Source organism: Ectopseudomonas composti (genome assembly GCF_900115475.1).
GTDB classification, from domain to species: Bacteria; Pseudomonadota; Gammaproteobacteria; order Pseudomonadales; family Pseudomonadaceae; genus Aquipseudomonas; species Aquipseudomonas composti.
The window spans coordinates 1-57,671 of the sequence record NZ_FOWP01000018.1; the positions used below are offsets into that span (position 1 = coordinate 1).

Genomic DNA, 57,671 nt, shown 5'->3' on the forward strand with positions numbered 1-57,671 from the left:
CTTGCATGTGTTAGGCCTGCCGCCAGCGTTCAATCTGAGCCATGATCAAACTCTTCAGTTCAATACTGCTTGGGTTTTGAGAAAACCCTAAACTTGGCTCAGCAATCGCAAATCTCTTTATTGCTAAAGAGTTAACCCTCGAATTAACGAGTGTTGCTTTGTGATGCTGATAATCAGTTGACTATCAGCCTTACCTCACAAGCACCCACACGAATTGCTTGATTCAGTTGTTAAAGAACAGTTGGTTAAGTCTTTCGCCTCAACCAAGGCCGCGCATTCTACAGCAGCCTTTCTATCTGTCAAGCTGTTTTTCGAATTTGTTTCCGGAGAAACTTCTTTCGACTCAACCACTTGCAAAACCTCAGCTTCATCTCTTCCGCTTCGGTGAGGCGCGCATTCTACAGCACCTCTTTACTTCGTCAAGTTGTTTTTGAAGAAATTTTCTTTCTATCTCAACAACTTAGCGCTTCGTCGAACCTGGGTTCGTCTCAGCGAGGCGCGCATTCTACATGAGCCCAGCGTGCTGTAAACCCCTGATATGCAAAAAACCGCAGAAAAAGGGTCGAAGCCATTCACCCTCTATATAGAAGACAAAATGACCGACTCAAATCACGCCCGCCTCACGCAATTGGGCTACCTGCGTTTCGCTCATACCCAGCAAGTTACGCAGCAAGGCATCAGTGTGCTGGCCCAGTATGGGCGGAGCCGAGCGATAGGCCACTGGCGTTACAGACAGGCGCAGCGGACTGGCGACCTGCGGCGTACTGCTGCCCAGCGCATTGGGCAGGTCGAGACGCAAACCTCGCGCCTGCACCTGAGGATCGGCGAACACCTGCTGAAGATCGTTGATCGGTCCACAGGGCACCCCGGCCGTTTCCAACTGCTCGGCCCACTGCGCCGTGGTCTTGAACACCGTCGCCTGACGCAACAGCGGGATCAGCTCGGCGCGGTGCGCGACACGCGCCTTGTTGGTGGCGAAGCGCGCGTCATCGGCAAGCTGCGCAATACCCGCAACCTCGCAGAACTTGCGGAACTGCCCGTCATTGCCAACCGCCAGGATGAAGTTGCCATCGGCACTGGGGAAATCCTGGTAGGGCACGATATTGGGGTGAGCATTACCCAGGCGCTTGGGTGATAGATCTGTCGTCAGGTAGTTCATGGCCTGGTTGGCCAGGCAGGCGACCTGCACATCGAGCAACGCTACATCTATATGCTGGCCGATACCGGATTGCTCACGCTGATTCAACGCAGCCAGAACACCCACGCTCGCATAGAGCCCCGTGAGGATGTCGGTCAGCGCCACGCCGACCTTCATCGGCCCGGCGCCCTCCTCCCCCTCTGGACGCCCGGTCAGACTCATCAAACCGCCGAGCCCCTGAATCATGAAGTCGTAGCCAGCACGCTTGGCGTATGGCCCGGTCTGGCCGAAGCCAGTAATGGAGCAGTAGATCAGGCGCGGGTTGATCACCTTGAGCGATTCGTAGTCGAGGCCGTATGCAGCCAGACCACCTACCTTGAAGTTCTCCAGCAGTACGTCGCACTGCGCGACCAGCTCACGCACCAGGCGCTGACCTTCGGGCTGGGTGAAATCGAGGGTCAGCGACTGCTTGTTGCGATTGGCACTTTGAAAGTAGGCCGCCTCACGCGAATCGTTACCCTCGGCATCCTTTATATAAGGAGGCCCCCAGTGCCGGGTGTCGTCCCCCGAGCCGGGACGCTCGACCTTGATCACCTCGGCACCGAGGTCACCGAAGATCTGCCCAGCCCAAGGGCCGGCCAGCACGCGGGACAGATCGAGCACACGGATATGAGAAAGAGCGCCAGGCATGAAGGTTCTCCGGAAAGTGCGCCACGCGCACCATGGATCGTAAGACAGGTGTGCGCTATCAGAAGAACGCCTGGATGCCGGTCTGCGCACGACCGAGGATCAGCGCATGCACATCGTGCGTACCTTCGTAGGTGTTGACCACCTCAAGGTTGACCAGGTGACGGGCGATGCCAAACTCGTCGCTGATGCCATTGCCACCCAGCATGTCGCGCGCCAGGCGGGCGATATCCAGCGCTTTGCCGCAACTATTGCGCTTCATGATCGAGGTGATTTCCACCGCTGCGGTGCCTTCGTCTTTCATCCTTCCCAAGCGCAGGCAGCCTTGCAGGGCCAGAGTGATTTCGGTCTGCATGTCGGCCAGCTTCTTCTGTATCAGCTGGTTGGCCGCCAGCGGGCGACCGAACTGGTGGCGATCGAGCACGTACTGGCGTGCGGTGTGCCAGCAGAATTCGGCCGCGCCCAGCGCGCCCCAGCTGATGCCGTAACGGGCGGAGTTCAGGCAGGTGAACGGGCCACGCAGGCCGCGCACATCCGGGAAGGCGTTCTCTTCGGGGCAGAACACGTTGTCCATGACGACTTCACCGGTGATCGAAGCGCGCAGACCGACCTTGCCGTGAATCGCCGGAGCGGAGAGGCCTTCCCAGCCTTTTTCCAGGACGAAGCCGCGAATCTCGCCGGCATCATCCTTGGCCCAGACCACGAAGACATCGGCGATCGGGCTATTGGTGATCCACATCTTGCTGCCGGTCAGGCGGTAGCCGCCTTCGACCTTCTTGGCGCGCGTGACCATGGCGCCCGGATCGGAGCCATGATTCGGCTCGGTCAGGCCGAAACAACCGATGTATTCGCCACCGGCCAGCTTGGGCAGGTACTTCTGCTTGGTCGCCTCATTGCCGAACTCGTTGATCGGCACCATCACCAGCGACGACTGCACGCTCATCATCGAGCGGTAACCGGAGTCGATACGCTCCACTTCACGGGCGATCAAGCCGTAACACACATAGTTCAGGCCACTACCACCGTAGGCCTCGGGAATGGTCGCCCCCAGCAGGCCGGTTTCGCCCATCTCACGGAAGATCTTCGGATCGGTCTGCTCATGACGGAAGGCCTCGAGTACGCGGGGCGCCAACTTGTCATCGGCAAACTGCTGGGCGCTGTCACGCACCATGCGCTCTTCTTCGGTCAGTTGCTGATCCAACAGCAGCGGGTCGATCCAGTTGAAGCTTGCCTTGGCCATTACGAGAAACCTCGAAGCAGTGATGTGAGCGGTCGATCCAGCCGACCCGGAATGACATTGATCCTAGGCCGGCTTTGTGCAATGGACAAACGCAGATTCTGCACATACCTGTGCTTTTTCCTCACTTCGAGATAGCTTAACTAGCCATAAATACCGTTCCTGAGTGAGGCTTTCGCATCAATGCGCCGCAAGATCCCCAGCACCGCCGCTCTCGTCGCCTTCGAGTCGGCCGCACGCCACCAGAGTTTCACCAAGGCGGCCAACGAGCTCAATCTCACGCAGAGCGCGGTTTGCCGGCAAATCGGCGGGCTGGAGAGCTTTCTCAATGTCGAACTGTTCCGCCGTTCGCGGCGCGGCGTGGTGCTGACCGAAGCGGGCGTTGCCTACAGTCGCAAGGTCGCGGCGCAACTCGATGCAGTGGAGCGCGACACCCTGGGCCTGATGGGTAATCAGGGTACAACCAGCATAGAACTGGCGGTGGTGCCGACCTTTGGCACTCAATGGTTGCTCCCTCGCCTGCGTGCCTTTCAGCAGCTTCACCCGGAAGTGACGGTGCACCTGACCAACCGCACACGCCCTTTCCTGTTCGCAGACACCCACTTCGATGCCGCCATCTATTACGGTGATGCCGAGTGGTCGGGTACCGAGGCGCACTTTCTGATGCACGAACACCTGCTGCCGGTGTGCAGCCCGGCACTGTTGGGTGACGCCCCGGTAACAGTCGAGCGCATTGCCGCTCTGCCCCTGCTGCAGCAGACCACCCGCCCCTACGCCTGGCGTCAGTGGTTCGCCGCCCAGGGCATGAGCGTCGCTCGAGACATGACCGGCCCACGCCTGGAACTGTTCTCCATGCTGGCCCAGGCCGCGAGACACGAAATGGGCATTGCCCTGATCCCGCCCTTCCTGATTCAGCGCGAACTGGAAGAGGGCAGCCTGGTGGTCGCCCTTGATCGCGCCGTGCCGAACAATGACCGCGCCTATTACCTGATGGTGCCGGAGCGCAAGGCCGAGTCGGCAGCACTGAAGGCCTTTCGTGACTGGCTACTGGGCGAGGCCAACGCTTACCAGCAGTAATGACCAGCGCGAAACCGTCGCCACCATTAACACCATCACGACCAATGAAAGGATAAATAGGGACTGGTAGTAGAAAGTTAGTCACGCTACACAATCAATTAGCGAAAAAGTACGCCAAAGCCACTACTTTCGGGCCATAGCACTATTCCGAACACCCTGTGCATTACCTTCCACACTCGATACCAATCGACCAGCGGTCATTCCCGCTGTGAATGCCTAAGCAGTGCCCTAGACGCCGCTTTACCTGCCTTCCCCCAGAATCCACGCGGGCTGCGCGCAGTATAAAAATCCCTCATAGACCTATTACTTGTAGTAATCCATTTTTTTTACTCCATAACTTCTTGTAAGGGTCTGCGTTCGATTGCACAATCGCCGCGCTCGCCACCTTCTGGCGGGTTATGTGCTGATCCCCAATCACCGGCGTGCCAGCGTAGTGCGCAGGTTCACCCAAAAGATCACGCAGGAGATTAGAAGTGCACATCGGTGTTCCTCTCGAAACCCATGCCGGGGAGACGCGGGTTGCCGCGACGCCCGAGACCGTCAAGAAACTGGTTGGCCAGGGCCATCAGGTGACCGTCCAGAGCGGTGCCGGCATCAGTGCCAGCATCCCGGACAGCGCCTTTGAAGCCGCTGGCGCCACCATTGGCAACGACTCGGCCGCGTTTGGCGCCGACCTGGTGCTGAAGGTGGTCGCGCCGACCGACGCCGAACTGGCTCATATGAAGAGCGGCGCCGTGCTGGTTGGCATGCTCAACCCGTTCTGCAACGACACCATCGCGCGCATGAATGCCCGTGGCATCGTCGCCTTCGCCCTGGAGGCCGCACCGCGCACCTCCCGCGCGCAGAGCCTGGACGTACTGAGCTCGCAGGCCAATATCGCCGGCTACAAGGCCGTGATGCTCGCCGCCAACCACTACCCGCGCTTCATGCCGATGCTGATGACCGCTGCCGGTACCGTTAAGGCCGCACGCGTGCTGATTCTCGGTGCTGGCGTCGCCGGCTTGCAGGCCATCGCTACGGCCAAGCGCCTGGGCGCGGTGATCGAGGCCTCCGACGTGCGCCCTGCCGTGAAGGAGCAGATCGAGTCGCTCGGCGCCAAGTTCGTCGACGTGCCGTTCGAGACCGACGAAGAACGCGAGTGCGCGCAAGGCGTGGGCGGTTATGCCCGACCGATGCCTCAGTCCTGGATGGAGCGCCAGGCCAAAGCCGTGCACGAGAAGGCCAAACAGGCCGATATCGTCATCACCACCGCACTGATTCCCGGCCGCAAGGCACCGACGCTGCTGCATGAAGCCACCGTCAGCGAGATGAAGCCCGGCTCCGTGGTCATCGACCTGGCCGCTGCGCAAGGCGGCAACTGCCCGCTGACGGAAGCAGATCAAGTGGTGGTCAAGCATGGTGTGACCCTCGTCGGCCACACCAACCTGGCCGCCCTGGTGCCGGCAGATGCTTCTGCCCTGTACGCACGTAACCTGCTGGACTTCCTCAAGCTCGTGATCGACAAGGAAGGCCAGTTCCAGCTCAACCTCGAAGACGACATCGTCGCGGCGTGCCTGATGTGCAACGCCGGCGAAGTCGTGCGCAAGAACGGCTAAGGAGTAGGGACATGGATCTGATTTCCGACGGCATCTACAACCTGATCATCTTCGTGCTGGCCATCTATGTCGGCTACCACGTGGTGTGGAACGTCACCCCGGCCCTGCACACCCCGCTGATGGCCGTGACCAACGCCATCTCCGCCATCGTGATCGTCGGCGCCATGCTGGCCGCCGCGCTCACCGTCACCCCGCTGGGCAAAACCATGGGCACCCTCGCCGTGGCCCTGGCCGCGGTGAACGTGTTTGGTGGCTTCCTGGTCACCCGACGCATGCTGGAAATGTTCAAGAAGAAAGCGCCGAAAGCGGCTGCGGAGAAGCACTGACCATGAGCATGAACCTGATCACTGTTCTCTACCTTGTCGCCTCGGTGTGCTTCATCCAGGCGCTCAAGGGCCTGTCGCACCCGACCACATCGCGGCGCGGTAACCTGTTCGGCATGCTCGGTATGGCCATTGCCGTACTCACCACTGTCGGTCTGATCTACAAGCTCGGCAGCGAGCTGGCCATACAAGGGCTGGGCTTCGTCATCGTCGGCCTGCTGGTCGGCGGCAGCATCGGCACCATCATGGCCAAGCGCGTCGAGATGACCAAGATGCCCGAGCTGGTGGCCTTCATGCACAGCATGATCGGCCTCGCGGCCGTGTTCATCGCCATCGCCGCCGTGGTCGAGCCGCAATCGCTGGGTATCGTCGCTGCGCTGGGTGATGCGATTCCGTCCGGTAACCGTCTGGAGCTGTTCCTCGGCGCGGCCATCGGCGCCATCACCTTCTCCGGTTCGGTGATCGCATTCGGCAAGCTGTCGGGCAAGTACAAGTTCCGCCTGTTCCAGGGCGCTCCGGTGGTATTCAAAGGTCAGCACCTGTTCAACCTGGTGATCGGCCTGGCGATTTTCGGTCTGGGTCTGTACTACACCTTCACCGGCGACATCACTGCCTTCGCCGTGCTGGTGGCGCTGGCCTTCGTCATCGGCGTGCTGATCATCATCCCCATCGGCGGCGCCGACATGCCAGTCGTGGTGTCGATGCTCAACAGCTACTCGGGCTGGGCGGCCGCCGGTATCGGCTTCTCGCTGAACAACTCGATGCTGATCATCGCCGGTTCTCTGGTAGGTTCTTCCGGCGCGATCCTCTCGTACATCATGTGCAAGGCGATGAACCGCTCGTTCTTCAACGTGATTCTCGGTGGTTTCGGTGGCGCGACTGACGCAGCCGGCCCAGCCGGAGCTCAGGAAGCCCGCCCGGTGAAGTCCGGTTCAAGCGACGACGCCGCGTTCCTGCTGACCAACGCCGACACCGTGATTATCGTCCCGGGTTACGGCCTGGCCGTAGCCCGCGCGCAGCATGCGCTGATGGAACTGGCGGAAAAGCTGACCCACCGTGGCGTGACAGTGAAATACGCGATCCACCCAGTTGCCGGGCGTATGCCGGGCCACATGAACGTACTGCTGGCCGAAGCCGAAGTGCCGTACGAACAGGTGTTCGAGATGGAGGACATCAACTCCGAGTTCGGCCAGGCCGACGTGGTACTGGTGCTCGGCGCCAACGACGTGGTCAACCCGGCAGCGAAGAACGATCCGAAGTCGCCGATCGCCGGCATGCCGATCCTCGAGGCCTACAAAGCCAAGACCGTAATCGTCAACAAGCGCTCGATGGCCAGCGGCTATGCCGGCCTGGACAACGAACTGTTCTACATGGACAAGACCATGATGGTCTTCGGCGACGCCAAGAAGGTGATCGAGGACATGGTCAAGGCCGTCGATTGAGCCCTGACCAGTCAGACAGGAAACCCGGCCACGTGCCGGGTTTCTCGTTTTGGCACCAGTAGAAAGCTGATATTCAGGTCAACAAGCACAACAGATCAATTTGAAACTGTACTGCTTTAAATACCAGTACTATTGGGTTGCACCCAGGTAAAAATCTCGTATAAATCGGTTGCACCCAGTCTTTTCACTTAATGGCAGTACAGTTGTTCCAATTTCTGACCTAACAGTTACAAAGCAACCTATCTAATAGCACAACAATTTCATCCAGCTGTGACTACTGAGCCACTGCTTCGCTCGGGATAATTTGCTCATCGAAAGCAAACACCAGACCCGCCACAAGCGGAAGGATGACTACCATGGAACGTACCCTCAGTTCCGCCCTGCTCCAAACTCACAGCGTTGCCAGCGACAAATCTGCCTGGCTGCTCCGCGCGATCGCCACCCTCAGCCTGTGGCAGCGCCGCATCGTCAGCCGTCGTCAACTGGCTCGACTGGATGCCCGCCTGCTCGCCGACGCCGGCATCAGCGAAAATCAGCGTTACGTCGAACTGCAGAAGCCGTTCTGGCGTTAACCACCCCGCTTTGCTCCCTCCCAAGTTGGGATCTTCTGAGAGCTCCACCGTCTCTGCTGCGGTGGGGCTTTCGTTTTATCTGCAACAGTCATCGCCCTGGCGAGCAGTACAGTTGCGATAAAATCTCCACTGCCCCCGCACAATTCCCTCCGGTTGTATCTGCTCGTTCACGAACGCTTGCGAGACCATGAGCTGCCCCACCCTTGTCTCTCGACAGGAGCACGCCATGGACCGCACTCACGAACCGCTCTCGCACCCTGCACACGGCAAGTCCCTGCACTGGCTCGGTCTCTACTCGACACTGCGTCATTGGCAGCGCAACCGCCGTACCCGTCGGCAGTTGGCGCTGCTCACCGAGCAACAACTGGCTGACGCCGGCATCAGCACAACTGAGCGCGAGCAGGAACTGGCCAAGCCATTCTGGCGCTGAGCCAGCAATGGAGCGGGAAACCGTGATGGGCTAAGCTGCGGATGCGGGCAGAACAGCGTCCCGCCCTACCGGAGCTACCCCATATGCACCTGAAGAAATCCCTGATTGCAGCGCTCCTTTCATTGGGGCTGGCAGGCACCGCCTGTGCCAGCAGTCTGGTCGCGACGACCGATACGCTGGGGGGAGCCTTGGCCGGCAGCGTCGAGGGCACGTCGGACGCGACCAGTTCGTTGCGCGACATGAAACAGCTGCGCGCGGCCCGCGATGATGCCGCCAGCTTCGTCGCCAGCGCTGGCGCGATCCGCAGCGCGCGGCTCGAAGCAGCACTGGAGCACATTCGCCATCATGACGCCGAGTTGGCGACGGCGGATGATCTGGCCCTAGCTCAGGCCATTCTCAGCCTGTGAAAACTTTGCACACGTCTATCGATCAGCTCGCTGCTGACCGGCGCTGCCTGGCCCCGTAAACTTCGCCTACCTGCCTGGTCGCGGGGAACCGCGCCGGCCTGTCCACGTCAAATCGTCCGTTCTGCAGTTCTCGGAGCTACTTATCATGCGTCGTTCATTCGTCATCGCCGTCGCCGCCTGCGCCCTGTTCAGTGGCATCGTCCAGGCCCAATCCGTGGTCGCCACCAGCAACATCGTGGTGCGCGCCCTGGATCGCAGCATCAATTTCACCTCCGACACCACCACGTCGCTGCGCGATATGAAGGCCGTGGTGCAGGCCCGTGACGACGCCGCCAGCTTCGTCGCCAGTGCCGGTGAGATTCGCGGCGCGCAACTGGAAGCTGCGCTGCAGACCATCCGCCAGCAGCTGCCGCAGGCGCAGACTGCCAGCGACCTGCAACTGGCCGAAGCCATTCTCGCTCTGTGATCCACCTCGCCGCCTGGTGCTGCGTCGCGCTGCTGGCGATAGCCGCAGGCGGCGCCCAGGCGCAGCTACGCCTGGACCTGGACGACAGCAGCCTTGATGCCGCCGAACGCCAGGCGAGCCAGACCCTGCTTGAAGAGGCGATGGCGGCATTGCCCCCTCGTTTCGTCCAACAACTGGATCGCCAAGTAAGGGTCAGTTGGCGTGCCGGGCTGCCCGCGGAGGTCTACGGTCAGGTCGGGCGTTTCAGCGGTATCGAGCTCAATGCCGAACTGTTGCCGAGGCTGGTCGACGGCTCGGCGGCAGAAAATCGCACCGGTCGCCCGCACGGCACCGAACGCCAGGAACTACTGGCCACTCTGCTGCACGAACTGACCCACCTGTATGACCGCGCCCGTCTATGGCCTGCGAGCGATCACCGCCACATCAGCCAATGCCGACAGCGCGCCAACTCGGTAGGCCTGGTCGGGCTGCCAGAGGATTGCCGTGGCCAGACCGAGCGACGCTTCACCCTCAGCGATGACCCGCGCCTGCTCGATCTGGCCGGTTGGCAGCAACGTGTCGGCCAGCGTGGCGCGCGCGACCTGGACAACGGCCAGGTCGCACGTAGCCCGGACAGCTACGAGCTGAGCAACTCGCTGGAGTTCGTCGCGGTCAATCTCGAATACTTCCTGCTCGACCCCAGCTACGCCTGCCGCCGTCCCTCGCTGGCGCGCTATTTCCGCGAGCACTTCGACTGGGCGCCGCCCAGCGAGCCCTGCGCCAGCGACTACCCCTACCTCAATGCTGGGCGCGACTTCGCCCAGCAGCCATTGGGGCGGCTCGACCCCGAGCGCGTGTATCAAGTCGACTACCTGCTCGCCGAAGCCAATGATGCCTGGATAAGCCGCTGGGGCCACAGCATGCTACGCCTGGTGGTCTGCGCGCCGGGCCGGCCGCGTGGCCCGGACTGCCGTCTGGATCTCGACCACCATCTGGTGCTGTCCTATCGCGCCTTCGTAGGCGACCTGCAACTGTCGAGCTGGGACGGCCTGACCGGCGTCTATCCATCACGCCTGTTCGTGCTGCCGCTGGAGCAGGTGATCGACGAATACACCAAGGTCGAGTTGCGCAGCCTGGCCTCGGTGCCGCTGCGCCTCTCGCGCGACGAGGTCGAACAACTGGTGGTACGTGCCGCCGAGCAACACTGGAGCTATGACGGCGACTACTACTTCGTCTCCAACAACTGTGCGGTGGAAACCCTCAAGCTGCTGCGCAGCGGCACTGGCAACCCACGTCTGCAGGCGCTCGACAGTATCCTGCCCAACGGCCTGCTGGAGTTGATGGATGCCCGCGGCCTGGCTGACACCCAGGTGCTCGACGACCCACGCGAGGCACTGCGCCTAGGCTATCGCTTCGACTCCTTCCGCGAGCGTTACCAGGCGATGTTCAAGGTGCTGCGAGAGCGCTTGCCGATCACTCAGGACAGCGTCGAAACCTGGCTGGAGCAGACCGCCGAAGCTCGCCGCAGCTGGTTCGACCAGGCCGACCTACGCGCCAGCGCTGCCTTGCTGCTGCTGGAGCAGGCCGCACTGCGCCGGCAATTGCTGTTGGCACAGGATGAACTCAAGCGCCGCTACCTGACCGGCCGCGCCGCCGGCGACCCAAGCCTGAACAAGGCCGGCGCCGCGCTGGAACAGATTCTCGCCAATAGTGGCTTCCTCAGCCGCCCAGCCGAACTGCTCGAAGGTGGCTACGGCTTGCCGCAGCAAAAAGAATGGGAGCGCCTTGAGGCCAGCAGTCGTGAGCGCCAGCAGCAACTGCGCCAGCTCAGCGACGAACTCGATGGTGAGGTGCGCAACCTGCTGCAACCCGAGCGCCTGGCCGAACTGGAAGCCAACGAGGCCAACCTGGTTGCCCTCGGAGAACACCTGCGTGCCTTGCACAAGGCCAGCGGTGGACTGGAGTTACCGTAAGGCAAATGCGCAGACCGAAACTCAACGCAGCGTGAGGGTGGACAGGCACGTCGCTATACAAGCCTAGCCTCGCTCTCCCTTTGCGCCCACCCTGGTTCTTAGCGCTTGCAGTGTGCTGGCGGCAGCACGTCCTGCGCTGCCTGATTGGTCATGATCTGCAGCTCATTGACATTGCGCGCGGTGAACACCTTGCCCCCGGTCGCCGCTGCCAGGCAATTACCGGCACCGGTGCCGAGGATATCGACCACGTTGATCTTCAAATGCGGCTTGCTGCGAGCCAGGGCCTGGGCTATCGCGCAAGGATCCTGGTTGCAGCTCTCCTCGCCATCGGACACCACCAGCATTACTGATTCGCGGTTGACCCCATCGAGCATCTGTCCGGCTTTGGCAATGCCGTCGGCCAGAGGCGTGCCTTGTATCGGTGTCACGTTGCGCAGGCGTGACAGCAGATCGGCGCGTTGGCCAGGGCCGAAGTAGCCAACGCTGCGTGCGCCCGGGCAGCTCTCCACCAACACCAGCCCGGCGTTGGCGTCACTGGGCAGTTGTTGCACCACGCCGATGGTCGCCTCGCGCGCCGTGGTGATGCGCTTGGGCTCACGGAATACACGGCCCATGGTGTTCGGGGCATTGGTTCCAAGTAGCAGCTGCGTGGCGATATTGGCTACTCCTTGCACCATCGTCGCCTGTTCGATCTCCTTGGGCGTGGCCAGCATGCTGATATCCATGGAGCCGGAAGCATCGAAGACAATGACCATCTCTGGCGCCAATTCCTTCGGCCGCTCATCGGGGCAGAGATTCTTGGCATTCGTGATCAACTGCTCCTTGCAGTTCTTCGCCAAGCTCTGCTCGACCTGCTCGCGCAGGGCGGCGTTGTCCTTGAGCAGCGGCTCTTCGCGCTGCATCTTCTGCAGGGCCGAACAGTCTCGGGCGATGCCATCGATACGCTTTTTCAGCAGCTCGGCAGGATCCGGCTTGGGCTCGGGTTTTGGTTCAGGCTTGGGCTCGGGAATCGGCGGTGGTGGCGGAATTTCCGGCTCCGGTTCGGGCTCCTCGACCACCGGTTCCTCTTCCGCTGGCTCCGGCTCGGATGGTACCTCCTCAGATATGGCCGGCTCTTCGGCCACCGGAGGCTCGACCGGCGCGGGCGGGGTTTCCGGCTCACGACAGAACAGCCACCACCAGAGCGCCGCCAGTAGTGCCAGCAGCAACAGGGCAAGCAGCAACCACAACCACCAGCGCCGCTTGCGTGGCACCTCGCTGACCACGGCTGCTGCGCCAGGCGACAGCGCGCCCGCCGCCGCGGTGACAGGCGTGATCGGCGGCACAGGGAGTTGGCCACCGCCCCAGAAGGTCACCAGCGGCTGGCCATTGAGCGAATACAGGGTCGAGGTGTCGGGATAACGGGCCGCTTCACGCAACAGAGCAGCCTGCCGTACACCATCGCCACCCTGCGCATCGAGCTGGCTAGCCAGTTGTTCGATGGAAGCCAGTCGCTCGTCGAGCAAGTGGCGCACCTGCGCCGCCTCTTTCTCATCCAACTGGCTGAACGGTACCGGCTGGCCGCCGAGATCCGAATACCACTCGACGACATCGCCCTCGGCCTGCTTCGGCTTGGCGTACAGGGTCGCCGTGCTCGGCGGCAGGTGCCGGCGCAGGATCTGCGTGAGTTCGCCATGACCGGCCAGCGCATCTGCCGCACTACGGGTTTGGGAGGACAGGCGGGAGATTCGCTTCATGGCGGTCAGCTTCCTGCTGAGAGAGTCAGGGAAAGACCTGCTAGCGGAACGACCAGCATGCAGGTGTAACGGCAGTGCTCAACGCAGTCCAAGGTCGCTTTCCAGGCTGGAAACCTTGCTGCGCAGTTTCTGCAGCTCAACCTGTTTCTGCAGCACGGCCGGATTCTCCTGCTGGTTGATGTTCTGCAGGTCTTTTTCCAGTGCGGCGATCTCCGCCTCGATCTTCTGGTTGCCTTTGGCCTTGCTCTTGAGTTCACCAAGCAGGGCATTCAGCGACTTGTTCAAGGGGGCGTACTGCGCCTGCTGGGTCGCCAGGTCCTTGCCGACCGACGCCTTCTCCTGCTCGATGGCGGCGTAGACATCACGAAACAGCTGGTTGGTTTTCTGCTCGTCGAGCAGGATTTTTTCCTTCTCCTCGACGCGCTGGGCGTAGACGCCCTGGGTCTTGCAACCGAATTTGGTGGCGAACCCGGCATCGGCATTGCGTGGGTCGCATTCCTGCGAGGTCACAGCACAGCCAGCGAGGGTGACGACGCCGGCCAGCAGGATAAGAGCGCGAAGTGGGTGCATGGACGTTTCCTTGAAGCGTGATGACACGGCCTGATCGTTTACGTAGGAGCCCGCTTGCTGGCCATCTGGCAGAGCGCGCTGATCGCCAGCAAGCTGGCTCCTACAGCCTTTGGCTATTTAGCCGAGCCGGATCGACGAGCGTTGCTGGTACAGCTGGTCGATTTCCGACTCCAGTTGCGCGACCTGCTTCTGCATCTTGCCAATCTCCGCATCCAAGGTATCGGTACGGGCACCGTTGTCGCGCTCGGCAGCGGCAACCTTGGTCCACTCCTGCTGTTTGGAACGTACGTCGGCCAGGGACTTCTTCAGGTAGGCGGTATTGGCATCGATCTCGGCGATCTGCTTCTGCGCCTGGGCGCTCTGCACCTTGTTGGCGGCAATGTCTTGCTTGATCTGTTCGATCTTGCGCTTGTCATCCGCGATCACGCTACGCGCGGTATCGCTGAGCATCTGCAGCTCCTGGTTATCCTTGCGCACGTCGGCGATGGTCGCATCCAGGCGGTCTTCCGCGTTGGCATACTGGCTACGCTGGGTATCCAGGTAGTAGTTGGCGCCCATGCCCACGCCACAGCCAGCCAGCCCAGCAGCAACCATGCACTGGGTCTTCTTGCTCGGGTTACCCAGCTGGCAGGCAAGCATGCCGACTACCGCGCCACCGGCACAGGCTTGCCAGCCCGACTTGCTGAAGAACTGCGCCGAACTGCTGTTGGCCAACCGTGGGTCGACCGGCGCCTGATTAGCAGCCGGCGTCGTGCCGGTGGTCTGACAGCCAGTCAATACGAGAGCGAGACCCAGAACGACCCATTTCATCCGTTGATCCAACAACGCTACTGCTTTCATGTCCATGCCCTTCGCTTAAATGGATTTACAGGATTCCAGCCACTGACTGCGCGCCACTTTGCCGCTTTTCATGTAGCTATTCAGATTCTTCCAGTGAGTGTCGAGGTAACTGCGCAGGTTGCTTTTGCTGCGCGCCGCCATTTGTTGAGCCACCACACTGACTTGCGGCTCGACGGTGGCCGAGGTGTAGTTGAGCGCACCACTGACCACCGTGTCGGCATAGTAGTTGAGCATGAAGTCGAGCACCTTGCGATGACCTTCGAGCTGCTCTTTGCGCGCATCGCAGCGGCTCATCTGGTCATCTTCACCCGCTTCACAACTACGCTTGTAGTTGCCTTCCAGAGTATCGAGGAACATGCCATCGTCCTTGAGTTTGGTGCAGAGGAAGGCACCCAATTGCAGTTCGGAGCGGATCGCCTGGTCGCGCTGCTCGTCACGCGCCTGGGTGTTGGCGCGCAGATCGCCGCGCAGTTTTTCCAGTTGCTGCTTGAGCGCGTCATCCTGTACGCCGCTGGCGATGCTGGCGATTTCCGCGACCGGGTCCTTGTCGTCCTTGCTGCCTGTGGCCTTACTCGCCGCCGGAGTGCCGAGTTTCTTCCAGTCCTGCTCGACCTGCTTGATGCGCTCGCGCGAGGTCAGCACCGGCGCCACCAGGGCCAGGCGCACACCGCCGGTCTTGAGCTTGTTCTGCTCGCCAGCACTGGCGTAGTAGGGCTGTTCCTGGCGCAACGCGGTACGCAGCTCGGCTTGCGGCGTCAGGTAGTTGCCGCCACGCACGATGTAACCGCCGGCCTGGCCGTGCTGACGATCGAGCTTGTTCAACCGGAATGGCTCAAAGAGCATTTCATCGACGTTACCCAGGACGTCATGCAAGCCCAGCGGATTTGGCTTGAGCAGACCGGTCAGCTGCAACTTGCCATTGGCCGACTGCGCACCGGCGAACCAGGCATAAGCACCAAGCCCACCATCCGGAGTGGGGAACCGAATGTCACGAAACTCGGCCTGGGAGACGGCCATGCCGCCACGCGCGGCAAACTCCCACTCAGCCTCGGTCGGCAGGCGCAGGAAGCCGGCAGCGCCGTCCTCCGTGGGCAACTTGGCAGCGGCATTCTTGCGTAGCCACAGGCTGTATTTGTCGGCAAAGGCAGTGGCGTCGAACCAGCTGATGCCGACCTGCGGCAGGCGCAGCTTGGTCGAAGGCGCCGGACAGGTATCGTTCATCACGGCCTGGTATTGCAGCTCGTTCAACTCGTACTTGGCCAGCAGGTAATAGCGCCCCGGTTCCGGTTTCTGCACCGTGAAACTACCGGCGATGTAGCTGGGCCGGGCCTGCTCGATGTAGCCCCACTCGTCGCTATCCTGGCCGAGCGTCACGCCGTAGTCACCCATCGGGCTGGCGACCGGTACCTGTACCTTGCGCAGCACCAACGAGCCCTCGCACGGCATCGGTAGGATCACGTCATCGGCCAGCGGTTTAGGGTTGTAGTACTTCTCCTCCCAGGCAGCCTGGGCCGGCAGGCTGCTCAGCGCCAGCAACGCTACCGCTGCCAGCAAGGCCTGCTCAGAGGTCGCGCAGGCTTTCAGCCGGTTGAATGTGGATCGCACGAAACCCTCCTACAGCCGCCACGATGATGGCGATCAGCAATGCGCTGGCGAAGGCCAGCAGAATATGAATGTTTTCCAGTTTACAAACGAAGCCGCCGTCCGCCAGGTTGCTGCCTAGTGCCGAGTTGAACACGGCGCTGCCGATCAAATAGGCACCGTAGCCGAGGACGAAGGCCAGGCAGGTAAGCAGCGCCGCCTGGATCATCACGTAGGCCCCGGCGGCCGAGCGCTGGAAGCCGAGCAGGCGCAGCAGGGCCAGATCCTTGCGCTTGCGGTCGATATTGGCGAGAAAGGCGCCGGCCAGCGAGGCCACGCAGCCGATCACCGCAGTCCAGGCGATCACCGCGAAGATCAGCCCGAGCACATGGCTGATGGCTTTTACCGATTCGATTTCGCGGGCCCGTGTGCTGCTTTCGATATGTTCGCCATCCAGCCAGGCAGCAATGCTGGCCACGTCATCCAGGCCGCTGGCGTAGACCCGTGCACGGGCATAACGCTCGCGCAGCGGGGCCGCCTCGCCGGTGCTGAAACCGAGCAACGGCACCGCATAGCCATCGCGAAAGTTCTCCATGGCCACCAGCAGGTCGAGCGATACCAGCACTGCCTGGCGGGTAAAGACGCTGTGCTCCAGTACGCCGGCGACCTTTACCGGCAGTTCGCCGCGTTCGTTGTTGCCATCGAGCTTGCGCAGTACCAGCAGGCGCAGGGTGTCACCGGCCTGCACGCCGAGCTTGCTGGCCGCGCTGGCACTGAGCAGCACCTGATCGATTGCTGCCGGTGCGGGCAATGGGTCGATCAGCGGGTCGCCGCTGGCGGTGGGGATGACTTCGGCATTGGCGACGAAATGCTGGCTGTCGCGCAGCAGGTCGGCCTGGGTGTTCAGCGAACGGGTCAGCGGGATGACGAAGCCTACGCCAGGCTGGGCCCGCAAACGCTCGAACCAACCGCCGGCCAGGTCATAGTTGCCGAGCACGCGCACTTCGAGGTTACGCGGGTCGCTGAGCAGCTCGTCATTGAGCTGCGAGACCACGCCGTGCTTGAGGCCGAACAACAGCAGCAGGGGCGCGATCACCGCCACCAGCGAGGCGACGATGCACAGCGACACCTTGCGGTCGTGCCACAGGTCGCGCGCTGCTAGCTCGATCAGCAGGTGCAGTCGCGGACGCACGTCAGGCGGCGTCATGGAACACCGTGCCGTCGGCCTGGCTGTCGGGCGTGCCGACGATATTGCGGATCGCGCAGTCGCGCACCAGATCCCAGTCGTGAGTCACCAGCAGCGCGGATATCTGGAAGCGCTGGACGATCTCGATGATCAGTTCGAAAAGCCGCCGCGCCTGCAACGGGTCGAGCGCCGCAGTCGGCTCGTCGGCCAGCAGCAGGTCGGGCTCGTGGGCGATGGCGCGGACAAACGACACGCGCTGGCGCTCGCCGATGGACAGCTGCGCCGGCAGTTTGCCCAGCAAGGGCTGCAGGCGCAGACGGCCGATTGCTTCATCGACCAGTTCACTCTTGCCGGGCAAGCCGAGCATGCGCCGGGGCAGTTCGATGTTCTGCCGCACACTGAGAAACGGCAGCAGGCCGCCACTCTGCAACACGAAGCCCAAACGCTGGGCGCGGATATCGGCCAATTGCGCCTGGCGGTCATCGCGCAGCAGCGCGGCAACATCCAGCCCACCGGTATCTCCAAGGCGAAACTGACCGAGCCCGTCGGGACGCAGGATCAGACCAATCATTTCCAGCAGCGTGCTCTTGCCACAACCGCTGGCACCGGTGATTGCCGCCACCTCACCACGGCCAAGAGTCAGGCGCGGCAAGACGATCTGGTAGTCGCTACCCCGGCGAATGCGCATGTCCTCGATATGCAACATGACTCAAGTCCTAAGGCAAAGCCTCAAGCGGCACCGGGTAGACGTGCTCGCGTGGGTCGCTGCCCGGCGCCAGGGACACCCAGCGGTCGGCATCGGAGTTGTAGCGCTGGTAGTACTTGAGCTTGGTGTTCAGGCGACGAATGAATTTCTCCTGCTCCAGCCCTTCCATGCCTTTCCAGGTTTCCTCGTCGAGACTGAGCACATCGCTGAGATAGGGCAGGCCGTCCAGATATTCAGCCATCAGGCCCATGTCGGCGACCTTGATGGTCTTGTCCTTGAGCTGGTTGGGATCCTTGCCCATGGTCGCGGCCACCGAACGCAGGCGCTCGAACATGTCGCTGGGTGAAATCAGGCCCTCGTTAGCAGCGTCGGCGATCTGCTTGACCACATCGCTAAGGTCGCTGAGCTGGCTCTTGGTCATCAGCACACGTACGTCGGTAGTGGGTACGTCCTGACGCACGAAGTCGCGGTCACTGATCCACGCCTGGAACACCGGCGGCGCACTGGCACCGGTCTTCTCGCCAAGGTAGGCCAGGCGCATGGCGTGGCCGAGCAACTCGGCATCCTCGGCCAGAGCGGCATCGCCACCTTTGCCGGATTTCGCCTTGGCGTACTCTGCATCGGCACCCAGCGCGCTACCGGCCGCCATGTCGCCACGATAGGCCGCCTTGACCTGTGCGGTGATGGCATCGCCAAGGCTGTCGACCATCTTGCCGAAGCTCTCGACGTTGCCAGCGTCCACCGGGTAATACAGCGGCTTATTGAGGAAGGCGTTGGTCGACAAATCCGTGTACTGCACCTCGGCCGAGGCATGATTCTTCGAGCCGCTCGGGGTCTTCAGGTGCAGGCTGTAGATCGCCACGCCACGGTACTTGGCCTCCAGGCGTACCTGGTCAGCGTTCAGGCCTGTGGACGACAGCTTGCTGTCACCATCGACTGCACCCGCATCGGTAACCAGTACGATGTAGCGTGCACCGAACTCATTCCATTTGACCTGATCCAGCGCCTGCATCACGCCGGCGTAGGTGTCTTCGTCGTAACTGCTACTGGACGCGGTAGCCGGCTTGAGCTCGGCGACCTTGGCCAGAAAGTCTTTACCGTCCTTGACCGTGCTCGGGTCGACGTACATCTTGCTGACGTATTCGAGCTTGGGCACTTCCTTGGTGCTGGAGCGGTAGGCGACTAGGCCGAACTTGACCTGATCCAGCAGTTTTTCCTGCTCGACGTGATCGTAGATACGCTTGACCGCCTCGCGGGTGCGGTCGATGTAAGGCCCCATGGAAATGGTCGAGTCGATGACGAACACCACCGCAGCGCTGAAGCCCTTGAGGGTGTTGGCATCAGCATTGGCCGTCTTGTCCGCGTCTTTCTTGTCGGCCGACTCCGCTGCACTCACCGAGGCGACGTTGAGCAGGCGCACCTGGAAGCCCTTCTCGGTGAAGGTTTCCTCGGCTTCCAGCACCGGCAACAAGTAGAAGTTCTGCGCCAGATCCACCGCGTAATCCGGCTCGCGGGCAACCACTGCCGGATCACGACCCTTGGCCTTCATGTTGGCCAGGATCGGCTTGAGCAGTGGCGCCGGGTCGTCCTTGGCAAAGAGTTGTTCGAGACTGTCCTTGTTGCGGAAGAACAGCAGCGGATCACGCCCGGCCGGATTGGTCAGGGCCAAGGTCATCTGCATCTTCCACGGTACGGCGCAGTCGCCGTTGATCCAACCAACAGTCTTGCCGTAGCTGTCGGGGCCGACCCTCAACCACTCGGCGTTGCCTGCCTGCTCACGCTGGTACACGTAGAAGCGGGTGAACGCCGGCTGCGCCTTGCCGGCACTAGCGCCGGCACTATCGCCAAGCTGGCAGGTCGGCGTGGTCAGCACGCGCTGGTAAAGGGCCTTCTTGCCTTCCTGCAGCAGCGGTTTGTCCGCTGCCATCAGCGGCGCTGCCGCGCCCATCAGCAGGCCGGCGAGCAGCGACAGGTTGAGGCCTTTGGCGGTGCGCAGGGCAATGCCGAGCAGATAAGGTGCCTTGGGTAGGAGCCAGCTTGCTGGCGATGTTGTCGATCCGCTGATCGCCAGCAAGCTGGCTCCTACAGAGGCCCGCATTGCATGAGGGCAAACGTTTGGCTGACGGGCATTGGTGCGCAGGCTCATTTCTTCAGCTCCTCCAACCGTTGGCTGGCGTCCTGGTTGCCCGGGTCGTTGTTTACCGCAATCTCATACCAGTAGGCGGCTGTTTCGCCGTCGGCGGCTTCGATGCAGCCACCGCTGGTGTGATGCTGCGGGTCATATTCGCGGGCATAGGCGTAGGCAACGGCGGCGTCGCCCGACTGCGCTTTGTGCGCATACAGTCGCTGCACCACACCACAGCGCTTGGCTTCCTTGGCGGCGGCGATCATCTCCAGCACCTGCTCGCTGGACGGATTGGACTTCAGGCAGGCCTGGATAAAGGCCAGGTCTTCACTGCCCTCGCTCAGGGCTTGCGCGCTGCAAACCGCCGCGTCACCTGCCGCGGGGGTAGTGCTTGAGGTAGCGGCCGTATCCTCTGTCGCTGGTTTGCGCAGCAGGAACCACCAAGCGGCAGCGGCCAGGGCCAGCACGAGCAGCAGGATGATCAGGATCAGCGGCAGCTTGCTGGGATTTTTAACAGTCGCTGGCGGTGGTGGCGCTATGGGTTCGGCAACCAGCGGCTCGTCGAGGGACAGCTCGACGGGCTCCGGCTCGGCCTCTGGCTCAGGCAGTGGGACTGGCTCGGGTTCTACGACCGGTGCGATAACCGGCTCGGCCTTGCGCTCGACTTTCTTTTCGTCGTGGCTCGAATTACCGGCGGCCTTCGAGGACAGGATGGTGCCGAGGATGCGCAGCACACCCTTGTCGCTGCCGTCCTCGTTACGCAGTTGCAGCATGTAGGCCATCTGCGGGTCGAGCATCAGTGGGTCGATCAGCCAGGGGCCGACCTCGCCATTGAGCTTTTCATCAACCAGGTTCAAGCCATCGAGCGTATGCCATGATGGGCTGGTATCCCACTCACCGCTTTCACCGAGGTAACGGCCATCCTGATTGCGCTGCACGGTCAGTTCGAGGGCATCGCTGCCCTCCTGCCAACCATGTACGGTCAGCTCTCCATGGCCAGGTTGGCCGCTCTGCGCTGCCTTCAGTTCGATTCTCAGCATGACTTATTCCGTCCGATCCGCATGCAGGGTGGCGAGCACCTTGCCCAGCGCCTCGTTCTGCTCCGGTGTAATTTCTCGGCCAGCACTGTGACCGGCGTTGTCTTCAGCGATCTTGGTCAGTGCCACCAACCAATCGCCCACATAGTTGCGTGTGTGTTCCAGAGGTTGCGCAGGCAATTGCGGCAGCTTGCCCGGGACGATAACCGGCGGCGCCTGGAAAAGCTTGGCGCCACGCTCGATGCGACTGTCAGGACGCTGTTCCAGCGGTGCCTCGATGAAACCTAGCCAACCGATGAAATCGCCCAGCACGGTTTTCGCAGTAAGCACCTGGCGCCCGGCCAGTTGCTCGCGTTTGGTGCCAATCTGCTCGGTACTGACGATGGCCTGTAGCAGGCGTGTTTGCAGGTCGAGGCGACTGGCACTGGTGATGAGTTCATCGACTAGAGCCTCGACCGCTGGCTTGGAGAAGCCTAGATAGGTCATCAGGCGCATGTCTTCAGGCAGGTGACGCAGGTGGCTGATCCACTCACGCAGTACGGCCTGGGCGAAACGTGCATCGCTACCGCTGGAGCGTAGCGGTGCGACATCGCTCGACGAGCGGGATGTCGGCTCGCTGTCACCGAACAGGTCGAAACCATCGTCGTGACCCAGGTCGTCACCCAGGTTGAGCGCGCCCCCGCTTACAACACCGCTGCTTCCGCTATCGCTCACCAAAGCAGTAGGTTCTTCGTCATCAGCACGCAGGTACAGACCTCGAACCAGATCGTCAGGCAATTGCATTCTCTGCAACAGTTCACCCAGCAGAATGCGCCGCGGCCAGACCGCGTCAAATATTTGCTTGGCGATCTTGCGCTTCTTCTCCAGCTCACCGGCGCCTTCGGCCTGGAACCAGTGGCCGAGGCGGTTTTCCAGCAGATGCAGTACATCATCGAGCTGTTCACGAATACGCCCCAGCTTGACCTCGCGCAGCGCCACACCTCGCAGGTACTGGCTGATACGGCCCATGCCGCCATCGTTCAGCGCGAGCATCGCATCCCAGGCCTGCAGCGGCTGGTTGACGTGACGCTGTACGGTTTCGTTTTCGCCGAAGGTGCTGCGCATCAGCGCCAGCGAATCCTGGGCGGTGGCGTTGATACCAATCTCTTCACCCGCCTGCACATCGAGGAAGGTCACCTTCATGCGCGGTTTGCGCACCAGGAAGGTGTTGTCAAAGGGCTGGCCAGCCGTCCACTCCTGCAGCCAGGTGTACTGGCCGAAGCGTTCGAGCATGGTCATCTTCATCATGCCGCCACTGCCCCAGCCGAGGCGCAGCAGGTCTTCGCACTTGTCCAGGTCACTGCCGATACGCATGTCGAACATGGTGATGGCCCACAGCAGGCCCGGTTTGCGCAGGGCGCGCTCTTCGGGCTTGGCGCCCTGGGTCTTGTCGATCCAACGGGTCAGTACCGGGCCGACGGCGGTGACGTCGGACTGCTTGTTCGACGGCGTGCAGACGATCAGCACGTTCATTTCCTGGCTGTCGGTGTAGCGCTCGAACAGGTAGGCGACCTTGCCACGCAGGATCAGTTGCGCCACCGGGCTGGCCTCGTCGCTGCTCACCGCGCGGCGAACGTCGTCCAGCGATTCCACCGACAAGCGACCGCGATAGCCGGGGAAATCGAGCAGGTCGACCTGCTCGAACAGCGGCTCGCTGGTCGGCTCCACCAGCGGGAACACCAGCTCGACGGTGAGCGCCGCCAGTTGCGCCAGGGACAGCTCGACCGGTGCGCGAAGTTCACCGTCGATCAATGGCCGCACGCCGATGCGCTTGTCGCTATCCTTGCCCAGACGCTCGAGCATGTCGACGTTCATGATGCTGTCGGCCTGCGACAGGCCCTTGTCGGTCTGCCGTACCAGAGCGTCGAGCGGGGCGAACACGCGGTCGGCGTTGCCCAGGCTGCCCAAGGTCTTGGCGAAGCTCTGATAGGCCTCGCTCAGCTCGTTGATCTCGCCCCAGAAGATCGAGAACAAACGGGTGCGATCCTCAACTGCCAGCCAGGGTGCCAGCTCCACGGCCGCCGGCCAGTAGTAACCGGCCAGGCCACTCAGCGACGCCGGGAAGCTGTCTTGCAGGTAGTTCCACAGGGCGACCACGTCGTCTTCGCTGACGCCGGGCACCGGCTTGAGCTGGCGACGCTTGCCGAGGTCCTTGAGCAGTTGGCGGATGGCCGCTTCGTCGAGGCGGTACGACACCTTCTCGGTGTTGAAGTCGTTGAAAAACGAGTTGGCCAGCACCTTGGCCATTTCTACCTCGCCGAACAGCTTCAACTCCAGCGGGAAATCGTCCGGGCCGGGGCGCGCAGTGCGGCTGAAACGGGTGACCAGACCGGTGGCCTCTTTACCACCACCCGGCGGATTGACGTGGGTGAGGAAGTCCAGGCGGCTGCCACCGAAATCGGTTTCCAGCTTGCCGTTGGCACCGGCAGCCAGGGTCGAGATCAGGTACGACTTGCCGGCCTGGGACAGGCCGAAGAACCCCACGGTCATCGGCAGGCCGGAAACGCCGCCCAGCCGTCGAGCGGTATTACGCACGCGGCGCAGGCTGAGGATCAGGTCGTCGGCTTCGTTGTCCAGGCGTGGCGCGCTGCGGCGCACGTCGTCGATCCAGCGGATCGCCTCTCCGGCACCGGTATGAATGGCGGCCCAGTGTTGGGTCAGTTGCTCAGGCGAGTTACTCATTTTCGAAACACGCTCCCGCTGTCGAGCCAATATTGGGATTCACCCAGCCCGGCGTCGGACAGGGTGTTGAGGCGCAGGCGAATGTGCGAGCGGCTGACCGAACCACTGTTGGACTCGGCGCCAAGGAATTCAAAGCTCTCGCTGCCCTCGGCCGGATTGCGCGAAGGCTTGATGCCCAGACGCACCTTGAGCACCAGGCCCTGGGCGGCGACCTGCTCGCGTAGCTTCTGGTTCTCGATGCTGAGGATGTACAGCGGCGCTGCCGACCAGCGTTCGTTGGCCAGTTGGCGAAAGCCCAGGCGCATGGTGCCGCGCATGTCGAAGGTCAACTCAGGCAGCTCGTACTCGGGGTCGTCGAGATCGATATCGCGGAAGTAGACGTTGCCGTCCTTGATCACGTTGTTGTTGTCGATCAGACCGAGGAACTTCAACGTCGAGTAGGGTTTGAACGCCGCCGAACGGAAGAAGAAGTTGGGCAGACGCAGGCTACGACTGAGCAAACAGAGCATGGCGCCGACCGCAGCCGTGGTCTTCGGATCCTCGATGCGATCCAGCTTGTTGAACGGGTACCAACCACCCGTGCGGTACTGATTGAGCGGCAGGATGCGTCCCGGCGGCAACGGCAACAGCTTGCGAAACAGCGCCTGCAGGCCGGGCAGGCGCGACGGCCGGCCCGTGAGCAAGAGCACGTCGCAGGGGTAGCTGTGGACGACTTCGCACAGCGCCTGGATGGTCTTGCCGATGTTCATGCGGTCACCGATGAACGCCTCGTGAATGCGCCGCAGGCTGACATTCAGCGGTGTGGCGAGCAGGTCGAACGGCTCACTGCCGCTACCCAGCTGGCGGCGTACGGCGCTGCTGAAATAGTCGAGCACATCGTCGGTGGGACGCTCGTCGCCGAGCAGTTCGCCGAAGGTGCCACTGACCAGGGTGCCGGCATCCAGCGGGTCGTATTGTTCGTAGGCCTTGAGCAGGCGCAGGCCGATGGGGCTGAACAGCTGCAGGGTCAGTTGCTGACGCAACACGGCGTCCTGCACAGCCAGAGGCTCGCTACCGATCAACTTGGACAGCAGCGCATCGGGGTTGTCGACACCCGCCTCGCGCAGCGCCGTGCCCAATGCCGGCAGGACGAACTGGCGGATCACGTCGAGCAGGATGTCGTCACCGGCGACCTTGAAACCATCGCGAAGCCGCTGTGACGGGGTGATGTAGACGTTGCTGCCCACGCCATCGTCGAGCCGGTACTCGGTGATCACCAGGTCGGTGGTGCCACCACCAATATCGATCGAGGCGATGGTCAGGCGATCCTTGTGCGGCTGATCCGGGCGCGCCATGGTGGCAAAGAACTCCTCCGGACGGCCGGCGAAGTTGTTCTGCGTTTCGTTGAACAGGTAGACGACCTGGCCGCAGGTGGCCTCGTCCCACTGCACATGCACTTCCGGCAGGAATGGCCAGGCGGTCTCGCGGCTCTTGGCATCCTTGATGTTGATCGGATCATCTTCGGGGTGCCAGCCGAGGCTCTTCCACACCAGGCCGATGGCCTGCTCCATGCACTTGGCGAAGATCTCGCGCTCGGGCTTGGGCATCGACGGCGGCACGGTGAGGATGATCGAGCGCAAGTGGCGCGGTACGCGCGAATGGCTCATGCGCAGGCGCTGCGACGGGCTGTTGATCTGCATCAGCGCCTGGCCGAGCACTTCGCAGAGCATGAAGGTCATCAACGAGCTGCGCGAATAGTGCGGGTGGAACACCGGCATGCGTTCATCGAAGGGCAGGCTGTAGAGTGCCTGACCTTTCTCATTGATTAGCCCGGCGACGGGCGCGGCAGTGGCGTGTGGCTCACTCTCGGATTTGACGTAGGCGCAGTTGAAGCGCCAGCCCGGCTCGTAGTTGTCCTCGTCCCACAGGTAACGCTTCGGGCTGGACAGGCCGGTCGAGCCTTCGGTGCCACGTCGGCGACTGGCCAGACGCCCGGCCTCGCAACCAATACGGGCGATGGTCGGCCACTGGAAGGCCTCGCGACGGCCACTTTGCACAGAGAAGTGATCCTTACCGAATACCGCCTGGGCGAACTCGATACGGCTTTCGAAAGGTTCCGGATAAACGTGCTCGGGCTGGGTCAGGTCACGCAGTTCCAGCTCGTAGCGCTTGCTCAGGCCATCGTTCTCCTGCGGGTGATCTTCGATCAGGATGCCGCAGGTGCGCGAGTTGCCGACATCGAGCACCATGTCCACCGGAATCGCCTTGTGCAGGTCGCTGTCGCGGTTGGACACCACCTTGAGCTCTGGCACCGGCAACGCCGTACCGAGCAGGTGCAGCAGGTTGAGGTAATGCGCCTGGTGATAGAGCTCCTGACACTCGTGCTCGATGTCATCGAGTTGCATGCGTATCGGCGGCAGTTGCGCCTGCTCGGCGAACACTTCGCGCAGCCAGCCATCAACCCAGGCCAGGTCGAGAAACCAGCCCATCTCGTCGGCCTGATGCGCCAGGGCAAATGCTGCGCCGGCGCGCACGTCGTCACTGGTCGGCGCCAGATAGGCAGTATCGCTACGGCTGGCGAACACCTTGGTATCGAAGGCCAAGGTCACCCGGTGGGTATGACCATCCGGGTCCTCACCCTCCTTGAGCTCAATGATGCGCATGCGCGCCCAGTTCGACGGGCCATCGTCGAAACGCCGAGGCGGACTGAAGCGAAAGAATGGCAATGGCAGCCACAGGCCCTTGAGCAGGCGCACCGACTGGTCGACCGCTACGCTGTAGGCCGGACTCACAGGATTGCCTGGGGCTGCCGGATGAAAAAAGCTGTTGTTGCGGTCATCGAACATCAGCCGCGCCAACGGGCCATCGTTGCGCTGGCGGACGAACTCGCCAGGCAGTTCGCGACGCAGTTCAAGGGTCACGGCGAAATCCAGGAACTGGACACCGCTGCCCATAATCAGGGTGATCTTGTCTTCGTAGTCGGTCTTTTCTGGAAACATGATGCGTTTTTCCGCCCTGTTCTCGGGTCGTGGCAGGCCGTTGGAACCGCCTGGAATTTCAAGGGCCTGTTACTGGACGCCCTGCCTCATGGACATGGGGAATTGCTTGTTCTCATAACTGCCCGTGCAGTCAGCGGCGCTGCGGGCCTCCGGGCTGCACACCACGTCCGGCAACTTGTAGCTGCTGCCATCGTTGCAGGCAGCCTGCCCCTGGTTATTGATCGCCAGCTTGCCGCCCTGTATCGCAGCATTCACCGCACCCGAGCACTCGACACCATCACCGCGCCGCACCTTGACCTGCCCCTTGCCATCCTTGAAGTCATAGTCGAGCTGCATGGGCTTGCCGGTCTGCGCATCCTGAATACCGGCACCCGCTTTCCAGTTACCGTTGAGGAACTCGGTGGAGCCGGTTTCCAGTGCTTGCGGCGGAATGCTCAGGTCTTGCGGTACGTCACGACCCGGCGGTTGCTTGCGCGGCTCCTGCTGATCCTGTGGTGGCTCGGTAGACGGCTCTTCAGCATCGCCAGGCGCAGGCAGCGGCGGTTCGTCACCCGGTACCTCTGACTCGTCGGGGGCAGCAGCGCCGTCCTTTGGTTCGGTAGCGGTCGGTTCCTGCGCGCCAGGCTCTTGCCCGTCTGGCAGATGTCCATCGACCGCAGCGCTGCCCGATCCGGCACCATCGACCAGACCACCACGCCCGGACACATCGACATCACGCTCATACGTCGGTAATCCCGGCAGATCGACACGATCGAGGCCGAGTGGCAACTCGACCGTTGGCGCACAGGCGCGCAGCAGGAACAACAGCAGCAGAAGCAATGGCAGGAGCAACAGCCACAGCCAGCGCCACCAGCGCGACTTCTTCACCACCTCAACCGGCACAGCGGCAGCCAGCGGGGGCGGCGCGAGCGGTGCTACCGGCGCAGCGCTGAGCACAGGCGGACGCAGGCACAACAGCGGATCGTGATCATAGGTTCCCGCGTGATCGGTGAACCCCCAGAAGGTGATGACGGGCTTACCGTCGACCAGATAGACATGGTCGCTGTCGGGAAAGTGAACGGTCTTTTCCAGCAGGCGCCCGAATATCTGCTTTTCCCGGTGCTGCACGTCAGCACGCATGCTTTCGCTGGTAGCGCCCAGTTTGGCGTGCATCACCTCGAGCTGAGCATAAGCGCCCGCGCGCTCCTCGACCGTGGTCGCCGACCAAGGGATCACGTCGCCCTCCGCAGGCGCGTACCAATCGACACGGTCACCGGTTTCGTTGGGCTGCGGAATAGCGAGGCAACTGGAGGCTTCGCGCCCCATCTTCAGGCGAATAGCCTCGCGTAGTTGCAGCGCGGCGCTGTAGACCGGTTGACCATCGACACCCAGCGCCTTGAATTCCTGGAGGTTACCCGTGCGGAGCAATGCGCCTGACATGTGCGGTCATCCTTTCCCTGGCCATCTGAAAATAGAAATTAAGGCACAATCATTCCAAATGACTTAGGAAGATCGCGTCAGTCAGCAAGACTAAAAAGCCTTTTGTATTCAAACGTTAGCTGCACTTCATTTTTCGAAATGTGACATAGACATCGCTTCATGGGAATGCTTTTCGGCGCAAACCTCAATCTGAGGTTGACTCTGAATCGATCCGTTTAAGCATTTACGTTGAGCGGCCTAATCTATCTCTTCTTGCCACTCTTCCGGCAATTGCGGATCGACCGTCAGCCACGGCAGCCGACTACCAACCCAGATATGTCGATCCGCCGGGGCCTGCTCTGGTTCGTCCAACGTGGCGACGGTCACATCCAACGTGTCCGGGCTGAGCGAGGTGAACAACGCAAGATGTGCGCCGCAGTCTGCGCAGAAGTAGCGCGTACAGCTGGCCGATGAGGCGAAAGCTTTCGGCGTGCCGCGCAGCCAGTGAAATGCCTGGCGTGGCACCGTGACCCAGGTGGTAAGAATGCCACCGCTGCTGCGCCGGCAGATCGCGCAATGACAGTGAGCGATGTCCGTCAGCGGCGCATCGATCCGATAACGCAGTGCGCCGCACTGACAACCGCCCTGATGTTCGACCTTCATCCAGCCTCCGCCTTGCATTGCCCCGCGCCGCTGACCAAGATAAGCGCTCACCACCACCGGGGGTTCCCGTGATCGACCTGTTGCTGGCCCTGTGGCCGCTGTTCGCCATGATAGTCGCCGGCTACTGGCTGCGCCTGCGCGAGTTTCCCAGCGAGGCCTTCTGGCCGGGTGCCGAGCGCCTCAATTACTTCATCCTGTTCCCTGCGCTGCTGTTCTCCAGCCTGGCCCGTGCACCACTGAACAACCCGGCCTTGCCACGCCTGGCGTTAGCCGTGCTGCTCGGCCTGGGCATCGCCTGGCTGGCACTGCTGCTGGTGCGACGCCTGCGTGGTTGGCCGGCCGGACGGTTTGGCGCCTTCTCTCAGGGCATCCTGCGTTTCAACACCTACCTGGGTCTGGCTGCGGTCGGCAGCCTGTTCGGCCAGGAGGGGCTGACCCTGGCGGCCATCATGCTGGCCCTGATGGTGCCGACGGTGAACGTGCTGTCGGTTTGGTCGCTGACCGCCGAGCGCGGCGTCAGCGCACGCAGCCTGCTGCTGCCGATCATCAAGAATCCGCTGATTCTCGCCTGCCTCGGCGGCGCATTGTTCAACCTCACGGGTATCGGCCTGCCAGGCGGTACGGATCGCCTGCTCAGCCTGCTCGCGGCTGCCAGCCTGCCGCTGGGCCTGCTCTGCGTTGGCGCTGCACTGAAGCCGGAGCAGTTGGGCGGAGAAATCCCGGCACTGACCTGGAACAGCGCCCTGCGCCTGCTGGCCATGCCTTTGCTGGCCTGGGGCGTGGCGTGGGCACTGACGCTACCGGCGATGGAAAGCGCGGTACTGGTGCTGTTCTTCGCCCTGCCCACCGCCCCCACGGCCTATGTACTGACCCGCCAGCTCGGCGGCGACAGTCAACTGATGGCCGGTATCATCACCCTGCAGACGCTGCTGGCAGCGGGCAGCCTGGTGGCAATCATGATGTTGCTGGCCTGAGCCGCTATTGGACGTAGCTTTCGATCAGCTGCTCATACTCGCCGCGGGCCTTGAGCGCTTCGAGCCCGCGGTTGAAGCGCTCGATCAACTCGGCAGCACGCGGATGCTGACGCGAAACGATGACGTGCAGCGTGTTGCTCTGAAACGGCGTCCGTGACCGATGAAACTGCTCCGGGTCGGCGCCGGCCGTGCGCAAGGCGCTATCCCCCAGATTGCGGTCGGCAATGAACAGGTCGTCACGCTTGAGCAGCAACAGCCGCGCACACTCCTGCAGCCCCAGCGGAGAGTGACGGCGCAGCACGCCCTGATCGAGCAATTGCTGAATCGCCGCCGGAGGCTGCCAGCCCAGCGGGTAGCACAGTCGCCGGCCGATCATGGTGGGCAGGTCATCGAGTTCGACGTGATCATCGGCACGGCTGAAGACGAACTGCTCGGCCACATAAATGGGCGCTGAATAGAGAAACTCCGCCTCACGCTCGGCGGAGCGGACGTAGGGAAAGGTCGCATCGTAATCACCGCGTTTGGCTTTCAGATAGCCGCGGTTCCATGGCAGCCAGTCGAGCGTGATCGCCGTGCCCTGCTCCGCCAGCGAAGCACGCACCACCTGAGTCAGCATGCCCTGCCCAGGCAACGCCTTGCCAGTGAACGGCGCGTAGTCGTCGCCGGTGGCCAGGTGCAGCACCTCCGCTCGCACCGATACGCACAACAGCAGGCTCAACAGAGCCGCCCCCCAAAATCCCAAAATCAATCTCTCCAATAACTGGCGTGCAATCGCCTTCCTGCCCCTGATCATTGACTCTCGCCCTCGTGGGCAAGGCTGTCCAGTGCAACCCCGTCATAGGGCGACAATTCGCCCCGTTCTCTTGATACGGAACAAGGGGTCTTGCAAGACCCCGGCTATCCTTGCTGCACCACCAACCCACTGCGACACGCCGATGAACGATAGCAGCAGCAACGTCCAGCCCGACGTTTTCCCCTACCTGCAACTGATGCATCAGCATGCCGGTTCGGACCTGTTCTTCAGCGTTGGCGCCCCGCCGCACCTGAAGGTCGAAGGCAACAGCCAGCCGCTGGGCCAGCGCATCATGAAGGCTGGCGAAGTGCAGCAACTGGCCTATCAGCTGATGACCCAGAAACAGATCGCCGAGTTCGAACGCGATCTGGAGATGAACCTGGCGGTGAGCCTGCAGGGCGCCGGACGCTATCGGGTCAACGTCTACTACCAGCGCGGCGAAGTGGCCATGGTGGTGCGCCTGATCAAGAGCCAGATTCCCGACTTCGAGGCACTCGGCCTGCCCAAGCTGCTGGAAAAGCTGGCCATGCAGGACCGCGGACTGATCCTGGTTACTGGCGCGGCGGGCTCGGGTAAGTCAACTACGTTGGCGGCGATGCTGGATTTTCGTAACCGCCACAAGAGCGGCCATATCGTCTGCATCGAAGATCCTATCGAGTTCCTCCACAGCCACCAGCGCTCGATCATCGACCAGCGTGAAGTCGGCCTCGATACCCACAGCTTCGACGACGCCCTGCGTAACGTACTGCGCGAAGCGCCGGACGTGATCATGCTCGGCGAAATCCGCGACGCGGCCACCATGCAGCACGCCTTGCACTACGCCGAAACTGGCCACCTGTGCGTAGCGACCCTGCATGCCACCAGCAGCAGCCACGCCATCGAGCGCATCGCCCGCTTCTTCCCCGACGACGCCCGCAAGCAGGTGCTGGCCGACGTCGCGCACAACCTGCTGGCGGTGCTCGGCCAGCGCCTGGTGCCCGGCATCGCACAGAAGCGCGTGGTGGCGGTGGAGCTGATGCTGGGTACACCCTATATCCGCGACCTGATCCAGCGCGATGAGCTGGACGAACTACGCGAAGCCATAGCACGGGCTGCCGAACAGGGCTTGCAGACCTTCGACCAGCACCTGTTCGCCCTGCTCGAAGCCGGCCGCATCAACCTGGCCGAAGCGCTCAAGTTCGCCGACTCGCGTACCGACCTCAGCCTCAAGTTCAAACTCGAGCGCGGTTTCTCCGCCGACGACGCCGAACTCAAGGTGTTGCGCGACGGTTGACTGGCTTTATAAGCGATTTCGGCCGATGCTCATCTATACAGGCCGAAACCATAACGTCTAATCGGCCGTCTTTCAGGGGGCCGATTTATGCTGACCCTGCTGCATTTGCTGTCAGCCATTGCCCTGTTGGTCTGGGGCACACACATCGTACGTACCGGCATCCTGCGCGTGTTTGGGTCACAACTGCGCAAGGTGCTCAGCCACAACATCGGCCGCCGGCCGCTGGCGTTCGTCGCCGGCATCGGCGTCACGGCGCTGGTGCAGAGCAGCAACGCCACGGCCTTGCTGGTCACCTCCTTCGTCGCCCAGGGCCTGATGGCCCTGGCGCCCGGCCTAGCGATCATGCTCGGCGCGGATGTCGGCACCGCGCTGATGGCGCGCGTGCTGACCCTCGACCTGAGCTGGCTGAGCCCGCTGCTGATCTTCGTCGGAGTGGTCTTCTTCCTCTCGCGTCGGCAAACCCGTGCTGGCCAACTCGGCCGCGTGGCAATCGGCCTGGGATTGATGCTGCTGGCACTGGAGCTGATCGTCGCCGCCGCCACACCGATAACCGAGGCACGCGGCATCCGTGTGCTGTTCGCCTCGCTGACCGGCGATCTGCTGCTCGACGCGCTGGTCGGTGCGCTGTTCGCCCTGCTCACCTACTCCAGCCTGGCGGCTGTGTTGCTCACCGCAACCCTGGCCGGCGCAGGGCTGATCAGCCTGCCGGTAGCCATCGGCCTGGTGATCGGCGCCAATATCGGCAGCGGTCTGCTGGCCTTTCTCACCAGCAGCCTGCAGAACCCGGCTGGGCGCCGCGTAGCGCTGGGCAGCCTGATCTACAAGTTGATCGGGCTGCTGCTGGTGCTGCCCGTGCTGCAGCCACTGGCCCATTGGCTGGATGGCCTGAACTGGCGCCCGGCAGAGCTGGTGATCTTTTTCCACCTGCTCTACAACAGCCTGCGCGCCGTACTGATGCTGCCCAGCGTCGGACTGATGGCGCGCTTCTGCAATTGGCTGCTGCCGGACCGAGCCGACGACAGCGGCATCGCCCGCCCGCGCCACCTCGACCCGACAGCCCTGGCCACGCCGAGCCTGGCGCTGGCCAACGCCGTGCGCGAAACCCTGCGCGTGGGCGACAAAATCGAAGCCATGCTCGGCCGCCTGCTACCGGTGCTGGAGCAGAACCAGCCGGCACTGAACAAGGAGCTGCGCAGCCTCAATGACGATGTCGCCAGCCTGTGCCGGGCGGTCAAGCTGTACCTCGCACAGATCCCACGCGAAGCGCTGAGCGAACATGAAAGCCGGCGCTGGGCGGAGATTCTCGAATTGGCGGTGAACCTGGAGCAGGCCGGTGATCTCATCGAACGCATGCTCGGCAAGATCCAGAACGAGAAGACCGCGCAACGCCGGGCCTTCTCCGAGAAAGGCCTGGAGGAACTGACCAGCCTGCATGGGCAGCTGACGGCCAACCTGCGCCTGGGACTGAACGTATTCCTCAGCGCCGATCACGCCAGCGCCAGCCAGCTGCTGCGTGAGAAACGTCGTTTCCGCGCCCAGGAACGGCGCTTGGCGCATGCCCATATCGGTCGGCTGCAACGCCAGGTGGTGCAGAGCATCGAGACCAGCTCCCTGCACCTGGAGCTGATCGCCGACATGAAACGGCTCAATTCGCTGTTCTGCTCCAGCGCTTACGTGGTACTGGAGGGCGGCGAAACCGGCGCCCTCAAGCTCGAAGGCGGCGAGTGACTCAGTCCGCGCCGGTCACTCGCTCAGGCGCGGCAGGCTCCACACCGCGCCAGGCATACCAGGCGAAGAACAACGCCATCAGCAGATAGCCATGGACGAAGTCCGGCGCCGCGTACCAGGCCAGCTTCGGTGCGTGCATCAGGCCGACGAAGGCCATGCCGGCCGCCACCAAGGCGAAGATGGTGGCCTGGCGGAACTGCCGGTCGATCACTGCCACGCACATCGCACCGAGCAGGATGGCGCTGAACATGGCGCCCTGCCCCAGCGCGCCAATGGCACTGGAAATGCCTTCGACCACTTCGGGTGCGCCACGATTGAAACGGGTCATCAGGTAGTTGGCGAAGTAAGGCAGCATCGCCAGCGCCACTGCCGGGTAGTAGCGCGCGTGGTTGCTGTTGAACGCCGTGGCGATCATCGACATGCCGACGAACACCAGAATCGGCGCAACCACCGATACCGGAATCAGGGCAGCGATGAAGGCGATCAGGCCGAACATGGTCGCCAGACCGTATACCGCGCCATTGAGCAGGCTGTAACCGCGCCCGGCGCCCATCCATTTCGACCCCACCGTGGCGATGTACACGGTGGTCGGGAACACACCACCGAACAGCGCACCGAGCGAGGTGCCGAGACCGTCCACCGCCTGACACTCGCGCACGCTGTAGCTATCACCGGCAGCGCTCATGGCCTCGACGTTGTTCATGGTCTCGATGGCGTTGTACAGGGTGATCGGCAGGATCACCGTCATCAGCGCCAGCAGAGTGGTGAACAAAAGGCCCAAGCCCTCGTACCAGGCCAGATTAGGCAACAGCGGGTAGAACCCCAGGTGGGTGAAGGCATCGTTGAACTTGCCGCTGTCAGCCGCGCCGATCAGATAGGCCAGCGCTGTGCCGACGACAATGGCGAACAGCGAGGCAGGCAGGTGAAATGGCATGCTCACCCGCGCCACCAGACCGACGATGGTGATGGCCAGTACCAGCAGGCCGATCACCGGAATTTCCAGGGTCTTGAACAGCATCTCCCCGGCGATGAAGGTCAGCGCCACACCAGCCACCGCGCCGAGCATGGCGGCGCGCGGCAGATGGCGCTGCACCCAGTTGCCGATCAGACTGATGGCAGCCTCGATCAGGCCACTGATGAAACAGGCGGCCACCGCCACCTTCCAGGCCATCTCGGCGTCGCCGGTGAGGGTTTTGGCCGGTAGCAGCACACCGAACAGGAAGACGAACATCACCGGCGTGCTGATGCCGTAGGACAACGCGGTGACGTCGGCGCGGTTCTCCTTGCGCGCCAGCCGTGCCGCACTCCAGGCGTAGTAGAAGTTGCCGGCCATCACCGCAACCGCCGCCCCCGGCAACACCTGGCCGAACACGATCTCGGCGGGGAAACCCATGCTCAGCATGCTGATGGCAATGATCACGAAGTTGGCAATGTTGTTCTGGAACAGGGCAAAAAAGGCGTCGGTGTCTTCCTTCTTGTACCAGGGGTAATGCACGCGCGGCGTCGACATGCTGGCTGAGTCCTTGTTGTCTGAATGGTCAGGTCGGCGAGTCTAGCAACCTGTCGACAGGGCATAAACGCACAAGGCAGCCGAAGCTGCCTTGTGGGTGGTGAAGCCGCTTTCTACGCGGTTTGTGCAGCCTTGCGGCGACGCTGCAGCAGCACCACCAGGCCGAACAGCAGGAAGCCCGGAATCCACATCAGCTCCTTGATCCAGCGATCGGTCGGCGCACGCACGCTGATGATCTGCTGGTCGAACTCCAGGCCAGCATCGGCGGCCAGGCTGCCGAAGGTGACACTGTCCACCAGCACCTTGTCGCCCTCCTCGTAAAGGTTCACACCGAGTTTCTCCAGGCGTTCCTGGCCCGAGGCTCCAGCAGGTACCGGCAGCAGCACGGTGAACTCGCGCGGATCACCCACGGCGTTTTCTCCGAGAATGCGCAGACGCAGCGAGCTGCCGTCCTCGACCCCATCGAGCGCCTGAGCCAGTTGGGCCGGCGGCACCTCCTGGTAGGGATCGTGCAGCATGTCCATCCAGAAGCCGGGGCGGAACAGGGTGAAGGCCACCAGCAACAGCAATGCGCTCTCGTACAGGCGACTGCGCACCAGGAAGAAGCCCTGAGTACCGGCGGCGAAGATCAGCATGGCAATGGTCGCCACGATGAAGATGATCACGCCATGCCAGAAGTCGACGTCGATCAGCAGCAGGTCGGTGTTGAAGATGAACAGGAACGGCAGCGCGGCGGTACGCAAGCTGTAGAAGAACGCCACGATACCGGTCTTGATCGGATCGCCCTTGGACACCGCCGCCGCGGCGAACGAGGCCAGCCCCACCGGCGGCGTCACGTCAGCCATGATGCCGAAGTAGAAGACGAACAGGTGCACCGCGATCAGCGGCACGATCAGGCCATTCTGCTGCCCCAGCGCCACCACCACCGGCGCCAGCAGGCTGGACACCACGATGTAGTTGGCGGTGGTGGGCAGGCCCATGCCGAGAATCAGGCTGAACACCGCCACCAGCACCAGCATCAGCAGCAAGTTGCCCATCGACAGCAACTCGACCAGATCGGCCAGCACCAGACCCACGCCGGTCTGCGACACCGCACCGACGATGATGCCCGCCGCCGCCGTGGCGATACCGATGCCGATCATGTTGCGCGCGCCGGCGATCAGGCCTTCGCGCAGATCGACCACACCATCGACGAAGGTGCCATGGTCATGGCTGCCATCGCGGCGCATCCAGCTCAGCAGCGGGCGCTGGGTGAGCAGGATGATGATCAGCATCACGCTACCCCAGAAGGCTGACAGACCGGGGGACAGACGCTCGATCATCAGGCACCACACCAGCACCACCACCGGCAGCAGGAAGTGCAGACCGGAGAGCAGCACCGCGCGGGTCTGCGGCAGTTCTTCCAGCGGCGCGTTAGGGTCTTCGGCTGGCAGCACCGGCACGCTGGCCGCAACCTTCAGTAGCGCCAGATAGACCACCGCAAGCAGCGCGCCAATACCCGGCAGGGCGTACTCACCAAGCGCCGGCTTGAGCCAGCCGAGGCCGTAGTAGACCGCCAGCGACACGCCGCTGATCAACGCCGCACCGAAGGCGAAACCGGTCAGGCGACGCAGCCAGGGCTTGGGCTGGTGCCCACCGATGGGCTGCAGACCGAGCTTCAGCGACTCCAGGTGAACGATGTAGAGCAGCGCGATGTAGGAAATTGCGGCAGGCAGGAAGGCGTGCTTGATGATCTCGACATAGGGCATGCCGATGTACTCGACCATCAGGAACGCCGCAGCCCCCATCACCGGCGGCATGATCTGACCGTTGACCGAAGAGGCCACCTCGACCGCGCCGGCCTTCTCCGAGGAGAAGCCGGTGCGCTTCATCATCGGGATGGTGAAGGTGCCGGTGGTCACCACGTTGGCGATCGACGAGCCGGAGATCATCCCGGTCAGGCCGGAAGCTAGCACCGCCGCCTTAGCCGGGCCACCACGGAAGTGGCCGAGCAGGCTAAATGCCAACTGGATGAAGTAATGGCCGGCACCCGCGCGCTCGAGCAACGCACCGAACAATACGAAGAGGAAAACGAAGCTGGTGGATACGCCCAGGGCGATACCGAACACGCCCTCGGTGGTGATCCACTGGTGGTTGGCCAGCGCGTTGAAGCTGACCCCGCGATGCGCCAGCAGGCCGGGCATGTAGGGGCCAGCCAGGCTGTAGACGAGGAAGACCAGGGCGATGATCGCCAGGGGTGGACCAAGCGCACGGCGCGTGGCCTCCAGCAGCAGCGGAATGCCGATGCAGGCGGTGACCAGATCGCCCGTGGTCAGGCTGCCAGGACGCAGCGCCAACTGCTGGTAGAAGATGAACAGATAAGCGGCAGTGGCTGCAGCCACCAGGCCGAGACCGATATCCAGCAGCGGCACGCGATCACGCGGCGACTTCTTGAACGCCGGGTAAGCGAGAAAGGCCAGCAGCAAGGCGAACGCCAGGTGAATGGCGCGGGTCTGGGTATCGTTGAGCACGCCAACGCCGAAGATGAACGGCAAAGGTGAGGCGATCCACAGCTGGAACAGCGACCAGAGCAGGGCAAGGCCGGTGATCACCTGGGCCATCGGGCCAACGGGCATACGCGCGCCGACATCCTGGGCGATCAGTTCCTCGGTGGAAAGTTGCTTGTCATGCATGGGGCGAACCTGCATTTGAGTAAACGGAAAACGGCAAAACCCGCAGACCTGCGCCTACGGGTTTGTTTAACACTAGAAGCGAATCGCGTGATGCGCCTGGCGACGCATCACCAATGGCCCTGACCGACTGACCAGCAGGGCCTGAGGCTTACAGCCAGCCGCGTTCCTTGTAGTAACGCTCGGCACCTTCATGCAGCGGGGCAGTCAGACCGACCTTGATCATGTCTTCTTCCTTCAGGTCAGCGAAGGCCGGGTGCAGACGCTTGAAGCGATCGATGTTGTCGAACACCGACTTGACCAGTTGGTAGACCACTTCCGGGTCAGCCTTGGCGCTGGTGGACAGCACGGCCTTGCCGCCAATGGACGGGGTCGGCTGATCGTTGCCCTTGTACAGACCGCCAGGGATGTCGGCCTTGGTGTAGTAGGTCTTCTCGGTCAGCAGCTTGTCGATCTCGGCGCCGGTCACCGGTACCAGAACGGCGTCGGTGGTGGTGGTGGCTTCCTGGATCGCGCCGTTGGGATGACCGACGAAGTAGGTCATGGCGTCGATGTTGTTGTCGCCCAGTGCGCTGGCCTGCTCGGCCGGCTTCAGCTCGGCAGCGAGTGCGAAGGCGGAACGATCCCAGCCTTTGACGGCCATGATCTCTTCCAGAGTGTCACGCTGACCGGAACCCGGATTACCGACGTTGACGCGCTTGCCCTTGAGGTCATCGAAGCTTTTGATGTTGGCATCGCGACGCGCCAGGATGGTAAACACTTCGCTCTGCAGCGAGAACACCGCACGGATGTCGCTCATCGCGCCTTCGGCTTCGAACGGCGCGGCGCCATTAAGGGCCTTGAACTGATGGTCGGACTGCATGATGCCGAAGTTGAATTCGCCACTGCGGATACCATTCACGTTGGCCACACCACCGCCACTGGCCGGGGCGTTGCACTTGATGCCGTGCTCAGCCGAACCACGATTGAGGAAGCGGCAGATGGACTGACCAGCAACGTAATACACCCCCGTCTGGCCGCCGGTGCCGATGGTGACGAATTTTTCTTCGGCCTGTGCCATACCACTCAGGGCAGTGCCCGCGAGTGCAGCGGACAGGACCCATGCCAAGGATTTGCCTTTCATGGGAAATCTCCTTTTTTCTGTTGTTTTGAGCGAGCGTGCCTTGTGAGCGACGTCCGGGTGGGAAGTCTAACCGCTCACGACGAATATGCACGCCTTGCTGACCAATCGGTCGTAACTGCTTGTGTGAGACGCGGGCTATCGCCAGCCCCCGGCATTGGGCAGAATCGGCCAATGTCGAACGCCCCTCACGAACCCTCGCAGGCCTCGGTCAGCGCTAGCCTGACCCAGGCGGTGCTGCACGCTGCCAGCCGGCTCGGCCTCGATCGTCAGGCGCTGCTGACTGCCTGCGACCTGTGCGACGAGCAACTTGCCGACCCCGACGCACGCATCCCCTTCAGTGCCCAGCAAGCACTCTGGAGCGAATTGGACGCCCGCCTGCTGCACCCGGAACCCGGCCTGCTGCTTGGCCGCAACCTGACGCCCGGCCCCTTCAGCGTGCTCAGCTATCTACTGCAGAGCAGCGCCACCCTGGGCGATGCGTTGAACACCGCGCTGCGCTATCAACGCCTCGGCGGTGAGGGCGGCGAGCTGCATATCGAAACGCACGACGACAGCCTGTTGCTGCTGTATCGCCCGCTGCATCCGCAGCATCCGGCGACCCGTATCCGTGTGCTGGCGATGCTGGCCTGCTGGGTACAGATGACCACGCCGCTACTCGACGGCTTTCGCCTGCTTGGCGCGCAATTTCGTCACGACGCACCGGACGACCTCACGCCCTACCAGGATGTGTTCGCCTGCCCCCTGCAGTTCGCCAGCGACGAGTACGCCATCGCCCTGCCCCATGCGTTGTGCCAGGTGCCCTTGATCCAGGCCAACCCGCCGCTGCAGCAACTGCTGCGTCAACACGCCGAAACCCTGCTCGCCCGCCTGCCCAGCGCCAGCCTCGGCGCACGGGTCATTGGCCTGCTCGGCGAGCAACTGGCGCATGGCGAGCCCGACCGCGCCGAACTGGCCCGCGCGCTGAACCTGAGCGAACGCACCCTGCAGCGACGCCTGGCCGAAGAAGGCTGCAGCTACCAGCAATTGCTGGCCGACACACGTCGCCAACTGGCTGAGCAACACCTGCGCGACGGACGCCTGCCAGCAGCGGAAATCGCCCTGCTGCTGGGCTACTCCGAACCCAGCGTGTTCTTCCGCGCCTTCCGCCTGTGGACCGGCCTGACGCCGGGCGAATACCGCGCTCGGCATGGCGCTGGCTGAACATCACGTCGCTCGCCCACATAACTTGCAGGCGGCCTTGAGTGCCTCTCAGAGCGATCACGGCCAGGCACCGAGCCGCAGCGCATCAGCCACATTGATGATGACTATGCCTGCTCCTGACGTGCGCGGCCCGGACCAGAGGGGTTAGAGTAGCCGGCCATGCAACGAGGAGACTCTCCATGAGCCGACTGGCCTCCATCAAGCTCTCCACCCTCGACCTGGCGCCGATTCGCGACGATGGCGACGCCGCTCAGGCCCTGCACAATTCGCTGGCGCTGGCTCGACATGTCGAAAGCCTCGGCTTCGAACGCTTCTGGGTGGCCGAGCACCACAACATGGACGGTATCGCCAGCTCCGCCACTTCCGTGCTGCTCGGCTATCTGGCCGCCGGCACCTCGACGATTCGCCTCGGTGCCGGCGGGGTAATGCTGCCCAACCATGCGCCACTGGTGATCGCCGAACAGTTCGGCACCCTGGCCACGCTCTACCCCGGCCGGATCGAGCTGGGCCTGGGCCGCGCGCCCGGTGCCGATCAGTACACCGCCCATGCCCTGCGCCGCAGCCGTGATGGCAGCGCCGACGACTTCCCCAATGACGTCGAAGAACTGCAGGCCTACCTCGGCCCGCGCCAGGAAGGGCAACGGGTGATCGCCATGCCCGGTACAGGCACCAACGTGCCGATCTGGCTGCTCGGCTCCAGCCTGTTCAGCGCCCAGCTGGCCGGTATGAAGGGCCTGCCCTATGCGTTCGCCTCGCACTTCGCGCCACGCTACATGCACGAGGCGATCCGCATTTATCGCAACCACTTCCGCCCTTCTGCGGTGCTGGACAAGCCCTACGTGATGCTCGGCGTCCCGCTGCTGACAGCGGACAGCGACGAACAGGCGCAGTACCTGGCCACCTCCGCGTTCCAGCGCATCCTGTCGCTGATCCGCGGCCAGAGCCTGGTGCAACGCAAGCCCGTAGCCAGCATGGAAGGTCTGTGGCTGCCACATGAGCGTCAGGCGGTCAGCGAGTTCCTCGGTCTGGCGGCGATTGGCGGGCCACAAACCGTGCGCCAGCGCCTGGAACAACTGCTGGAACAGACCGAAGCGGACGAACTGATCTTCACCTGCGACATGTACGACTTCGCCGACCGCCTGCATGCCTTCGACATCCTCGCCGAGCTGCAACGCGGTTGAGTGCGAACTTGTGCGCGTTGCAGCCCTCTGAATCAGAACAAGCCGCCAGACCGGCGGCTTCGTTCATTCGATGGGAGACGCACATGAAAAAGACAGCTTCGGCCCACTGGCAAGGCGGCATCAAGGACGGCAAGGGCACCATCTCGACTCAGAGCGGCGCCCTCAAGGACTCGCCCTACGGCTTCAATACCCGCTTCGAAGACAAGCCCGGCACCAACCCCGAAGAGCTGATCGGCGCCGCGCATGCAGGCTGCTTTTCCATGGCACTGTCCAAGGAACTGGGCGACGCCGGCATGACCGCCGAGAGCATCGACACCACGGCGCAAGTGACCCTGGACAAGGTGGAAGGTGGCTTCGAGATCAGCGCTGTGCACCTGACGCTGCGGGCGAAGATCCCTGGCGCCGAGCGCACCGCCTTCGAGAAAGCGGTGGAAGCGGCCAAGACCGGCTGCCCGGTCTCCAAGGTACTGAACGCCACGATCACCCTCGAAGGCATACTCGAAGCCTGACTCGTTACTCGCGACGCACCCGGAAATCTTCCGTGTGCGCCGTGGGGATCAGGGCCGATCTAGATCGCCGTCCCGCAACGCAACACCTCGCCACGCGCCAGCACGTTGCGCTGCTCGTCATACAGCCAGGCCTGCGCCTTCATCAGTTGTTGGCGTGCCTCGACTCGGTAGCGCTGGCCGGCGGCGAAGTCGTCATAGCGCAGGCGAATCTCGCAGGTCATGCGCAATGGCTCGCTCTGCATCCCCATCGACCCACCGCTACGCACCTCGAACTGGAAACGTGTTTCCAGCTCGTGCTTGCCCGGTGCCACCTGGAAATAGCGGCCATCCGGCCAGCGCTTGCCGTCCAGACGATCGGCCATCAGCAGGGTGTCGGCGGTGGAATACAACTCGACCCAGGCTTGTTGCGGGTCGGGTTTGGGCAGGGGTGAAGCGCAGGCCCCGAGCATCATCAGGGCGGGAGCGAGAAACAGGGCACGCATGGCGGCCTCCACAATGGAGTTCAGGCACCAGCCTACACCGGGAGGCGGGCAAAACCGAGGCGAAACGGGCGTATTCGAACCAGTAGGGCTGGAGACAACCCTCGCGATCAGCTAGCGTGACGACATGCCCAACGCCTTTTCTAAAGACCTGCTGCGCCGCCTCGCGGTTCCCCTGCTGGCCCTGCTGCTCGGTGGCTGTTCGACCCTCGATTACTACGCCCATCTTGGCCAGGGTCAGTGGCAACTGCTGCAGGCGCGCCAGCCGATCAAACGCCTGCTCGACGACCCTGCGACAGACCCCGATCTGGCCAGGCGCCTGACCCTGAGTCGGCAAGCGCGGGACTTCGCCAGCGTGCAGCTGCAACTGCCTGAGAACCGCAGCTATCGCCTGTATGCCGACCTGGGCCGCCCGTTCGTGGTGTGGAATGTCTTCGCCACCCCGGAGTTCTCCCTCAACCCCGAACTGCACTGCTTCCCTATCGCAGGTTGCGTCGCCTACCGTGGCTACTATCAGCAAGGACGTGCGCGTGGAGCTGCCGCGCTGTTGCGTCAAGGAGGCCTGGACACCTACATCGGCGGCGTCGAGGCTTACTCCACCCTGGGCTGGTTCGACGATCCGCTGCTCAACACCATGCTGCGCTGGAGCGACGAGCGTTTCATCGCGGTGATCTTCCACGAACTGGCGCACCAGCAGTACTACCTGCCGGGCGATACCGCCTTCAACGAGTCCTTCGCCACCTTCGTCGAGCGCGAAGGTCTACGTCAGTGGCACGCGAGCCGCGGGGAAACCCTTCCTGCCACCGACGACCGCCAGCGCCAACAGTTCATCGAACTGGTACTGGCCAGCCGCGAGCGGCTGCGCCAGCTCTACGCCAGCTACCTGCCGCAGCAAGACATGCGCGCCGCCAAGCAGGCCGAGTTCGAGCGCCTGCGCCGCGACTACCGCGCCTTGCGCCAGCGCGAGTGGGGCGGCCAGGGCCGTTATGACGCCTGGATCGAAAGCCCGCTGAACAATGCCAAGCTGCTGCCTTTCGGCCTCTACGATCAGTGGGTGCCGGCTTTCGCCACGCTATTCACGCAGGAAGGCCGCGACTGGCGCGCCTTCTATGCTGCCGTGGCGGCGCTAGGTCGGCTGTCGGAAGCAGATCGTCAGGCCGAGTTGGAAAGCCTGATGCAAGGCGACTAGAACTGATTGGCACATTGCCAGTCCAACCTACTCAGGTTTCGCCCAACACCGGAGGTACAAGCGATGCAACGACTGATTCCCGCCCTGGCCCTGATGATGCTTGCAGGCGGCGCGCTGGCCGCGCCCAAACCCTGCGAAGAACTCAAGCAGGAAATCGAAGTGAAGATTCAGGCCAACAACGTGCCCAGCTACACCCTGGAAATCGTGCCCAACGCCGAAGTCCAGGATCAGAGCATGGTCGTCGGCAGCTGCGACGGCGGCACCAAGAAGATCGTCTATCAGCGCAACGGCTGAGGCTTGTCCTGATTGGCTCCCGCCTGACCGCGGGAGCCAACTCTTACATACCTACCTTCCTGCCCGATAATCTCGCCCCAAACCACCGAACTCGGTGCCTCTTCTTGTGGGCTGAAGCCCACCCTACCTACTACCGCCCGGCCCTACCCGTAGGGTGAGCTTCAGCCCACCGAATACCTTAGCGACTGAAGGCCTCGTGCAACTGCACCAAGGTGTCGAAGTGATAGGCCGGCGCCTCGCCCGCCAGCTCCTCACGACTGCCGAAGCCATAACCCACCGCCGCTGCATGCAGACCGTTACTGCGAGCGCCGATCAGGTCATGCTTGCGGTCACCGATCATCAGTGCTGAACCAGGCTCCAGTCGTTCCGACTCCAGCAGATACGCCAACAGCTCCACCTTGTTGGTGCGCGTTCCGTCCAGCTCACTGCCATAGATGCGCTTGAAGTAGCGACCGAAGCCGAAGTGCCGGGCGATTTCCTCGGCGAACACCGTCGGCTTGCTGGTCGCGATATACAGCGTGCGGCCTTGCGCTACCAACGCTTCGAGCAGCGCCTCCACGCCATCGAACACGCGGTTCTCGTACAGACCGGTAACCCGGAAGCGCTCGCGATAGTGATTCACCGCCTGCCAGCCAGTGGCTTCGTCCAGCGCGTAAGTGGCCATGAAGCACTGCAGCAACGGCGGGCCGATGAAGTGCTCGAGCGCGGTCAGATCCGGCTCATCGATACCCAGTTTGCTCAGGGCGTACTGCACCGAACGGGTGATGCCCTCACGCGGGTCGGTCAGGGTGCCGTCGAGATCGAAGAGGATATTGCTGTAGTGCATAGCGCGTCGTACTTCACCTTGCGGAGGGAGATGAAGGATAAGGCAATTGCGAACAGCACCCAACGCTCTGAATTCTTCTCAATCACGCCCCAGCCAACTTGAAACATATTGTTTCATCTGTACCGACGAACGGACAGCGGGTTTGCGTCACTCGTCCGTCTTTGTAGTTAGGAACATCAGTTCTACCCTCTCGGCGCCGCCAGAACAGGGCGGCCCGTTCCCTTATCCGCATCACGCCCCCATGCACCCCGCAGCCGCTGCGCAGGTGCATGACCGGTATTTCAGCGCTCAGGCAGAGGTCGAGCTTCAGCATGGTGTTTTCCCGTTTTTCCCCGCGTCGCCTGGTTTTGCTGGCTGCAATCGTATCGATCCTGCTGACCCTGACTGGCTGGTTTCACCGCTCACCGACCATCGCCTATGAAACCGTCGCCGCATCACGCGGCGATGTCGAAGCCACGGTGGTCGCCATCGGCACCCTGCAGCCACGCCATTCAGTGGAGGTTGGCGCGCAGGTATCCGGGCAGATCATGCGCCTGCATGTGGAGCCGGGCGATCAGGTAGAAAAGGGCCAGCTGCTCGCCGAGATCGACGCCAGCCTGCACGAAGCCACGGTAGAAGCCGACCGCGCCGCCCTCGACGGCCTGCGCGCACAACTGGCCGAGCAACAGGCGCAACTCAACCTGGCGCAGCAGCAGCATCGTCGCCAGCAACGCCTGCTCGCCGACGAAGCCACCCGCGAGGAAGACGTGCAGATCGCCGTCGCCAACCTGCGCTCCGCCGAGGCCCGTTTGAAACAGCTACGCGCACAGATCGCCGAAGCACAGGCGCGCCTGCGCGGCAACGAAGCACAACTCAGCTATACGCGCATCTATGCGCCCATCGCCGGCTCGGTACTCGGCGTCGACGTGAAACAGGGCCAGACCCTCAACGCCACCTACCAGACGCCCACGGTGATGCGCATCGCCGACCTCTCCAGCATGACGGGTTGGACACGCGTTTCCGAAGCCGACATCCGCCGGGTCAAGGCCGGCCTGCCGCTGTACTTCACCACCCTGGGCGGGGACGAACGCCGCTGGTACAGCAGCGTGCGCCAAGTGCTGCCGGCGCCACCGATGCCGGCTGGCAGCCAGGGCGAATCGAGCAGCAGCGCCAGCGAAACCGAGAAAGTGGTGCAGTACACCGTGCTGTTCGAGGTGGACAACGACGACGGCGAGTTGATGCCACAGATGACCGCTCAAGTGGTGTTCGTCACTGCTTCGGCCAAGGGCGTGCTCACTGCCCCGCTGGATGCCCTGCAAGGCAAGCCAGGCGACTATCAGGTACGCGTTCTGGCCAAGGGCGAGCAGCCCGAACTGCGCCCAGTGAAGGTCGGCGCGCGGGATCGCCAGGTGGCGGAAATCACCGACGGCCTGGCCGAAGGCGAGCGCCTGGTGACTGGCGAAGCGCAGGCCGACAGCGGTATGTCGAGGTTCCAGTGGTAGCACCGCTGATCGAGCTGCGGGGCATTCGCAGAACCTACGGCGGTGACAACGGCGCGCCGGCCGTGGACGTGCTGCGCGGCATCGACTTGGCAGTGCAGGCAGGCGAATTCGTCGCCATCGTCGGCACCTCCGGCTCCGGCAAGTCGACGCTGATGAACATCCTCGGCTGCCTGGATCGCCCCAGCGCCGGCAGCTACCGCTTCGCCGGCGAGGATGTTGCTGCCTTCGACGCCGACCAGCTCGCCTGGCTGCGCCGCGAGGCGTTCGGTTTCGTGTTCCAGGGCTACAACCTGATCGCCACAGAATCAGCACGCGAGAACGTCGAGGTGCCAGCCGTCTACGCCGGCATGCCGGCCGAGCAACGCCATGAGCGTGCCTGTGCGCTGCTGCAACGGCTAGGCCTGGACGAGCGCCTGGAGCACCGTCCCAGCCAGCTCTCCGGCGGCCAACAGCAGCGCGTATCGATTGCCCGTGCGCTGATGAACGGCGGGCGCATCATCCTCGCCGACGAGCCCACCGGCGCGCTGGACAGCCGCAGCGGCAAGGAAGTCATGGCGCTGCTACACGAACTGGCCGACGCCGGCCACACCATCATCCTCATCACCCACGACCGCGACGTGGCCGCCCAGGCGCGGCGCGTGGTCGAGGTGCGCGACGGCGAGGTGATCAGCGACAGCGGCGCCACCGTACCAAGCAATGCGCTGCCCACCCCGGACATGCAGCAGGCCGGGCGCGACAGTGGCGCGTCGTTCTTCAGCGAACTGGGCGACATGCTGCGCGGCGCCTTGCGCGTGCTACTGATTCATCGTTTTCGCACCGCACTGACGCTGCTCGGCATCGTCATCGGCGTGGCCTCGGTGATCGTCATGCTCGCCGTCGGCGAGGGCGCACGGCAGAAGGTGGTCGCCGAAATGGGCGTGATGGGCGCCAACATGATGTACATCGGCAGCGACGTGCCGCGCACCGGCGGCCCTATCGGCGTGTTGACCCTGGATGACTTCGCCGCCATCGGTGAACTGCGCGAGGTCGCCGAAGTAATGCCGGTGCTGCGTGATCCGGCGCTGATCCGCCATGGCCAGGAGGCGCTGCAGACCGAAGTGCTCGGCGTGGGCGAACACCTGCCGCAGATCCATCACTGGCCGGTGGCACGCGGGCGCTTCTTCAGTGGCGCGGAGAACCGCGAGATCGCCCCGGTCGCGGTACTCGGCCATGAGGTCTACGAGACAGTATTTCCCGATGGCAGTGACCCGCTGGGCAAGATCATCCTGATCAACAGCTCACCATTCGAAGTGATCGGGGTGATGAGCGAGAAAGGCAGCGAAGCCGGCGGCAACTACCCCGACCAGCAGGTGCTGGTGCCGCACAGCACCGGCGTGGTGCGGGTGTTCCCCAAGCTGCGTGACGAGAGCTACGGCGTGATTCAGGTGCGCAGCAGCAATATGGTCATGCAGGCACAAAGCGCCATCGAAGAACTAATGCAGCAACGCCACGGCCGCACGGATTTTCGCGTCTACAACTCTGCCGCCAAGCTGCAGGCCGAAGCCAAGACACGGCAGAGCATGACCCTGATGCTCGGCCTGATCGCCGCCGTATCACTGCTGGTCGGCGGCATCGGCGTGATGAACGTGATGCTGATGACCGTGCGCGAGCGCACTCGCGAAATCGGCATCCGCATGGCCACCGGTGCCCGCCAGCGCGACATCATGCGCCAGTTCCTCACCGAGTCGGTGCTGGTCACCCTGCTCGGCGGCAGTGTCGGCGTGGCCAGCGGCCTGCTGTTCGGCGCGCTGCTGATCCTCTGGGACGTACCGCTGGTGTTCTCCTTCTCCGCCATGTTGCTGGCCTTCGCCTGCTCGGTGGGCACCGGTCTGGTGTTCGGCTACCTGCCAGCCAAGACCGCCGCGAGACTCGACCCGGTCGTGGCGCTGGCCGCGCAATGACAGGATTTTCCATGACCCGCTATCTCACTCCGGCGCTGTGCGCTGCCCTGCTGTTGGGTGGCTGCAGCCACAAACCGGAAGCACCTGCCGAACTGCCCGCCGCACCTGCGCAATGGCGCCATGCGCAAAACGGCGAAGCCGTGACGGATACCTGGTGGCGCAGCTTTGCCAGTGCCGAACTGGATGCATTGATCGACCAGGCGTTGCGCAACAATCAGGATCTGGCCGCTGCCGCTGCTCGCCTGCGCCAGGCCGAAGCCAGCAGTCGCGCTGCCGGCGCCCCGCTGCTGCCACGCCTGGATGGCAACCTCGGTGCCAGTCGTGAAGGCCGCCTTGGCGGCAATGGCGAAACCGCCGGCAATCGCTACAGCGGCGGCCTCGCCGCCAGCTATGAAGTCGATCTGTGGGGCCGCCTGGCCGCCGACTATGACGCCGCACAGGCCGAGCTGACCGCCAGCCGTTTCGACCGCGACGCTCTGCGCCTGAGCCTGACCGCCACGTTGGTGGAAGCCTGGCTGCGCCAAGTTACGCTGGACGAACGCCTGCGTCTGGCCGATCTCAACCTGAACAACGCCGAGCGCGTGCTGAGCACCGTGCAGGCTCGCGCCAACGCGGGCGCCACCACCCCGCTGGAGCTGGCCCAACAGCGCGGCCTGGTCGCCGAACAGCGCCGCAGCCGCGAAGAACTGCGCCAGCAGGCCGATGACGTCCGCAGCAACCTCGCCGTATTACTTGGCCAGGGCGAGCCGGCGGCAACATCATCAGCCTCGCTCGCTGCCTTGCAGGCGCCTTCGCTAGGGGCCGGCCTGCCCAGCGAGTTGCTATTGCGCCGTCCGGATCTGGCCCGTGCCGAAGCTCAGCTCAGTGCTGCAGACGCCAACCTGCGTGCAGCACGCGCCGCCCTGCTGCCGCGTCTGAATCTATCTGCCGGCGCCAACGGCTCGGCCGGCAGCCTGAACCGTCTATTCGCCAATCCGCTGTATTCGCTGGCCGCCGCACTCACCGCACCGATATTCGACGGCGGCGCCCTGGCCGCCGAACGTGATCGCAGTGATGCCAGGCGCGAAGAGCTGTTAGCCAACTATCGCCAACGCATCATCGAAGCCTTCGCGGATGTACAAGTAGCGCTCAACGCCGGCACCGGTGTGGAAGCGCAATGGCGGGCGCAGCAGGAGGTTCAGGCCCAGGCCGAGCGCGCCCTGCAGCTGGCCGAGCGGCGTTACCAGGCGGGCGCTGACGACCTGCTCAACCTGCTCGATGCCCAGCGCACGCTGTATGCCGCCGAAGACCAGAGCGCCTTGCTACGCCTGGCCCGCCTGCAGAGCGGCGTGGCGCTGGCACGAGCGCTGGGTGGAGGCTGGAGCGCCGCACCCGCTCGGTGAGCTCGCGAGTCAGGCCGCGGTCTGCGCCCGATAACCCCAGCGCAGGCCAAGACGGGTGAAGGGCCAGAGCAGCACCAATTGCAACAGGCCCAATAGAATCAGCAGGACGTTCTCGCCGCCACCACCGAAGAGCAACAGCACCAGCATGAGTGTCGCGCACACCAGCGCACTGCCGATCCACAGCAGCATGGTGATCAGGCAGGCCAACGCCAGGCGTCCGCCATTGAACCCCAGCACCTGCTCAGGCAAGGCGCCCCGCGCCGCGAAGAACGCCACCAGCAAATTGATCAGCCCGTGACCGAGGACGATCCAGCCCTCCCAACCTTCCAACGCATAGCTGTACAACATGCCGCTGAGCAGTTGCATGGCCAGGGCGCACAGTTGCAGATAGATCACCACCACGCCCAGCGCGAAACACCAGGCCAGTGTTTGCCCTGGCATTTTCAGAGGTCCGGCAACCTTCTCGGCGCTGTAGCGAAACAGATATAGCAGCAGCCACAGCGGCAGCAGGGCTTCAATGCCAAAGCGCAATAATTCCAAGGTCCACCAGAACAGGTTGGTTAGCGCGCCATTGCTCAGTTGCTCATAGCTCCACATGAACAGATAGCTGATCGCGTAACCACCCAACCATGACAAGCCCAGATACGCCAGGCCATAGCCGAGCAGCAAACCGGCGGGTTGTCGATAGTCGCCCAGGCCATTGCGCTCCAGATAGCTGTGCGTCAACCAATACACGCACAGGCCGGCCATCAGCAGATGGCTGATCCAGTTCCTCACCCCATAGCGCAGCATCCACTCACCCAGGTTCTCCATGGGCGAGTTGAACAGCAGGGATGCCATCGTCATCAGGATGCCGATCACCCCGACCAGCAGCGCAACGCCTACCAGGTAATGTGGCAGCGCTGGAGACTCACGCGTAGCGGCCGGTGCTGGCGGCGGGGCAATATCGAAAGGGTTGGCTTGGGTCATGAACGATCCTTGTCGTTAGGTGCACTTATCGAATGTGCGCGAGCATAGTCTCCATGCCTTGCAGGCAAAAGCACCACCCACCGATCGCGTGCGGCAACGCACATGGGCCTCGAAACCGGGCTGATACCCTTTTTCCGGCCCCATACCCAGGCTCTTTAAAAATCAAAGAGTTGGAGATAGCCCTGCAAAAAGGGTCAAACCGCTAGAAAAGGGCCCCCAGCGTTGAGAAACAGCGATTTGGACACTATCGTCTCTACTTCACTGCCGTATAGGCAGCTCAGAAAAGTTGCTGACGCCAGTTGTTGATGAAATTCATCTTCACTGCCGTATAGGCAGCTCAGAAAAGGCTGAGACGTGCGCGGCCTGTGCGGTCGGTCTTCACTGCCGTATAGGCAGCTCAGAAAGCACGCGCCGCAGCGGTGGCGATATCATCGTGCTTCACTGCCGTATAGGCAGCTCAGAAATTGACGGTTGGGGCGGCAGGGGCGGTAAGAACCTTCACTGCCGTATAGGCAGCTCAGAAAAACAGCGTTGGCACACAGCGGCTGCTGCAAATCTTCACTGCCGTATAGGCAGCTCAGAAACGACAGCTTCACCCCAGGCCAGCCGGCCGGCAGCTTCACTGCCGTATAGGCAGCTCAGAAAAGGCACAAAAAACCCGCACGCGGCGGGCAGTGCCTCACTGCCGTGCAGGCAGCCCCGCACTTGGCACCTCAGAGCAAAAGAGCTTAACTGCCAGCATTGCCTCAGGAGCCCTTCATGGATGACATCAGCCCCTCCGACCTCAAGACCATCCTTCACTCCAAGCGCGCCAATCTCTACTACCTGCAGCACTGCCGGGTACTGGTCAATGGCGGGCGAGTGGAGTACGTCACCGATGCTGGCAAGCAATCGTTGTACTGGAATATCCCCATCGCCAATACCACCACCATCCTGCTCGGCACCGGTACTTCGATCACTCAGGCGGCGATGCGTGAGCTGGCCAAGGCCGGCGTGCTGGTGGGTTTCTGCGGCGGCGGTGGTACGCCGCTGTTTTCGGTCAACGAGATGGATGTGGAGGTGGCCTGGTTCACGCCGCAAAGCGAATACCGCCCCACGGAGTACCTGCAGAAGTGGGTTAGGTTCTGGTTCGACGATGACAAGCGCCTCGAAGCAGCCAAGGCCTTCCAGCTGGCGCGCCTGCAACGTATCCGCCAGGGCTGGCTGAACAACCGCCCGCTGAAGGACGCCGGCTTTCAGGTCGATGCCAGCGCGCTGGAAAACGCGCTGACAGCATCAGCACAGAACATACAGAGCGCACCGGACAACACCTTCCTGCTCACCGAAGAAGCCCGCCTGAGCAAACAACTGTTCGCCCTGGCCGCTCGCGCCGTCAGCTATGGCGACTTCACCCGCGCCAAGAAGGGCAGCGGCAGCGACCCGGCCAACCGCTTCCTCGACCACGGCAACTACCTGGCCTATGGTCTGGCTGCCAGCGCCACCTGGGTGCTGGGCATCCCTCACGGCCTGGCCGTGCTGCACGGCAAGACGCGGCGCGGCGGTCTGGTGTTCGACGTAGCCGATCTGGTCAAGGACGCCACCATCCTGCCGCAAGCCTTCGTCAGCGCCGTACGTGGCGACGAGGAACAGGAGTTCCGCCAAGCCTGTATCGAGAACCTCACCCGCAGCGAATCGCTGGACTTCATGATCGATAGCCTCAAGGCCGTGGCCGAGCAGGTTGGCTCATGAACGTCTTGTTGATCAGCCAGTGCGACAAACGCGCGCTGGTGGAAAGCCGGCGTCTACTCGATCAATTTGCCGAGCGCCGCGGCGAGCGCACCTGGCAAACGCCGATCACCCAGGCCGGGCTGGACACCCTGCGCAAGCTGCTGAAGAAAAGCGCCCGGCGCAACACTGCCGTGGCCTGCCACTGGATACGCGGCAAGGATCACAGCGAGTTGCTGTGGATAGTCGGCGATGCCAGCCGCTTCAACGCCCAGGGCGCGGTGCCGACCAACACTACCCGCCGCAACGTGCTGCGCAAGGATGACGAGAACGACTGGCACAGCGCCGAGGACCTTCGCCTGCTCAGCACCCTGGCCGCGCTGCTACATGATCTGGGCAAAGCCAGCCTGGTTTTCCAGAATCGCCTCAAACCCGGCGCGCCCATGGAGCGCAACCTGTACCGCCACGAATGGACATCGCTGCGTCTGTTCCAGGCCTTCGTGGGTAACGACGACGACCCGACCTGGCTCGCGCGCTTGGCCAATCCCAGCTCTCAGGATGACGCCACCTGGCTGAATCGCCTGCAACGAGACGGCCTCGATGCCGCCTGCGACAAACCTTTTCGCCACCTGCCACCCCTGGCCGCCGCACTGTCCTGGCTGGTGCTGACCCATCATCGCCTGCCCCTGATGCCCAGCGAGGACGCTCGCCTGGGCAGCAAGATCCGCCACTTCCAGCTCGGCATGCTGAAGACCCTACCAGGGGATATCGACGCCAGTTGGAACGAGCAATGCATCACCCAGGACCAGGCGCAGATCGAACCCTACTGGCAGTTCCCCCACGGCCTGCCAGTGACCACCGAACGCTGGCGAAAGCGGGCCAGCAAGCAGGCCCAGCGCCTATTGGCGCTGCTCCCACGTCGCCCGCAACGAGACTGGCTGGCCAGCCCATACCTGATGTACCTGGCACGCCTGAACCTGATGCTCGCCGATCACCACTACTCCAGTCTCACCGGCCCAGGCCGGGTGCAGGGCGAAGCCGGCTATCCGCTGTGGGCCAATACAGAACGCAAGAGCGGCAAGTTCAATCAGGGTCTCGACGAGCACCTGCTGGGGGTCGAAGCCAATGCTGGGTTGATCGGCCATCGCCTGGCCGACTTCGAGCGCAGCCTGCCACGCCTGGCCCGACACAAGGGTTTGAAGAAACGCAGCAGCAACGAACGCTTTCGTTGGCAGGACAAAGCCTTCGACCTGGCCGCCGGCATGCGCGAACAGGCCACGCGGCATGGCGCCTTCATCATCAACATGGCGTCCACCGGCTGCGGCAAGACTCTGGGCAATGCGCGCATCATGTATGCCTTGAGCGACCCCGAACGCGGTATGCGCTGCGCCTTTGCCCTGGGTCTACGCAGCCTCACCCTGCAAACTGGGCGTGCCTTCCGCCAACGCCTGCATCTGGACGAGGATGATTTGGCCATTCGTGTCGGTGGCACGGCCAACAGTACCTTGTTCGAACACCTGCAAACACTCGCCGAGCGCAGTGGCTCGGCGTCCAGCCAGGCACTGCTCGAAGACGACGGTCATGTGCGTTTCGACGGCAACGTGGACGCCCATCCACTGCTCAACAAAGTGATCCACGAACCCCAAGTACGCGCCCTACTCGTCGCGCCGGTACTGGTCTGCACCATCGACCACCTGACCCCGGCTACCGAAAGCCAGCGGGGCGGACGGCAGATCGCGCCCATGCTGCGGCTGATGAGTGGCGACTTGGTGCTAGATGAACCGGACGATTTCGACATCGCTGACCTGCCCGCCCTGGCGCGCCTGGTGCACTGGGCCGGACTGCTGGGCAGCCGGGTGCTGCTGTCCTCGGCCACATTGCCGCCCGCGTTGATCCAGGGTTTGTTCGAGGCCTATCGCGCCGGGCGCTGCGAATACCAGCGCCATCGTGGCGAGCGCCCCGGCGAGCTGCCGGCCATCGCTTGTGCCTGGATCGATGAACAGCGGCAAAGCCGCCTGGACTGTAGCGATAGCGCCAGTTTCAGCGCTGCCCACCTGGACTTTGCCCAGCGCCGCCATGCCTGGCTCACTACCCAACCAGCGCGCCGCCATGCACAACTGCAGCCCCTGCGCTTTGCCAGCCAGCGCCCGGAGGAAATTCGTCACGCCTTCGCCGAACAGGTACTGACGGCCGCACGCAACCTGCACGAGACCAACGCCACTGTCGATCCGCACAGCGGCAAGCGCGTGAGTTTCGGTCTGGTACGCATGGCCAATATCGAGCCCATCTTCGATGTAGCGCTTGCCCTGTTTCGCCAAGGCACCCCTGAAGGCGTGCGCATCCACCTGTGCGTGTACCACTCGCAGTTCCCACTATTGTTGCGCTCGGCCATCGAAAACCGGCTGGATACCACCCTGCAACGTGAACAGCCGGAAGGTGTATTCGCCCTGCCGGAAATTCGCCAGCGCCTGCTGCATTACAACGAGCCTGATCAGCTGTTCATCGTGCTGGGCTCGCCTGTCACCGAAGTGGGCCGTGACCATGATTACGACTGGGCACTGGTCGAGCCCTCATCGATGCGCTCGCTGATCCAGTTGGCCGGTCGCGTGCGACGCCACCGCCCTGGGCCCTGGAGCGCGACCAATGTGCGGATATTCGACAGCAACCTGCGCCATGCCGAACGGCGCGATCAGCCAGCTTTCTGCAAGCCCGGTTTCGAGACGGAACACCCCTGGCGGTTGAATGCCCACCGCCTGGACAAACTGCTGGATGCCGAGCAGTACCAACGAATCGACTCCCGTCCGCGCATTCTCGAACGTCCCGCGCCGCTCGACGCCAAGGGTAATCTGGTCGACCTGGAACACGCGCGCCTGCACGCGTGGATGTTGCAACCTAACGAACCCGACCCAGCCGCACTGTCTGAGCGCGAACGGCGACGGCAGAGCAGTCAGCCACGGGAACTGAACGCCCATGACGGTTGGAGTCAGCCACTACTGCACCTCACTGCCGTGGCGCAGCAGCAACAACCCTTCCGACTCGACACCCAACCCAGGGTCGAGCTGATCTTGCTGCCGGACGAAGAAGGTGAGGACTACCAGTTGCACCGCATCGACCCCGGCCAGCGCCGCCACGAGGTGGTGTATGTGGCAATAGATAAAAGCCAAAGCCAGTGCATCGCCGACAGCGAGCTGACCGGCCCGCGCATCAGCCCCTGGGGCACCACCGACTACCTCACTGCGCTGGATGAGCTGGCCCAGGAACTGGACATGGATCTGGAGGCCTGCGCCAAACGCTTCGGCACCGTCAGCCTGCCCGAAAACGAACGAGGCTGGCGCTTTCACCCTGCGCTGGGCTTTGCCAAACGCCGGTGATATGCCTGTAGGGTGGATCGGGGCACGTAGCCGACGCTTTTTTCATCCACTATTGGAGCGGTCCGGCTAGCCGCAGAGCCATGGTGGGCAAGCTGCGCGTTGCCCACACTACGGCCCGCCTCGCTCGTGCCTATCACACTGGAGCGCGAATGAATTTGCGCCTATATCCTGCGTGGCAAGCCTAACTCTCGATCCGAAAGTCCGAATGCAACGCCCGCCAATGCTCACGCAGGGCGGCTTTGTGCGCTTCGTGCATGGGACTGTCGCGCAGGGCTGCCGGCCATAGCTCGCGAGCCTTGCCGATAGCTGCCCTGAGGTTGTAGAGAATCGGCGACTCCGGCAAATCCGCACGCCTGGCCCAGCGCCGGAAGTGTTCGAGCGATACCTCGTACCATTGCTTGGTCTGCGCCATATTCAGCGCGAAACGCTGCTCGTCCGGGATATAGGCACGGGTGAAGAGAATGTCGTAGGCCGGCGACAGCACCGGGTTCACGCCATCAGGATAGAGAATGCTCCAGTTCTTCAGATGCGCATCGCCGTTGCCCAGCAGGATATTGACCAGCAAGCGCACGGCCATCTGCGCCACGTCGCGCTGACCGTTGTAGGTGTTCTGGTAGATCAGCCGAGCGATCTGCTCGTAACTGGCCTTCTGGTACTTGTCCGCCGCATAGGCGAACAGCACCTGAGCAAAATCCTCGGCATGCACACGCCGCCCCTCGGCCCGGTCGAAGCGGCGGATGCCATAGGCATAGCCTTCATCGGGCAGCTTGATCTCCGGCAGGCGTTCGAGCTTGCCCAGCTCCACCAGGCGAACTTCCGGTGTATCCACACCGGCCAGCGCGGCCAGTTGCATGCAGGTGTACTCGTTCAGCGGCACGTGAGCATGCACCGTGGAAGGCGTTTTGATGATCCAGTCACCGGGCGCCGCTGCGTCCCCCAATTGGTAACGACCATCGCGCTGGTGCATGGAAAACTTCATCTGCACCCCTGCCAGGGAAAAATGCGCCACTCGGTCCACAGCATTTACCGCCACGCGATCCAACCGTCCACGGTCACCAAAGGCCAGATCCGGGATGCTATCGCCAGTGATCGGCTCGGCGATTAGAGCACCGGGTAGGTCGCCACCCAGATGCACTAACAGCGGGAACTCGTTGTGCTCATGAACCTTCAAGCGCTGCGCCAGCAACTGCCGCAGCGCGCCTTCGGGCAGCAGGTTGCTCAGCAGCGGGTGCAACTGCATGTTGGTTGCCACGGGGAAAATCTTGCCGGCACGGGCCGCAAAGGTATCCGGGTTGGCCAGCGACAGGGTCAGCGCGGGGCGGCTGCCATCCGCAGCAAAGGATGGTGCCAGCGACAACACCGTGCGCTTGTGTGCATAGCCGGCAACGTAACCCACCAACTGCCCATGCAGCATCAGCCTGAGTGCTGAAACCTGTTCGCCGGCCATCAGTCGTTACCCAGGTTTTGCCAAGGATCTTCGATGGTTTCCTTTACGCCTGTGCCAGAGGCCGACGGTGTTGAGCCCTCCGTGGCGTGGTACAGCTTTGTTCTGGCGGGGCCGGCTTCCAGCAGTTGCTCGACCTGACGCGCCAGCTCCTTGGGGATCAGCATCAGCGTGGCGTCCAGACCCTCGGCGATCTTGTCCAGTGTGGCCAGGCTGGGGTTGCCGTCTTTTTCGATCTTGCCGTACTGCTGGCGATTGAGCCCTACCCGCAACGGCATATCCGTGCCCTTCAGGCCAAGCTGCAGGCGTCGACGTTTGATCTGGGTCAGCACTGTACTGCGCATGGGGCTACCTCACTCGCTTTATCCAACATGCAGCATATAAGGCTCTATTGAATAGAAAGAGCCTTAAAAGCTTCAAAATAAATCAAAAGAATTTTATATGCTTCACTTAAAAATGAAGCTTATAAAATTCATAAAATTTAATTTGCAGCATTAATACTTCAAATATGAATGATTGAAGCATAAAAGCTTCTTTGCGCAAATGGCTAGGCTTGAGCAGAGAGAGGCGGGAGTGATGGCAAAACGGTGCTACTTTTCGTTTGCCACTCCAGCACAAGGATTTGTTGCTATGAATGCCCTCTCCTCCAGCCGACAGCAGGCCATCCGCAGCCTGATCGAGCACTTCATCGCCGAACGCCTGGCCGCCAAGCTCGAAGGTCTGGCCGATGATGACCCCAAGCGTGCCACCCTGCTTGCCCAATAC

At 62.8% G+C, this 57,671-nt stretch carries 46 protein-coding genes and 1 CRISPR repeat array (1 of these 47 running past the window's edge); of the genes, 23 read left to right on the forward strand and 23 right to left on the reverse strand.

Annotated features, from left to right (window positions below):
• Positions 1 to 604: 604 nt before the first annotated feature.
• Positions 605 to 1,828, reverse strand: a complete 1,224-nt coding sequence (locus BM059_RS23235) for a CaiB/BaiF CoA transferase family protein (protein WP_074941531.1) — start codon at positions 1,826 to 1,828, stop codon at positions 605 to 607.
• Between the two features lie 58 nt (positions 1,829 to 1,886).
• Positions 1,887 to 3,065, reverse strand: a complete 1,179-nt coding sequence (locus BM059_RS23240) for an acyl-CoA dehydrogenase (RefSeq protein ID WP_074941532.1) — start codon at positions 3,063 to 3,065, stop codon at positions 1,887 to 1,889.
• A gap of 180 nt (positions 3,066 to 3,245) precedes the next feature.
• Between BM059_RS23240 and BM059_RS23245 the strand changes: the two genes are divergently transcribed.
• From BM059_RS23245 to BM059_RS23285, 9 genes are all read left to right on the forward strand, one after another.
• Positions 3,246 to 4,139: a LysR family transcriptional regulator gene (locus BM059_RS23245; protein WP_074941533.1), complete on the forward strand. Its 894-nt coding sequence runs from the start codon at positions 3,246 to 3,248 to the stop codon at positions 4,137 to 4,139.
• A 473-nt stretch (positions 4,140 to 4,612) separates the two neighbouring features.
• Positions 4,613 to 5,734, forward strand: a complete 1,122-nt coding sequence (locus tag BM059_RS23250) for a Re/Si-specific NAD(P)(+) transhydrogenase subunit alpha (RefSeq protein WP_037003962.1) — start codon at positions 4,613 to 4,615, stop codon at positions 5,732 to 5,734.
• Positions 5,735 to 5,745: 11 nt separating this feature from the next.
• A complete protein-coding gene (locus BM059_RS23255; protein ID WP_003458205.1) occupies positions 5,746 to 6,060 on the forward strand; it encodes an NAD(P) transhydrogenase subunit alpha part 2 in 315 nt (104 codons plus the stop codon).
• Positions 6,061 to 6,062: 2 nt separating this feature from the next.
• The gene (locus BM059_RS23260; RefSeq protein WP_037003960.1) at positions 6,063 to 7,499 is read left to right on the forward strand and encodes an NAD(P)(+) transhydrogenase (Re/Si-specific) subunit beta; all 1,437 of its coding nucleotides are present in this window, start codon (positions 6,063 to 6,065) and stop codon (positions 7,497 to 7,499) included.
• Between the two features lie 356 nt (positions 7,500 to 7,855).
• The gene (locus BM059_RS23265; protein WP_037003959.1) at positions 7,856 to 8,071 is read left to right on the forward strand and encodes a DUF1127 domain-containing protein; all 216 of its coding nucleotides are present in this window, start codon (positions 7,856 to 7,858) and stop codon (positions 8,069 to 8,071) included.
• Between the two features lie 226 nt (positions 8,072 to 8,297).
• Complete coding sequence (locus BM059_RS23270) at positions 8,298 to 8,501, forward strand: DUF1127 domain-containing protein (RefSeq protein ID WP_037003958.1); 204 nt, start codon at positions 8,298 to 8,300, stop codon at positions 8,499 to 8,501.
• 83 nt (positions 8,502 to 8,584) lie between these two features.
• A complete protein-coding gene (locus tag BM059_RS23275; RefSeq protein ID WP_074941534.1) occupies positions 8,585 to 8,908 on the forward strand; it encodes a DUF2388 domain-containing protein in 324 nt (107 codons plus the stop codon).
• Between the two features lie 145 nt (positions 8,909 to 9,053).
• Positions 9,054 to 9,374, forward strand: coding sequence for a DUF2388 domain-containing protein (locus tag BM059_RS23280; RefSeq protein ID WP_074941535.1), 321 nt, complete (start codon positions 9,054 to 9,056; stop codon positions 9,372 to 9,374).
• Positions 9,371 to 11,326, forward strand: coding sequence for a DUF7844 domain-containing protein (locus BM059_RS23285; RefSeq protein WP_074941536.1), 1,956 nt, complete (start codon positions 9,371 to 9,373; stop codon positions 11,324 to 11,326). Before BM059_RS23280 ends, BM059_RS23285 begins: the two co-directional genes overlap by 4 nt.
• A 98-nt stretch (positions 11,327 to 11,424) precedes the next feature.
• Here BM059_RS23285 and BM059_RS23290 read toward each other — a convergent pair whose 3' ends face one another.
• The 12 genes from BM059_RS23290 to BM059_RS23345 form a co-directional block, all read right to left on the reverse strand.
• Positions 11,425 to 13,062 (reverse strand): VWA domain-containing protein, encoded by a 1,638-nt coding sequence (locus tag BM059_RS23290; RefSeq protein WP_074941537.1) that lies wholly within the window; start codon positions 13,060 to 13,062, stop codon positions 11,425 to 11,427.
• 78 nt (positions 13,063 to 13,140) lie between these two features.
• Positions 13,141 to 13,632 (reverse strand): hypothetical protein, encoded by a 492-nt coding sequence (locus BM059_RS23295; protein WP_074941538.1) that lies wholly within the window; start codon positions 13,630 to 13,632, stop codon positions 13,141 to 13,143.
• Positions 13,633 to 13,749: 117 nt separating this feature from the next.
• The gene (locus BM059_RS23300; protein ID WP_244154452.1) at positions 13,750 to 14,442 is read right to left on the reverse strand and encodes a hypothetical protein; all 693 of its coding nucleotides are present in this window, start codon (positions 14,440 to 14,442) and stop codon (positions 13,750 to 13,752) included.
• Between the two features lie 45 nt (positions 14,443 to 14,487).
• On the reverse strand, positions 14,488 to 16,005 hold the full coding sequence (locus BM059_RS23305) for a formylglycine-generating enzyme family protein (RefSeq protein WP_074941587.1): 1,518 nt from the start codon (positions 16,003 to 16,005) through the stop codon (positions 14,488 to 14,490).
• Between the two features lie 28 nt (positions 16,006 to 16,033).
• Positions 16,034 to 17,260, reverse strand: a complete 1,227-nt coding sequence (locus BM059_RS23310) for an ABC transporter permease (RefSeq protein ID WP_074941539.1) — start codon at positions 17,258 to 17,260, stop codon at positions 16,034 to 16,036.
• Positions 17,247 to 17,945: an ABC transporter ATP-binding protein gene (locus tag BM059_RS23315; RefSeq protein WP_074941540.1), complete on the reverse strand. Its 699-nt coding sequence runs from the start codon at positions 17,943 to 17,945 to the stop codon at positions 17,247 to 17,249. Before BM059_RS23315 ends, BM059_RS23310 begins: the two co-directional genes overlap by 14 nt.
• A 10-nt stretch (positions 17,946 to 17,955) precedes the next feature.
• A complete protein-coding gene (locus BM059_RS23320; RefSeq protein ID WP_074941588.1) occupies positions 17,956 to 19,893 on the reverse strand; it encodes a vWA domain-containing protein in 1,938 nt (645 codons plus the stop codon).
• Between the two features lie 194 nt (positions 19,894 to 20,087).
• Positions 20,088 to 21,110, reverse strand: coding sequence for a hypothetical protein (locus BM059_RS23325; RefSeq protein WP_074941541.1), 1,023 nt, complete (start codon positions 21,108 to 21,110; stop codon positions 20,088 to 20,090).
• 3 nt (positions 21,111 to 21,113) lie between these two features.
• Positions 21,114 to 23,828, reverse strand: a complete 2,715-nt coding sequence (locus BM059_RS23330; RefSeq protein ID WP_074941542.1) for a putative virulence factor — start codon at positions 23,826 to 23,828, stop codon at positions 21,114 to 21,116.
• A complete protein-coding gene (locus BM059_RS23335; protein ID WP_074941543.1) occupies positions 23,825 to 26,806 on the reverse strand; it encodes a virulence factor SrfB in 2,982 nt (993 codons plus the stop codon). Before BM059_RS23335 ends, BM059_RS23330 begins: the two co-directional genes overlap by 4 nt.
• Positions 26,807 to 26,875: 69 nt before the next feature.
• Positions 26,876 to 28,225, reverse strand: a complete 1,350-nt coding sequence (locus tag BM059_RS23340; protein ID WP_074941544.1) for an SrfA family protein — start codon at positions 28,223 to 28,225, stop codon at positions 26,876 to 26,878.
• 237 nt (positions 28,226 to 28,462) lie between these two features.
• On the reverse strand, positions 28,463 to 28,867 hold the full coding sequence (locus BM059_RS23345) for a GFA family protein (RefSeq protein ID WP_074941545.1): 405 nt from the start codon (positions 28,865 to 28,867) through the stop codon (positions 28,463 to 28,465).
• Between the two features lie 68 nt (positions 28,868 to 28,935).
• On the opposite strand from BM059_RS23345, the gene BM059_RS23350 reads away from it, so the two are divergent.
• Positions 28,936 to 29,841 carry an AEC family transporter gene (locus tag BM059_RS23350; protein ID WP_074941546.1) on the forward strand — a complete coding sequence of 302 codons (906 nt, stop codon included), beginning with the start codon at positions 28,936 to 28,938 and terminating at the stop codon, positions 29,839 to 29,841.
• Positions 29,842 to 29,845: 4 nt separating this feature from the next.
• Here BM059_RS23350 and BM059_RS23355 read toward each other — a convergent pair whose 3' ends face one another.
• Positions 29,846 to 30,559, reverse strand: a complete 714-nt coding sequence (locus BM059_RS23355) for a substrate-binding periplasmic protein (RefSeq protein ID WP_244154453.1) — start codon at positions 30,557 to 30,559, stop codon at positions 29,846 to 29,848.
• 217 nt (positions 30,560 to 30,776) lie between these two features.
• Here BM059_RS23355 and BM059_RS23360 point away from each other — a divergent pair, with 217 nt between their 5' ends.
• Positions 30,777 to 31,907 (forward strand): PilT/PilU family type 4a pilus ATPase, encoded by a 1,131-nt coding sequence (locus BM059_RS23360; protein ID WP_074941547.1) that lies wholly within the window; start codon positions 30,777 to 30,779, stop codon positions 31,905 to 31,907.
• Positions 31,908 to 31,994: 87 nt separating this feature from the next.
• Positions 31,995 to 33,635, forward strand: coding sequence for a Na/Pi cotransporter family protein (locus BM059_RS23365; protein WP_074941548.1), 1,641 nt, complete (start codon positions 31,995 to 31,997; stop codon positions 33,633 to 33,635).
• A 1-nt stretch (position 33,636) separates the two neighbouring features.
• On the opposite strand, the gene BM059_RS23370 is transcribed toward BM059_RS23365, so the two are convergent.
• From BM059_RS23370 to BM059_RS23380, 3 genes are all read right to left on the reverse strand, one after another.
• Positions 33,637 to 35,145, reverse strand: coding sequence for a uracil permease (locus BM059_RS23370; RefSeq protein ID WP_074941549.1), 1,509 nt, complete (start codon positions 35,143 to 35,145; stop codon positions 33,637 to 33,639).
• Positions 35,146 to 35,258: 113 nt separating this feature from the next.
• Positions 35,259 to 37,817 (reverse strand): TRAP transporter permease, encoded by a 2,559-nt coding sequence (locus tag BM059_RS23375; RefSeq protein WP_037003940.1) that lies wholly within the window; start codon positions 37,815 to 37,817, stop codon positions 35,259 to 35,261.
• A gap of 148 nt (positions 37,818 to 37,965) precedes the next feature.
• A complete protein-coding gene (locus BM059_RS23380) occupies positions 37,966 to 38,937 on the reverse strand; it encodes a TAXI family TRAP transporter solute-binding subunit (RefSeq protein ID WP_074941550.1) in 972 nt (323 codons plus the stop codon).
• A gap of 171 nt (positions 38,938 to 39,108) precedes the next feature.
• Between BM059_RS23380 and BM059_RS23385 the strand changes: the two genes are divergently transcribed.
• The 3 genes from BM059_RS23385 (at position 39,109) to BM059_RS23395 (ending at position 41,827) form a co-directional block, all read left to right on the forward strand.
• A complete protein-coding gene (locus BM059_RS23385) occupies positions 39,109 to 40,137 on the forward strand; it encodes an AraC family transcriptional regulator (protein ID WP_074941551.1) in 1,029 nt (342 codons plus the stop codon).
• A gap of 179 nt (positions 40,138 to 40,316) precedes the next feature.
• Positions 40,317 to 41,318 (forward strand): LLM class flavin-dependent oxidoreductase, encoded by a 1,002-nt coding sequence (locus BM059_RS23390; protein WP_074941552.1) that lies wholly within the window; start codon positions 40,317 to 40,319, stop codon positions 41,316 to 41,318.
• Positions 41,319 to 41,401: 83 nt separating this feature from the next.
• A complete protein-coding gene (locus BM059_RS23395; RefSeq protein WP_037003932.1) occupies positions 41,402 to 41,827 on the forward strand; it encodes an OsmC family protein in 426 nt (141 codons plus the stop codon).
• Positions 41,828 to 41,886: 59 nt separating this feature from the next.
• Here BM059_RS23395 and BM059_RS23400 read toward each other — a convergent pair whose 3' ends face one another.
• Complete coding sequence (locus tag BM059_RS23400; RefSeq protein ID WP_037003931.1) at positions 41,887 to 42,309, reverse strand: PA0061/PA0062 family lipoprotein; 423 nt, start codon at positions 42,307 to 42,309, stop codon at positions 41,887 to 41,889.
• Positions 42,310 to 42,433: 124 nt separating this feature from the next.
• On the opposite strand from BM059_RS23400, the gene BM059_RS23405 reads away from it, so the two are divergent.
• Both BM059_RS23405 and BM059_RS23410 read left to right on the forward strand, forming a co-directional pair.
• Positions 42,434 to 43,495: an aminopeptidase gene (locus BM059_RS23405; RefSeq protein ID WP_074941553.1), complete on the forward strand. Its 1,062-nt coding sequence runs from the start codon at positions 42,434 to 42,436 to the stop codon at positions 43,493 to 43,495.
• 63 nt (positions 43,496 to 43,558) lie between these two features.
• Positions 43,559 to 43,789, forward strand: a complete 231-nt coding sequence (locus BM059_RS23410; protein ID WP_037003928.1) for a DUF1161 domain-containing protein — start codon at positions 43,559 to 43,561, stop codon at positions 43,787 to 43,789.
• 178 nt (positions 43,790 to 43,967) lie between these two features.
• On the opposite strand, the gene BM059_RS23415 is transcribed toward BM059_RS23410, so the two are convergent.
• Positions 43,968 to 44,615: an HAD family hydrolase gene (locus BM059_RS23415; protein ID WP_074941554.1), complete on the reverse strand. Its 648-nt coding sequence runs from the start codon at positions 44,613 to 44,615 to the stop codon at positions 43,968 to 43,970.
• A gap of 311 nt (positions 44,616 to 44,926) precedes the next feature.
• Here BM059_RS23415 and BM059_RS23425 point away from each other — a divergent pair, with 311 nt between their 5' ends.
• Genes BM059_RS23425 through BM059_RS23435 form a run of 3 tightly spaced genes read left to right on the forward strand, consistent with a single transcriptional unit; the run spans position 44,927 to position 49,418 of the window.
• Entirely contained in the window at positions 44,927 to 46,096 is a 1,170-nt protein-coding gene (locus tag BM059_RS23425; RefSeq protein ID WP_037003926.1) for an efflux RND transporter periplasmic adaptor subunit, read from the forward strand.
• The gene (locus tag BM059_RS23430; protein ID WP_074941556.1) at positions 46,090 to 48,036 is read left to right on the forward strand and encodes a MacB family efflux pump subunit; all 1,947 of its coding nucleotides are present in this window, start codon (positions 46,090 to 46,092) and stop codon (positions 48,034 to 48,036) included. Before BM059_RS23425 ends, BM059_RS23430 begins: the two co-directional genes overlap by 7 nt.
• 11 nt (positions 48,037 to 48,047) lie before the next feature.
• Positions 48,048 to 49,418, forward strand: a complete 1,371-nt coding sequence (locus BM059_RS23435; RefSeq protein WP_083413319.1) for an efflux transporter outer membrane subunit — start codon at positions 48,048 to 48,050, stop codon at positions 49,416 to 49,418.
• A 9-nt stretch (positions 49,419 to 49,427) separates the two neighbouring features.
• Here the strand turns inward: BM059_RS23435 and BM059_RS23440 are convergent, their stop codons facing one another.
• Positions 49,428 to 50,387, reverse strand: a complete 960-nt coding sequence (locus BM059_RS23440) for a hypothetical protein (RefSeq protein WP_074941558.1) — start codon at positions 50,385 to 50,387, stop codon at positions 49,428 to 49,430.
• A gap of 256 nt (positions 50,388 to 50,643) precedes the next feature.
• Positions 50,644 to 51,032: a CRISPR direct-repeat array (repeat unit 28 nt; unit sequence CTTCACTGCCGTATAGGCAGCTCAGAAA).
• Between the two features lie 114 nt (positions 51,033 to 51,146).
• On the opposite strand from BM059_RS23440, the gene cas1f reads away from it, so the two are divergent.
• Together cas1f and cas3f are read left to right on the forward strand one after the other, a co-directional pair.
• Complete coding sequence (gene cas1f / locus BM059_RS23445; RefSeq protein ID WP_037003920.1) at positions 51,147 to 52,115, forward strand: type I-F CRISPR-associated endonuclease Cas1f; 969 nt, start codon at positions 51,147 to 51,149, stop codon at positions 52,113 to 52,115.
• Positions 52,112 to 55,462, forward strand: coding sequence for a type I-F CRISPR-associated helicase Cas3f (gene cas3f / locus BM059_RS23450; protein WP_074941559.1), 3,351 nt, complete (start codon positions 52,112 to 52,114; stop codon positions 55,460 to 55,462). The genes cas1f and cas3f overlap by 4 nt, the downstream gene beginning before the upstream one ends.
• 181 nt (positions 55,463 to 55,643) lie before the next feature.
• Here the strand turns inward: cas3f and BM059_RS23455 are convergent, their stop codons facing one another.
• Positions 55,644 to 56,909 carry a type II toxin-antitoxin system HipA family toxin gene (locus BM059_RS23455; RefSeq protein ID WP_074941560.1) on the reverse strand — a complete coding sequence of 422 codons (1,266 nt, stop codon included), beginning with the start codon at positions 56,907 to 56,909 and terminating at the stop codon, positions 55,644 to 55,646.
• The gene (locus BM059_RS23460; protein ID WP_037003916.1) at positions 56,909 to 57,250 is read right to left on the reverse strand and encodes a helix-turn-helix transcriptional regulator; all 342 of its coding nucleotides are present in this window, start codon (positions 57,248 to 57,250) and stop codon (positions 56,909 to 56,911) included. Before BM059_RS23460 ends, BM059_RS23455 begins: the two co-directional genes overlap by 1 nt.
• 286 nt (positions 57,251 to 57,536) lie before the next feature.
• Between BM059_RS23460 and csy1 the strand changes: the two genes are divergently transcribed.
• Positions 57,537 to 57,671 carry the start of a type I-F CRISPR-associated protein Csy1 gene (gene csy1, locus BM059_RS23465; protein WP_037003915.1) on the forward strand. It continues 1,227 nt past the right edge of the window, so 135 of the gene's 1,362 nt are visible here — the first part of the coding sequence; its start codon is at positions 57,537 to 57,539; its stop codon lies beyond the right edge, outside the window.

Bases quoted from the DNA above. Each gene is read 5' to 3' on its own strand.
- BM059_RS23260 (WP_037003960.1), top strand. From the start codon at position 6,063: ATGAGCATGAACCTGATCACTGTTCTCTACCTTGTCGCCTCGGTGTGC.
- BM059_RS23290 (WP_074941537.1), bottom strand. From the start codon at position 13,062: ATGAAGCGAATCTCCCGCCTGTCCTCCCAAACCCGTAGTGCGGCAGAT.
- BM059_RS23440 (WP_074941558.1), bottom strand. From the start codon at position 50,387: ATGACCCAAGCCAACCCTTTCGATATTGCCCCGCCGCCAGCACCGGCC.
- BM059_RS23275 (WP_074941534.1), top strand. From the start codon at position 8,585: ATGCACCTGAAGAAATCCCTGATTGCAGCGCTCCTTTCATTGGGGCTG.
- BM059_RS23240 (WP_074941532.1), bottom strand. From the start codon at position 3,065: ATGGCCAAGGCAAGCTTCAACTGGATCGACCCGCTGCTGTTGGATCAG.
- BM059_RS23455 (WP_074941560.1), bottom strand. From the start codon at position 56,909: ATGGCCGGCGAACAGGTTTCAGCACTCAGGCTGATGCTGCATGGGCAG.
- BM059_RS23380 (WP_074941550.1), bottom strand. From the start codon at position 38,937: ATGAAAGGCAAATCCTTGGCATGGGTCCTGTCCGCTGCACTCGCGGGC.
- BM059_RS23335 (WP_074941543.1), bottom strand. From the start codon at position 26,806: ATGTTTCCAGAAAAGACCGACTACGAAGACAAGATCACCCTGATTATG.
- BM059_RS23330 (WP_074941542.1), bottom strand. From the start codon at position 23,828: ATGAGTAACTCGCCTGAGCAACTGACCCAACACTGGGCCGCCATTCAT.
- BM059_RS23320 (WP_074941588.1), bottom strand. From the start codon at position 19,893: ATGGGCGCGGCAGCGCCGCTGATGGCAGCGGACAAACCGCTGCTGCAG.
- BM059_RS23340 (WP_074941544.1), bottom strand. From the start codon at position 28,225: ATGTCAGGCGCATTGCTCCGCACGGGTAACCTCCAGGAATTCAAGGCG.
- BM059_RS23405 (WP_074941553.1), top strand. From the start codon at position 42,434: ATGCCCAACGCCTTTTCTAAAGACCTGCTGCGCCGCCTCGCGGTTCCC.
- BM059_RS23360 (WP_074941547.1), top strand. From the start codon at position 30,777: ATGAACGATAGCAGCAGCAACGTCCAGCCCGACGTTTTCCCCTACCTG.
- BM059_RS23245 (WP_074941533.1), top strand. From the start codon at position 3,246: ATGCGCCGCAAGATCCCCAGCACCGCCGCTCTCGTCGCCTTCGAGTCG.
- BM059_RS23400 (WP_037003931.1), bottom strand. From the start codon at position 42,309: ATGCGTGCCCTGTTTCTCGCTCCCGCCCTGATGATGCTCGGGGCCTGC.
- BM059_RS23385 (WP_074941551.1), top strand. From the start codon at position 39,109: ATGTCGAACGCCCCTCACGAACCCTCGCAGGCCTCGGTCAGCGCTAGC.
- BM059_RS23345 (WP_074941545.1), bottom strand. From the start codon at position 28,867: ATGAAGGTCGAACATCAGGGCGGTTGTCAGTGCGGCGCACTGCGTTAT.
- BM059_RS23365 (WP_074941548.1), top strand. From the start codon at position 31,995: ATGCTGACCCTGCTGCATTTGCTGTCAGCCATTGCCCTGTTGGTCTGG.
- BM059_RS23370 (WP_074941549.1), bottom strand. From the start codon at position 35,145: ATGTCGACGCCGCGCGTGCATTACCCCTGGTACAAGAAGGAAGACACC.
- BM059_RS23395 (WP_037003932.1), top strand. From the start codon at position 41,402: ATGAAAAAGACAGCTTCGGCCCACTGGCAAGGCGGCATCAAGGACGGC.
- BM059_RS23375 (WP_037003940.1), bottom strand. From the start codon at position 37,817: ATGCATGACAAGCAACTTTCCACCGAGGAACTGATCGCCCAGGATGTC.
- BM059_RS23325 (WP_074941541.1), bottom strand. From the start codon at position 21,110: ATGCTGAGAATCGAACTGAAGGCAGCGCAGAGCGGCCAACCTGGCCAT.
- BM059_RS23310 (WP_074941539.1), bottom strand. From the start codon at position 17,260: ATGACGCCGCCTGACGTGCGTCCGCGACTGCACCTGCTGATCGAGCTA.
- BM059_RS23390 (WP_074941552.1), top strand. From the start codon at position 40,317: ATGAGCCGACTGGCCTCCATCAAGCTCTCCACCCTCGACCTGGCGCCG.
- BM059_RS23425 (WP_037003926.1), top strand. From the start codon at position 44,927: ATGGTGTTTTCCCGTTTTTCCCCGCGTCGCCTGGTTTTGCTGGCTGCA.
- BM059_RS23435 (WP_083413319.1), top strand. From the start codon at position 48,048: ATGACCCGCTATCTCACTCCGGCGCTGTGCGCTGCCCTGCTGTTGGGT.
- cas1f (WP_037003920.1), top strand. From the start codon at position 51,147: ATGGATGACATCAGCCCCTCCGACCTCAAGACCATCCTTCACTCCAAG.
- BM059_RS23295 (WP_074941538.1), bottom strand. From the start codon at position 13,632: ATGCACCCACTTCGCGCTCTTATCCTGCTGGCCGGCGTCGTCACCCTC.
- BM059_RS23235 (WP_074941531.1), bottom strand. From the start codon at position 1,828: ATGCCTGGCGCTCTTTCTCATATCCGTGTGCTCGATCTGTCCCGCGTG.
- BM059_RS23300 (WP_244154452.1), bottom strand. From the start codon at position 14,442: ATGAAATGGGTCGTTCTGGGTCTCGCTCTCGTATTGACTGGCTGTCAG.
- BM059_RS23415 (WP_074941554.1), bottom strand. From the start codon at position 44,615: ATGCACTACAGCAATATCCTCTTCGATCTCGACGGCACCCTGACCGAC.
- BM059_RS23410 (WP_037003928.1), top strand. From the start codon at position 43,559: ATGCAACGACTGATTCCCGCCCTGGCCCTGATGATGCTTGCAGGCGGC.
- BM059_RS23460 (WP_037003916.1), bottom strand. From the start codon at position 57,250: ATGCGCAGTACAGTGCTGACCCAGATCAAACGTCGACGCCTGCAGCTT.
- cas3f (WP_074941559.1), top strand. From the start codon at position 52,112: ATGAACGTCTTGTTGATCAGCCAGTGCGACAAACGCGCGCTGGTGGAA.
- BM059_RS23265 (WP_037003959.1), top strand. From the start codon at position 7,856: ATGGAACGTACCCTCAGTTCCGCCCTGCTCCAAACTCACAGCGTTGCC.
- BM059_RS23315 (WP_074941540.1), bottom strand. From the start codon at position 17,945: ATGTTGCATATCGAGGACATGCGCATTCGCCGGGGTAGCGACTACCAG.
- BM059_RS23255 (WP_003458205.1), top strand. From the start codon at position 5,746: ATGGATCTGATTTCCGACGGCATCTACAACCTGATCATCTTCGTGCTG.
- BM059_RS23270 (WP_037003958.1), top strand. From the start codon at position 8,298: ATGGACCGCACTCACGAACCGCTCTCGCACCCTGCACACGGCAAGTCC.
- BM059_RS23280 (WP_074941535.1), top strand. From the start codon at position 9,054: ATGCGTCGTTCATTCGTCATCGCCGTCGCCGCCTGCGCCCTGTTCAGT.